The 56,917-nt window shown below is 53.9% G+C and carries 56 protein-coding genes and 2 tRNA genes (2 of these 58 only partly in view); 38 read left to right on the forward strand and 20 right to left on the reverse strand.

Annotation, left to right across the window (positions count from 1 at the left end; translation table 11 throughout):
* Positions 1-99: the 5' portion of a serine-type D-Ala-D-Ala carboxypeptidase gene (gene dacB / locus N5C09_RS12605; protein WP_279749150.1), read on the reverse strand. The gene continues 1,335 nt to the left of window position 1, outside the view; 99 of the gene's 1,434 nt are visible here — the first part of the coding sequence; it begins with the start codon at positions 97-99; its stop codon lies beyond the left edge, outside the window.
* 228 nt (positions 100-327) lie between these two features.
* On the opposite strand from dacB, the gene greA reads away from it, so the two are divergent.
* A complete protein-coding gene (gene greA, locus N5C09_RS12610; protein ID WP_014171793.1) occupies positions 328-804 on the forward strand; it encodes a transcription elongation factor GreA in 477 nt (158 codons plus the stop codon).
* A 151-nt stretch (positions 805-955) separates the two neighbouring features.
* Here greA and yhbY read toward each other — a convergent pair whose 3' ends face one another.
* Positions 956-1,249: a ribosome assembly RNA-binding protein YhbY gene (yhbY, locus tag N5C09_RS12615; protein ID WP_003861814.1), complete on the reverse strand. Its 294-nt coding sequence runs from the start codon at positions 1,247-1,249 to the stop codon at positions 956-958.
* A gap of 127 nt (positions 1,250-1,376) precedes the next feature.
* Between yhbY and rlmE the strand changes: the two genes are divergently transcribed.
* From rlmE to N5C09_RS12705, 18 genes are all read left to right on the forward strand, one after another.
* The gene (rlmE, locus tag N5C09_RS12620; RefSeq protein ID WP_003861812.1) at positions 1,377-2,003 is read left to right on the forward strand and encodes a 23S rRNA (uridine(2552)-2'-O)-methyltransferase RlmE; all 627 of its coding nucleotides are present in this window, start codon (positions 1,377-1,379) and stop codon (positions 2,001-2,003) included.
* A gap of 102 nt (positions 2,004-2,105) precedes the next feature.
* Positions 2,106-4,040 (forward strand): ATP-dependent zinc metalloprotease FtsH, encoded by a 1,935-nt coding sequence (ftsH, locus tag N5C09_RS12625; RefSeq protein WP_003861810.1) that lies wholly within the window; start codon positions 2,106-2,108, stop codon positions 4,038-4,040.
* Between the two features lie 99 nt (positions 4,041-4,139).
* Positions 4,140-4,988 (forward strand): dihydropteroate synthase, encoded by an 849-nt coding sequence (folP, locus tag N5C09_RS12630; protein ID WP_193037532.1) that lies wholly within the window; start codon positions 4,140-4,142, stop codon positions 4,986-4,988.
* The gene (glmM, locus tag N5C09_RS12635; RefSeq protein ID WP_006812119.1) at positions 4,981-6,318 is read left to right on the forward strand and encodes a phosphoglucosamine mutase; all 1,338 of its coding nucleotides are present in this window, start codon (positions 4,981-4,983) and stop codon (positions 6,316-6,318) included. The genes folP and glmM overlap by 8 nt, the downstream gene beginning before the upstream one ends.
* A gap of 367 nt (positions 6,319-6,685) precedes the next feature.
* On the forward strand, positions 6,686-7,402 hold the full coding sequence (locus N5C09_RS12640; protein WP_279749151.1) for a type IV pilus major pilin: 717 nt from the start codon (positions 6,686-6,688) through the stop codon (positions 7,400-7,402).
* 84 nt (positions 7,403-7,486) lie between these two features.
* Complete coding sequence (locus N5C09_RS12645; RefSeq protein ID WP_279749152.1) at positions 7,487-9,457, forward strand: type II secretion system protein; 1,971 nt, start codon at positions 7,487-7,489, stop codon at positions 9,455-9,457.
* Positions 9,458-9,484: 27 nt separating this feature from the next.
* Complete coding sequence (locus tag N5C09_RS12650) at positions 9,485-9,934, forward strand: TcpQ domain-containing protein (RefSeq protein ID WP_230373038.1); 450 nt, start codon at positions 9,485-9,487, stop codon at positions 9,932-9,934.
* A gap of 13 nt (positions 9,935-9,947) precedes the next feature.
* A complete protein-coding gene (locus N5C09_RS12655; RefSeq protein WP_279749153.1) occupies positions 9,948-11,405 on the forward strand; it encodes a type II and III secretion system protein in 1,458 nt (485 codons plus the stop codon).
* A gap of 11 nt (positions 11,406-11,416) precedes the next feature.
* Positions 11,417-11,959 carry a pilus assembly protein gene (locus tag N5C09_RS12660; protein WP_193033121.1) on the forward strand — a complete coding sequence of 181 codons (543 nt, stop codon included), beginning with the start codon at positions 11,417-11,419 and terminating at the stop codon, positions 11,957-11,959.
* Between the two features lie 3 nt (positions 11,960-11,962).
* Positions 11,963-12,871, forward strand: coding sequence for a hypothetical protein (locus N5C09_RS12665; protein ID WP_279749154.1), 909 nt, complete (start codon positions 11,963-11,965; stop codon positions 12,869-12,871).
* The gene (locus N5C09_RS12670) at positions 12,859-13,545 is read left to right on the forward strand and encodes a hypothetical protein (protein ID WP_279749155.1); all 687 of its coding nucleotides are present in this window, start codon (positions 12,859-12,861) and stop codon (positions 13,543-13,545) included. Before N5C09_RS12665 ends, N5C09_RS12670 begins: the two co-directional genes overlap by 13 nt.
* Positions 13,546-13,550: 5 nt before the next feature.
* Positions 13,551-15,080, forward strand: coding sequence for an ATPase, T2SS/T4P/T4SS family (locus tag N5C09_RS12675; RefSeq protein WP_279749156.1), 1,530 nt, complete (start codon positions 13,551-13,553; stop codon positions 15,078-15,080).
* On the forward strand, positions 15,064-16,092 hold the full coding sequence (locus N5C09_RS12680; RefSeq protein WP_279749157.1) for a type II secretion system F family protein: 1,029 nt from the start codon (positions 15,064-15,066) through the stop codon (positions 16,090-16,092). The genes N5C09_RS12675 and N5C09_RS12680 overlap by 17 nt, the downstream gene beginning before the upstream one ends.
* A gap of 2 nt (positions 16,093-16,094) precedes the next feature.
* Positions 16,095-16,907: a hypothetical protein gene (locus tag N5C09_RS12685; protein ID WP_279749158.1), complete on the forward strand. Its 813-nt coding sequence runs from the start codon at positions 16,095-16,097 to the stop codon at positions 16,905-16,907.
* A 12-nt stretch (positions 16,908-16,919) separates the two neighbouring features.
* On the forward strand, positions 16,920-17,759 hold the full coding sequence (locus tag N5C09_RS12690) for an A24 family peptidase (RefSeq protein ID WP_077221107.1): 840 nt from the start codon (positions 16,920-16,922) through the stop codon (positions 17,757-17,759).
* On the forward strand, positions 17,759-18,892 hold the full coding sequence (locus N5C09_RS12695; RefSeq protein WP_279749159.1) for a M23 family metallopeptidase: 1,134 nt from the start codon (positions 17,759-17,761) through the stop codon (positions 18,890-18,892). Before N5C09_RS12690 ends, N5C09_RS12695 begins: the two co-directional genes overlap by 1 nt.
* Before the next feature lie 204 nt (positions 18,893-19,096).
* Positions 19,097-19,429, forward strand: coding sequence for a preprotein translocase subunit SecG (gene secG / locus N5C09_RS12700; protein WP_003861803.1), 333 nt, complete (start codon positions 19,097-19,099; stop codon positions 19,427-19,429).
* Between the two features lie 9 nt (positions 19,430-19,438).
* Positions 19,439-19,525 (forward strand) — tRNA-Leu (locus N5C09_RS12705).
* A 183-nt stretch (positions 19,526-19,708) separates the two neighbouring features.
* Here N5C09_RS12705 and argG read toward each other — a convergent pair.
* Entirely contained in the window at positions 19,709-21,055 is a 1,347-nt protein-coding gene (gene argG, locus N5C09_RS12710; protein WP_279749160.1) for an argininosuccinate synthase, read from the reverse strand.
* Between the two features lie 287 nt (positions 21,056-21,342).
* On the opposite strand from argG, the gene N5C09_RS12715 reads away from it, so the two are divergent.
* From N5C09_RS12715 to mtr, 12 genes are all read left to right on the forward strand, one after another.
* Positions 21,343-21,419, forward strand: a tRNA-Met gene (locus N5C09_RS12715).
* A 207-nt stretch (positions 21,420-21,626) separates the two neighbouring features.
* Positions 21,627-22,079 carry a ribosome maturation factor RimP gene (gene rimP, locus N5C09_RS12720; protein WP_014833432.1) on the forward strand — a complete coding sequence of 151 codons (453 nt, stop codon included), beginning with the start codon at positions 21,627-21,629 and terminating at the stop codon, positions 22,077-22,079.
* A 28-nt stretch (positions 22,080-22,107) separates the two neighbouring features.
* Complete coding sequence (nusA, locus tag N5C09_RS12725; RefSeq protein WP_014885374.1) at positions 22,108-23,610, forward strand: transcription termination factor NusA; 1,503 nt, start codon at positions 22,108-22,110, stop codon at positions 23,608-23,610.
* Positions 23,611-23,634: 24 nt separating this feature from the next.
* Positions 23,635-26,322, forward strand: a complete 2,688-nt coding sequence (infB, locus tag N5C09_RS12730) for a translation initiation factor IF-2 (RefSeq protein ID WP_063451047.1) — start codon at positions 23,635-23,637, stop codon at positions 26,320-26,322.
* A 106-nt stretch (positions 26,323-26,428) separates the two neighbouring features.
* Complete coding sequence (gene rbfA, locus N5C09_RS12735) at positions 26,429-26,833, forward strand: 30S ribosome-binding factor RbfA (protein WP_003861793.1); 405 nt, start codon at positions 26,429-26,431, stop codon at positions 26,831-26,833.
* Positions 26,833-27,783 (forward strand): tRNA pseudouridine(55) synthase TruB, encoded by a 951-nt coding sequence (truB, locus tag N5C09_RS12740; protein WP_107533969.1) that lies wholly within the window; start codon positions 26,833-26,835, stop codon positions 27,781-27,783. Before rbfA ends, truB begins: the two co-directional genes overlap by 1 nt.
* A gap of 154 nt (positions 27,784-27,937) precedes the next feature.
* Positions 27,938-28,207, forward strand: a complete 270-nt coding sequence (rpsO, locus tag N5C09_RS12745) for a 30S ribosomal protein S15 (RefSeq protein WP_003861789.1) — start codon at positions 27,938-27,940, stop codon at positions 28,205-28,207.
* Positions 28,208-28,449: 242 nt separating this feature from the next.
* Positions 28,450-30,588: a polyribonucleotide nucleotidyltransferase gene (gene pnp / locus N5C09_RS12750; protein ID WP_063451050.1), complete on the forward strand. Its 2,139-nt coding sequence runs from the start codon at positions 28,450-28,452 to the stop codon at positions 30,586-30,588.
* 110 nt (positions 30,589-30,698) lie between these two features.
* Positions 30,699-31,583, forward strand: a complete 885-nt coding sequence (gene nlpI / locus N5C09_RS12755; protein ID WP_063451051.1) for a lipoprotein NlpI — start codon at positions 30,699-30,701, stop codon at positions 31,581-31,583.
* Between the two features lie 108 nt (positions 31,584-31,691).
* Positions 31,692-31,772, forward strand: coding sequence for a protein YrbN (gene yrbN, locus N5C09_RS12760; RefSeq protein WP_097397692.1), 81 nt, complete (start codon positions 31,692-31,694; stop codon positions 31,770-31,772).
* Positions 31,765-33,660: a DEAD/DEAH family ATP-dependent RNA helicase gene (locus N5C09_RS12765; protein ID WP_063451052.1), complete on the forward strand. Its 1,896-nt coding sequence runs from the start codon at positions 31,765-31,767 to the stop codon at positions 33,658-33,660. Before yrbN ends, N5C09_RS12765 begins: the two co-directional genes overlap by 8 nt.
* 142 nt (positions 33,661-33,802) lie before the next feature.
* Complete coding sequence (mtr, locus tag N5C09_RS12770; RefSeq protein ID WP_279749161.1) at positions 33,803-35,047, forward strand: tryptophan permease; 1,245 nt, start codon at positions 33,803-33,805, stop codon at positions 35,045-35,047.
* Between the two features lie 84 nt (positions 35,048-35,131).
* Here mtr and N5C09_RS12775 read toward each other — a convergent pair whose 3' ends face one another.
* The 3 genes from N5C09_RS12775 to N5C09_RS12785 form a co-directional block, all read right to left on the reverse strand.
* Positions 35,132-36,139, reverse strand: coding sequence for an LLM class flavin-dependent oxidoreductase (locus N5C09_RS12775; RefSeq protein WP_063867584.1), 1,008 nt, complete (start codon positions 36,137-36,139; stop codon positions 35,132-35,134).
* Positions 36,140-36,217: 78 nt separating this feature from the next.
* The gene (locus N5C09_RS12780; RefSeq protein ID WP_279749162.1) at positions 36,218-37,096 is read right to left on the reverse strand and encodes a U32 family peptidase; all 879 of its coding nucleotides are present in this window, start codon (positions 37,094-37,096) and stop codon (positions 36,218-36,220) included.
* A gap of 7 nt (positions 37,097-37,103) precedes the next feature.
* On the reverse strand, positions 37,104-38,099 hold the full coding sequence (locus tag N5C09_RS12785) for a peptidase U32 family protein (protein WP_063451056.1): 996 nt from the start codon (positions 38,097-38,099) through the stop codon (positions 37,104-37,106).
* A 221-nt stretch (positions 38,100-38,320) separates the two neighbouring features.
* On the opposite strand from N5C09_RS12785, the gene N5C09_RS12790 reads away from it, so the two are divergent.
* Both N5C09_RS12790 and N5C09_RS12795 read left to right on the forward strand, forming a co-directional pair.
* Positions 38,321-38,845: an SCP2 domain-containing protein gene (locus N5C09_RS12790; protein WP_279749163.1), complete on the forward strand. Its 525-nt coding sequence runs from the start codon at positions 38,321-38,323 to the stop codon at positions 38,843-38,845.
* Positions 38,839-39,342 carry an N-acetyltransferase gene (locus tag N5C09_RS12795; RefSeq protein WP_063867587.1) on the forward strand — a complete coding sequence of 168 codons (504 nt, stop codon included), beginning with the start codon at positions 38,839-38,841 and terminating at the stop codon, positions 39,340-39,342. The genes N5C09_RS12790 and N5C09_RS12795 overlap by 7 nt, the downstream gene beginning before the upstream one ends.
* Here N5C09_RS12795 and N5C09_RS12800 read toward each other — a convergent pair.
* A complete protein-coding gene (locus tag N5C09_RS12800; protein ID WP_063451059.1) occupies positions 39,329-39,658 on the reverse strand; it encodes a GIY-YIG nuclease family protein in 330 nt (109 codons plus the stop codon). The two genes, N5C09_RS12795 and N5C09_RS12800, sit on opposite strands and share 14 nt — an antisense overlap.
* Positions 39,659-39,672: 14 nt before the next feature.
* Here N5C09_RS12800 and N5C09_RS12805 point away from each other — a divergent pair, with 14 nt between their 5' ends.
* Positions 39,673-40,107 (forward strand): YhbP family protein, encoded by a 435-nt coding sequence (locus N5C09_RS12805; RefSeq protein ID WP_064909989.1) that lies wholly within the window; start codon positions 39,673-39,675, stop codon positions 40,105-40,107.
* Here the strand turns inward: N5C09_RS12805 and N5C09_RS12810 are convergent.
* A complete protein-coding gene (locus N5C09_RS12810; protein ID WP_028014537.1) occupies positions 40,087-40,605 on the reverse strand; it encodes a type 1 glutamine amidotransferase domain-containing protein in 519 nt (172 codons plus the stop codon). The two genes, N5C09_RS12805 and N5C09_RS12810, sit on opposite strands and share 21 nt — an antisense overlap.
* Before the next feature lie 128 nt (positions 40,606-40,733).
* Here N5C09_RS12810 and N5C09_RS12815 point away from each other — a divergent pair, with 128 nt between their 5' ends.
* Together N5C09_RS12815 and N5C09_RS12820 are read left to right on the forward strand one after the other, a co-directional pair.
* Positions 40,734-41,378 carry an NAD(P)H-binding protein gene (locus tag N5C09_RS12815; RefSeq protein WP_139158020.1) on the forward strand — a complete coding sequence of 215 codons (645 nt, stop codon included), beginning with the start codon at positions 40,734-40,736 and terminating at the stop codon, positions 41,376-41,378.
* 40 nt (positions 41,379-41,418) lie between these two features.
* Positions 41,419-42,456, forward strand: a complete 1,038-nt coding sequence (locus tag N5C09_RS12820; RefSeq protein WP_063451062.1) for a permease — start codon at positions 41,419-41,421, stop codon at positions 42,454-42,456.
* A 50-nt stretch (positions 42,457-42,506) separates the two neighbouring features.
* On the opposite strand, the gene dolP is transcribed toward N5C09_RS12820, so the two are convergent.
* Genes dolP through N5C09_RS12840 form a run of 4 tightly spaced genes read right to left on the reverse strand, consistent with a single transcriptional unit; the run spans position 42,507 to position 46,195 of the window.
* A complete protein-coding gene (gene dolP, locus N5C09_RS12825) occupies positions 42,507-43,082 on the reverse strand; it encodes a division/outer membrane stress-associated lipid-binding lipoprotein (RefSeq protein ID WP_006812102.1) in 576 nt (191 codons plus the stop codon).
* A 9-nt stretch (positions 43,083-43,091) separates the two neighbouring features.
* Positions 43,092-43,682 carry a DnaA initiator-associating protein DiaA gene (gene diaA, locus N5C09_RS12830; RefSeq protein ID WP_003861754.1) on the reverse strand — a complete coding sequence of 197 codons (591 nt, stop codon included), beginning with the start codon at positions 43,680-43,682 and terminating at the stop codon, positions 43,092-43,094.
* A 21-nt stretch (positions 43,683-43,703) separates the two neighbouring features.
* Entirely contained in the window at positions 43,704-44,099 is a 396-nt protein-coding gene (locus N5C09_RS12835; protein ID WP_063867592.1) for a YraN family protein, read from the reverse strand.
* The gene (locus tag N5C09_RS12840; protein ID WP_279749164.1) at positions 44,057-46,195 is read right to left on the reverse strand and encodes a penicillin-binding protein activator; all 2,139 of its coding nucleotides are present in this window, start codon (positions 46,193-46,195) and stop codon (positions 44,057-44,059) included. The genes N5C09_RS12835 and N5C09_RS12840 overlap by 43 nt, the downstream gene beginning before the upstream one ends.
* Before the next feature lie 61 nt (positions 46,196-46,256).
* Between N5C09_RS12840 and rsmI the strand changes: the two genes are divergently transcribed.
* Both rsmI and N5C09_RS12850 read left to right on the forward strand, forming a co-directional pair.
* On the forward strand, positions 46,257-47,120 hold the full coding sequence (gene rsmI, locus N5C09_RS12845; RefSeq protein ID WP_000809144.1) for a 16S rRNA (cytidine(1402)-2'-O)-methyltransferase: 864 nt from the start codon (positions 46,257-46,259) through the stop codon (positions 47,118-47,120).
* A gap of 5 nt (positions 47,121-47,125) precedes the next feature.
* Complete coding sequence (locus N5C09_RS12850) at positions 47,126-48,106, forward strand: Fic family protein (RefSeq protein WP_193033107.1); 981 nt, start codon at positions 47,126-47,128, stop codon at positions 48,104-48,106.
* Between the two features lie 19 nt (positions 48,107-48,125).
* Here N5C09_RS12850 and N5C09_RS12855 read toward each other — a convergent pair whose 3' ends face one another.
* From N5C09_RS12855 to agaE, 8 genes are all read right to left on the reverse strand, one after another.
* A complete protein-coding gene (locus tag N5C09_RS12855; RefSeq protein ID WP_279749165.1) occupies positions 48,126-50,015 on the reverse strand; it encodes an enterotoxin in 1,890 nt (629 codons plus the stop codon).
* A gap of 15 nt (positions 50,016-50,030) precedes the next feature.
* Positions 50,031-51,203, reverse strand: a complete 1,173-nt coding sequence (locus tag N5C09_RS12860) for a PatB family C-S lyase (RefSeq protein WP_193527080.1) — start codon at positions 51,201-51,203, stop codon at positions 50,031-50,033.
* Positions 51,204-51,215: 12 nt separating this feature from the next.
* The gene (gene malX, locus N5C09_RS12865) at positions 51,216-52,787 is read right to left on the reverse strand and encodes a maltose/glucose-specific PTS transporter subunit IIBC (RefSeq protein WP_279749166.1); all 1,572 of its coding nucleotides are present in this window, start codon (positions 52,785-52,787) and stop codon (positions 51,216-51,218) included.
* 117 nt (positions 52,788-52,904) lie between these two features.
* On the reverse strand, positions 52,905-53,777 hold the full coding sequence (gene kbaY, locus N5C09_RS12870) for a tagatose-bisphosphate aldolase subunit KbaY (protein WP_279749168.1): 873 nt from the start codon (positions 53,775-53,777) through the stop codon (positions 52,905-52,907).
* A 12-nt stretch (positions 53,778-53,789) separates the two neighbouring features.
* On the reverse strand, positions 53,790-54,935 hold the full coding sequence (locus tag N5C09_RS12875) for an SIS domain-containing protein (RefSeq protein ID WP_279749169.1): 1,146 nt from the start codon (positions 54,933-54,935) through the stop codon (positions 53,790-53,792).
* Positions 54,936-55,181: 246 nt separating this feature from the next.
* Positions 55,182-56,315, reverse strand: coding sequence for an N-acetylglucosamine-6-phosphate deacetylase (gene nagA, locus N5C09_RS12880; protein ID WP_279749170.1), 1,134 nt, complete (start codon positions 56,313-56,315; stop codon positions 55,182-55,184).
* On the reverse strand, positions 56,312-56,746 hold the full coding sequence (gene agaF / locus N5C09_RS12885) for a PTS galactosamine/N-acetylgalactosamine transporter subunit IIA (protein ID WP_279749171.1): 435 nt from the start codon (positions 56,744-56,746) through the stop codon (positions 56,312-56,314). The genes nagA and agaF overlap by 4 nt, the downstream gene beginning before the upstream one ends.
* Positions 56,747-56,762: 16 nt before the next feature.
* Positions 56,763-56,917, reverse strand: the 3' portion of a protein-coding gene (gene agaE, locus N5C09_RS12890; RefSeq protein WP_279749172.1) for a PTS N-acetylgalactosamine transporter subunit IID. 724 nt of this gene lie beyond the right edge of the window; only the last 155 of its 879 coding nucleotides appear in the window; its start codon lies beyond the right edge, outside the window; the stop codon is at positions 56,763-56,765.

The raw sequence follows: 56,917 nt of genomic DNA on the forward strand, positions 1-56,917 counted from the left end.
GCCGGCGGGCAGCTGATTAATGTACTCATCAACATTCGCGGCCTGAACGGTGAACGTTATACTGGTGGTCAATCCGATGATAAAACTGGAAAATCGCATAATCTCGCGCTAACAACCCGAAAACAAACCGTCATACTACGGTGCATGGCACTGTAAAGTAAACGATGACCCATAGTGAACTTCGCGGTAAAATGCGTATCAAACTGAAAAATTGCTGCTGACCTGGGGCGTTGCTCCCGGGTCGGTTTTCTTTTTGCTTCTGGCCTGTTCAGGTGGGCTGGAGCAGGGAACACTGCTCCCAACAGGAATGTTTAAGAGGTATAACAAATGCAAGCTATTCCGATGACCTTACGTGGTGCCGAAAAACTGCGCGAAGAGCTGGATTTTTTGAAATCCGTACGTCGCCCTGAAATCATCGCCGCTATCGCGGATGCGCGTGAGCATGGCGACCTGAAAGAGAATGCTGAATACCACGCGGCGCGTGAACAGCAGGGCTTCTGTGAGGGGCGCATCAAAGATATCGAAGCGAAACTGTCCAATGCGCAGGTTATCGATATCACTAAAATGCCCAACAACGGTCGCGTGATCTTCGGCTCTACCGTCACCGTCCTGAATCTGGACAACGACGAAGAACAAACCTACCGCATCGTGGGTGATGACGAAGCGGACTTCAAACAGAACCTGATTTCGGTGAACTCCCCGATTGCTCGCGGCCTGATTGGCAAAGAGCAGGACGATGTTGTGACGATCCGCACCCCGGGCGGCGAAGTGGAATACGAAATTATTAAGGTTGAATACCTGTAATTCGCTTCTCTTCTAAGATGTTGATACATTGTAAAGAAAAGAAAAAGGCCGCATAGCGGCCTTTTATCAACTCAAGGAGCATGGCATTTTGCTCGCCTGCTGAAAGAAATCCCTCGTTTCACACAGAAAATGTGATTGATTCAGGATATCCTTAACGTGGCAGCGAGATTTTACGCTCTTTAGATGGGCGATAGAGCACCAGCGTTTTACCGATGACCTGTACATTACAGGCGCCGGTTTCGCGCACGATGGCTTCCACGATCAGGTTTTTAGTGTCTCTGTCTTCAGAGGCGATTTTCACCTTGATCAGCTCGTGGTGTTCCAGCGCTTGTTCAATCTCGGCAAGCACCCCTTCGGTCAAACCATTGTTGCCAAGCATCACTACAGGCTTGAGCGGATGTGCCAGACCTTTAAGGTGCTGTTTTTGTTTAGTACTCAGATTCATCGTATATTTTTGCTTACGTTGGGATTGAAAACGGTTCATTCTACCGCCATCTCCCTAATATCGCCAAATAGCTGCGTAGAAATTTACGTCACAGGCAAGCAACGATGAACCAGGACGGAAATGTTAAATGACAGGTAAAAAGCGTTCTGCCAGCTCCAGCCGCTGGCTTCAGGAACACTTTAGCGATAAATATGTTCAACAGGCGCAGAAAAAGGGGTTGCGTTCCCGCGCCTGGTTTAAACTTGATGAAATACAGCAAAGTGACAAACTTTTTAAACCGGGAATGACAGTAGTCGACCTCGGTGCGGCACCTGGCGGATGGTCCCAGTATGCGGTTACGCAGATCGGCGGAACGGGACGAATCATCGCATGCGATCTTTTACCAATGGATCCCATCGTTGGTGTCGACTTCCTTCAGGGCGACTTTCGTGATGAATTAGTGCTTAAAGCATTACTTGATCGTGTTGGTGACAGCAAGGTCCAGGTTGTCATGTCGGATATGGCACCAAATATGTGCGGAACACCGGCGGTGGATATCCCCCGCGCCATGTATCTGGTGGAACTAGCGTTAGAAATGTGTCGTGATGTACTAGCGCCTGGTGGTAGTTTTGTTGTGAAGGTGTTTCAGGGCGAAGGTTTCGAGGAGTATCTTAAGGAAATTCGCTCCCTGTTTGCGAAGGTCAAAGTTCGTAAGCCGGACTCTTCCCGGGCCCGTTCCCGTGAAGTGTATATTGTAGCGACCGGGCGAAAATGATAACCGGGAGATTTCAGACGAAAGTTTGAATGAAACTGGATATAGAGTATCCTGACGCTGTTTTTAACACAGTTGTAATGTGAGGTTAATCCCTTGAGTGACATGGCGAAAAACCTAATACTCTGGCTGGTCATTGCCGTTGTGCTGATGTCAGTATTCCAGAGCTTTGGGCCCAGCGAGTCGAATGGCCGCAAGGTGGATTATTCTACCTTCCTGCAAGAGGTCAATCAGGACCAGGTTCGCGAAGCGCGTATCAACGGACGTGAGATCAACGTTACCAAGAAAGATAGTAACCGTTACACGACTTACATCCCGGTGAACGATCCTAAGCTGCTTGATAACCTTCTGACCAAAAACGTCAAAGTGGTAGGCGAGCCGCCAGAAGAACCAAGCCTGCTGGCTTCTATCTTCATTTCCTGGTTCCCGATGCTGCTTCTTATTGGCGTCTGGATCTTCTTTATGCGCCAGATGCAGGGCGGCGGTGGCAAAGGTGCCATGTCGTTCGGTAAGAGCAAGGCGCGTATGCTGACGGAAGACCAGATCAAGACCACGTTTGCGGACGTTGCAGGCTGTGACGAAGCGAAAGAAGAGGTCGGTGAACTGGTTGAATACCTGCGCGAGCCGAGCCGTTTCCAGAAACTGGGCGGTAAGATCCCGAAAGGCGTCCTGATGGTCGGCCCTCCGGGTACCGGTAAAACCCTGCTGGCGAAAGCCATCGCGGGTGAAGCGAAGGTGCCGTTCTTTACTATTTCAGGTTCTGACTTTGTTGAAATGTTCGTGGGTGTCGGTGCATCTCGTGTGCGTGACATGTTCGAGCAGGCCAAGAAAGCAGCACCGTGCATCATCTTCATCGATGAAATCGACGCCGTAGGCCGCCAGCGTGGCGCAGGCCTGGGTGGTGGTCACGATGAGCGTGAGCAGACCCTGAACCAGATGCTGGTTGAGATGGACGGCTTCGAAGGTAACGAAGGTATTATCGTTATCGCGGCAACTAACCGTCCGGACGTCCTCGACCCTGCGCTGCTGCGTCCAGGTCGTTTCGACCGTCAGGTTGTGGTCGGTCTGCCGGATGTACGTGGTCGTGAACAGATTCTGAAAGTGCACATGCGTCGCGTACCGCTGGCGCCAGATATCGACGCGGCTATCATTGCGCGCGGTACTCCAGGCTTCTCCGGTGCAGACCTGGCTAACCTGGTCAACGAAGCTGCACTGTTCGCCGCTCGCGGTAACAAGCGCGTGGTGTCCATGGTGGAGTTCGAGAAAGCGAAAGACAAAATCATGATGGGTGCGGAACGTCGCTCCATGGTGATGACGGAAGCGCAGAAAGAGTCCACGGCGTATCATGAAGCAGGTCACGCGATTATTGGCCGTCTGGTGCCGGAACACGATCCGGTACACAAGGTAACGATTATTCCGCGCGGTCGTGCACTGGGTGTGACCTTCTTCCTGCCTGAAGGCGACGCAATCAGCGCCAGCCGTCAGAAGCTGGAAAGTCAGATTTCAACCCTGTACGGCGGTCGTCTGGCGGAAGAGATTATCTACGGTGCGGAACATGTTTCCACCGGTGCGTCGAACGACATTAAAGTGGCGACAAACCTGGCGCGTAACATGGTGACGCAGTGGGGCTTCTCCGACAAACTCGGTCCGCTGCTGTATGCAGAGGAAGAGGGCGAAGTGTTCCTGGGCCGCTCTGTGGCGAAAGCGAAACATATGTCCGATGAAACGGCACGTATCATCGACCAGGAAGTGAAAGCGCTGATTGAGCGTAACTACGCTCGCGCCCGTCAGATCCTGAACGACAATATGGACATCCTGCATTCGATGAAAGATGCGCTCATGAAATATGAGACCATCGATGCTCCGCAGATTGACGACCTGATGGCTCGCCGCGAAGTGCGTCCGCCAGCAGGCTGGGAAGACCCAGGTGCGTCTAACAATTCTGACAACAATGGCACCCCGCGTGCGCCGCGTCCGGTCGATGAACCGCGTACGCCAAACCCGGGCAACACCATGTCAGAGCAGTTGGGCGACAAGTAAGTCACTGCTGTTGAAGCGTTTGTCTGTACCTCAAACCCTGGAGCTTGCTCCGGGGTTTTTTCTTATCTGTTTAACCATATTAATTCCAGGGAATTCACCATGAAACTCTTCGCCCAGGACTCGCATCTCGACCTTTCACATCCGCATGTGATGGGGATCCTGAACGTCACGCCTGATTCCTTCTCTGACGGCGGCACGCATAACTCGCTCATCGACGCGGTTAAGCACGCGAATTTAATGATCAACGCGGGCGCCACCATCATTGACGTTGGCGGGGAATCAACGCGGCCTGGCGCGGCGGACGTTTCGGTGGAAGAAGAGCTGGCGCGCGTGGTGCCGGTGGTGGAAGCTATCGCCCAGCGCTTTGAAGTGTGGATCTCCGTGGATACCTCTAAACCCGAAGTGATCCGTGAAGTGGCGAGAGTGGGCGCTCACATTATCAATGATATCCGCTCGCTTACCGAGCCGGGCGCGATTGAAGCTGCCGCGGAAACCGGGCTACCGGTGTGCCTGATGCATATGCAGGGGCAGCCGAAGACGATGCAGGAGGCGCCAAGGTATGAAGATGTATTCGCTGACGTCAGCCGCTTCTTTATTGAGCATATCGAGCGTTGTGAACGTGCGGGTATCGCAAAAGAGAAATTGCTGCTCGACCCGGGCTTCGGTTTCGGTAAAAATCTCTCCCACAATTACGCGTTGCTTGCGCGCTTATCAGAATTTCATCAGTTCGGCCTGCCACTGCTGGTGGGAATGTCGAGAAAATCGATGATTGGTCAGTTACTGAATGTTGGGCCGAGCGAACGTCTGAGCGGCAGTCTGGCCTGCGCGGTGATTGCCGCGATGCAAGGTGCACACATCATTCGTGTCCATGACGTAAAAGAAACAGTAGAAGCCATGCGTGTGGTAGAAGCCACACTGGCAGCGAAGGAAAACAAACGCTATGAGTAATCGTAAATATTTTGGTACCGATGGCATCCGTGGGCGCGTAGGCGATGCGCCAATTACCCCTGACTTTGTCCTGAAGCTGGGCTGGGCGGCGGGTAAGGTACTGGCGCGTCATGGATCCCGTAAGATCATTATTGGGAAAGACACCCGTATTTCGGGTTATATGCTGGAGTCCGCGCTGGAAGCCGGGCTGGCGGCGGCGGGGCTTTCAGCTTCCTTTACGGGTCCAATGCCGACCCCTGCTGTAGCCTATCTGACCCGCACCTTCCGTGCGGAAGCGGGTATCGTCATTTCAGCTTCTCATAACCCGTTTTATGACAACGGTATCAAATTCTTCTCCATCGACGGCACCAAGCTGCCGGATGACGTAGAAGAGGCGATTGAAGCGGAAATGGAAAAAGAGATCACCTGCGTCGACTCCGCTGAGCTGGGTAAAGCAAACCGAATCGTCGATGCCGCAGGCCGCTACATTGAATTCTGCAAAGGCACTTTCCCGAATGAACTGAGCCTGGCACACCTTAAAATTGTGGTGGACTGTGCAAACGGTGCGACTTACCACATCGCGCCGAATGTTTTCCGCGAGCTGGGCGCGAAAGTGATCACCATCGGCTGCGAGCCGGACGGCCTGAACATCAACGAAGAAGTCGGGGCGACGGACGTGCGTGCCTTGCAGGCGCGCGTGCTGGCTGAAAAAGCCGATCTGGGTATCGCCCTGGACGGCGACGGCGACCGCGTGATCATGGTTGACCACGAAGGTAACAAGGTCGATGGCGATCAGATCCTCTACATCATTGCCCGTGAAGGCCTGCGTCAGGGGCAACTGCGCGGCGGTGCGGTGGGCACGCTGATGAGCAATATGGGCCTGGAGCTGGCGCTGAAACAGCTGGGTATTCCGTTTGTTCGCGCGAAAGTGGGCGACCGCTACGTGCTGGAAAAACTCCAGGAGAAAGGCTGGCGTATTGGCGCGGAAAACTCCGGCCACGTGATCCTGCTCGATAAAACCACCACCGGTGACGGTATTGTGGCGGCGCTTCAGGTGGTTGCCGCGATGGCGCGTAACCACATGAGCCTGCACGACCTTTGCAGCGGCATGAAAATGTTCCCGCAGATCCTGGTGAACGTGCGTTTCACTGCCGGTAAAGGCGATCCGCTGGAAAATGATAACGTGAAAGCGGTGATGGCAGACGTTGAAGCTGCGCTTGGCAGCCGCGGTCGCGTCCTGCTGCGTAAGTCAGGTACTGAACCATTGATCCGCGTAATGGTGGAAGGTGAGGATGAAGCGCAGGTCACCGAGTTTGCGCATCGAATCGCAGATGCGGTGAAAGCGGCGTAATCAGGCGACTTAGCACGTTTAAAAGAGGGCGATACGATTCGCCCTTTTTTTATTTACATATAGTTATTTAATATATGATTAATTTAATAAATACATCACGCAGGTAAATATAGATTTAGTCTGCTTATTAGGCGTTATTATAATTAAATCTATCTCCTCCAGATTTAATTATTTAAGTTTTACTTAACATCTTATTAAGTCAATAATGTTTGATTGTTTCTCTATCACGTATTTTACTGGGTTGCGTCGTTAAATCTAAATTTATTCCTATTGTGTATTGGCGTAGGTTTAAAACTGTGAAGCACGTTCCTATAATGCGTGAGTTCTCAGGAAAGGGTCTTGAGAATATAATTTAAAGGGAAATAGAATGAACGCTTTGGTTTGGAAACTGAAAGGAAACATGAATCGCAAGGCTGCGAAATTACAGGAGATGAGAAAGCAGCGCGGTGTTACCCTGCTTGAAATCATCATTGTACTGGGTATTATCGGCGTTATTGCAGCAGGCGTTGTTATTCTGGCGCAGCGTGCATTTACCGCACAGGATCTGTCTGACATTCAGACTAATGCCAACAGCATTCGTACTTCAATGGTGGAAGCGTTTAAAGACGAAGGCAACTACCCTGCATCTGACACTATCGTGGGTCTGACCAAAACCTCGATTACTGACCCAAAAACAACCTCTCTGGCCCCAATTGTAACTCTGGTCAAACTGGGTAAAATCTCACCAGAAGAATCATTTAACGGTATCTCCAACGATGCGTTCCAGATCGGTAATGCTGTTGTAGATAATACTTCTTCTGCAAACCGCGGTTTCGTCTTGATGGTTAACGGTCTGGAAACAGAAGAGTGTCGTAACCTTATCTCTGAAATGGGCAACCAGTGGGATTATGTTGAAGCTGTCAATACAGGTGCAAATGCTGGCAAAGACGTCGCTTCCCTTGATGGACGCAATCTGAGTGATACGAAGACTGGCAGCATCCTCAAAACCTTAACCAGCGGTGATATCGTTGCAACTGAAATTGTTGCATCAGGTGTTTGTGATGGTACCGGTGCGGTTAACGGCGTTATCTTCGGCAGCAAATAATTAATTACTGAACGCGTAATTATATTAGTGAGCACCTCCTTTATACGGAGGTGCTTTGTTAATCGCTCTTAAAGGTTTTTAACTATGCGCATCAGAAAGGATTCAGGCTTCAGCTTGCTGGAAATCATTATCGTGTTGGCTATTTCAGGCGGCATTATGGTGATGTACACCCATTATGCGCGTAACAAAGCCGAAAATATTGCTCAGCAGAACGTCGCAGATGCTCTTGCTGAAGAGATGAAAGGAGTGCTGAATTTTATTGATGATGACACCATTGCGCTGGTCGGCGACGAGAATGAAGCAGAGAACCCGCTTTACAGCAATGAGAAGCCTGAGTATGGCGACTACCACTTCCGCATAACAAATGAAATTAATGATACCGATACGGGAAGCGTGGATAACTATTATCTCTGGGGTAATAAGAACAATAAAGCTAACCAACAGCGTTATCTCTTTTTAAGCGAGAAGTGTAAAACGTCGCTTAAATCAAAATTTGCTTTTGAGAAAGAGTACCTGCCGTGCTTTATGCGCAACGTGGCAACCAACTCATCGGCGGTAATCGAACGTATTGGTTTTGCAGGTGGGCTCGACAAATCCGAGCGGAAAAATGACATCAATCGTATGGACGTCATCGTCCGCTTCAAAAAAGAAGAAAAGAACAGCGATTATCATTTCGCTGACTATGCGCCCCATTTTACCGAGGCGTTCTCAAAATCCGGCTTTGCGGTCTCGCACGCCATGATTGTGCACCGCGCCAACACTTCGTCCAACTGGCAGCTGGTAATGAGTAAGCAAGACAAAACCACGCCTGTTGAACTGAGCAGCATCGCCAGCAACCTCGACGCGCTGGAGCAATACACCAAAGATGAATTTGGCGTGCGTTTTACCATTGATACTAACGACAACTCCAGCAACAGCGGCAATGCCGGCGGGAAGATGTGCTGGTCCCGTGGAGATAGTGGCGTAAAATTGTGCTACGACGATGATGTCGGAACGGGGTCTCATGGAGAAGACACGGTGATGAGCCTGACCATGACCGATCCGAATAGCACCCGAAACAGTGACCAGATGGGAACGCTGGAATCGAACATCGTCATGGAAAATACGGGGACCCGTGTCGCCATTTTCGAACGTAAAGGCGGATGGTTGCAGTTTGATGAAAATAACAACCCAATACCGAAGACGGATACATGGCGAAACAATGAGACGATCGTTTCAGAGTACCCTTTGAACGATCAAATTATTAACACATGGGATCCTGCTGTCGATACTACGAGGCCGCTGGGTGCACTGGATTATCCCTCCCAACTCTACGATGCCTATGAACTTGTTACGCCACCCGTTGTGGACTTCGCTGGCCCTACATCAGATGGGACAAACTTAGACCATAATGCTGATGGAACCGAAATACCGGATGCTGAAAAACCGCCAGCTTATCAGAAATACAGTGACTTTGCTTATGGGACTGATGCTGACGCTCCCGACCCGATCGACAGTAATAAAAACGGTTTTCGTTATCCTGTGCAAACCTGTCCTAAAGTGGAGCAGGAACTCACGCTTATTGATGGCGACGGTACGCCTGTGCTTGATGATGAAGGTAAGCCGCGAAAATATAAATATGTAAGGCAGCTTTATCCAAGAATAATGGTGACTCTCTCTTCTCTCGCCGCTTATGCTCCGGGAGAAGGGGGGCACAGTGCGGTAGGTTTCTCCGTGCAGGACAGGACGCGAGAAGGGTTATCTGACACAAATGGCGCCGAATTGGGCCAGTTTGGCGGCCTTGCCGTACAGGTTGAATTTGCGGAGCAAGACACCACTGCGGGTGGAGGCTTTGGACAAGACGGTGCAACCACAAAAGGCGGCCACTACATACAATATAATTCAAAATATGTATGGATTATAAGTACAACAATGGGAATGTATCACGCTGCGACCGGTACAGGGATGAATGTATTTAACCCCAATACCGTATCGTATTCAGTAACCCGTTGGTGCAGTACCGTTCCGCAAAACGATACGCCAGCGGATCTTCTCGACACACAGCAATACGATTAAAAATTAAAGTAATGGAATATAAATAATATGAATATTATTAGATCTTCTAAATGGACAGTGGCAAGTATATTGCTGTGTAGTATGAGTTACACTCATGCATCAATGAATACATCGCCAGAGATCGAGCTTGCGGCAAATACGTCGACCCCGGCTGCGACTACCACTCCGCGTAACCCGTTTGCCGAGGAAAATAACGTGCCGCCCGCTTATTCATCTCTGGCTCCGGTAACGCGTTCACTTTGCCTACAGGAAAACGTGTTATTAAGCCAGGCTATAAAACAGTGGGCCGAAAGTAATCATTACAAACTGTTCTGGAACAGTAAAAAAGATTACCTGGTCTATAGCACTATTACCCTGAACGGTAAAACGGATGATGATATTTTACAGTCGTTAGGGGAACTCTTTTTCTCAGAGAACTATGGTTTAGTCGTAAAAAAATACGAGAAAAACCACGTGATCGTTGTTGATGAAATGTAAGCGGAAGGATCCCATGAAACTTAAGATTAGTGTGTTGTTGCTGGCTTTCCTTGCGCAAGGATGCGTAAGCGATTTCAATAAAAAATATGATATTCCTAAAAAAATACGCGAACACACCGCTGATGCGACCACCAGCGATGAGGCAAAGACCAAACCCTATATTAAATATGATACGGCTTTTTTGGGTAAAAAAGTTCAGTACAGCGTTGAGCAGCAGAAGGTGATGAGTAAGCATGTGAAGATCACATCTTACGAGCCTACCTCTCTTTCGACGTTGATGGATGCCGTGTCTGCCCAAACGGGTATCAGTTTCCGCATTAATGCGTCAGCGATCAGCGATAAAAAAGCAACGGAAGACAACTCATGGGACGTTCCACGTTCGGTGCAGTTTGACGGTACGTTTGAAAGCTTTATGCAATACATTAGCTCACTGTACGACGTTAGCACTCAGCTCGACGAAAGCAATGTGCTGAAAATCAACGTGTTTGATACCTATGTAATGCGTCTGGATTTCTATGGTGAAAACAATAAAACTGAAACCACGCTCGATCTTTCAGGCAACGAGGCGACATCAGGCGGCGGCTTAACCGGCAAATCGGAGACAAAGTTTGAATCGTCGTTCTGGGACGATGTTGAGGATATGGCGAAAAACTACGTCACCTCTGGTAACTACAGTCTTTTCAAAGACTCGTCTATCCTGATGGTCAACGCACGTCCTTCTGAATACGAAGCGTTAAGTAAAGCGCTGGATAAGTACAAAGCGGATAACAGCCGCCAGTTTATTGTCACATACCGTATTTTTATTCTCGACAAAGAGAAAGAGAAACAGTTAAGCGGCGGTATGGATTTCAATTTTAGCGATGCACATAATACCATTAATATGAGCAGTAGCATTTTCAATAACCTGGTCGATGGGATTTCGGCTGGCTGGAAAAACAGCCACGTCGATATTAATACCGGCCTGGATGCGCTTTACAAATTAACCGGCAGCGAATCGCTTCAAAGCGGTTCATTTATCACCCGTAATAACATGGCTGTACCGGTCAACATGACACAATCTCAGTTTTATGTTTCTAGCAGAACACGTACAACGGATGATAATGGGGATGTCAACGTTGATGTTGAAACCTCTGAGATCGTGACCGGGACCAGCTTTATCATTACACCACGCGTATTGTCCGATGGGCGCATAGAGGTGGTAAGCGGTTTTACTAAGCGTTTTCTTAACTCTATTGATGAGTATGACGATGTTCAGTTGCCTAACGTAAGCACCACGGAATCTTTCAACTCTTCCATCATCAAGCCAGGCGATCTGTTGGTAGTAGGAAAATTTGAAGTGAAGAGCTCGAAAGATGGGCTTCAGTATGAAGTGCTGGGTGCCTCTGACGGTAAAAATGAAGCTACCGCAACTGTCCTGATGGTTGTAGGGGTCGATTACTATCGTCAGCCGATCACGTCTCGCGGCGATTGAGAAATTGCATTATGAATAACCTTCTCTTGCAAAAAAACATCCTGACCGGTCTCCATTGGGAGCCCGAAAGCCTGAGCCATCTGCAACCGGCTGAACAGGCCTCGTTTCGGGGGATGATGAAAGCGAACCGCAGGCTGGTTTATTCGGATGCTTCCGGCATGCAGGCCTTAGGATACAGTACAAAAATTTCGACGTTATATGAGCCCTTTGCGCTCTATATCAAAGAGCTTTTTGGAGACGGTATTTACTTCTTTCATGAAAATGAAGAAACCACTTATTTTCTGATTATCAATGAAGGTCGAATTATCAGCGGAACGGATTGTTTCATTAGTACCGTTCTTTTTGATGAGCTAATGAAACACCCGGTGGGATATGAACATCTCGAGGTAACGCCGCTTGAAGAATCGCAGATAAACGTGGTCATTGAGCGCTGCGTGGCGCGACAGCTAAAGTTAAAGCGACGTCGTCGCCTGATCATTGGCTCAATCTTTATTGCTGGCCTGTCGATTCTGGTTATGTTGGCGCTGGTACTTCACTTTTTTGTGGCTGGATAAATTATGCTGGAAAGTCTCTATTTCTGGAAAGGTAATAATGGCGGCAGTCCTGTAAAAAAGATGCTGCTCATCGCGCTTGCTGTCGTACTGGTGTTATCTGCTGGAGGCGCAGGGGCGTGGTATTATTTTATTAAGCTTCCGGCTGAAAAGGCCGCTGAAGAAGCGTTGATAAGGCAGCGTCAGGCTGCCGAGAAATTACAGAACGATATTGCCTCCGTGAAGTCCTTTTATGAAAAGTCTCTGGAGGGGGCAAGTATTATTAAAGCAATCAATTTTATCAACGAAGTTAACAATAGTTTAGCTGATTTCAAAGACCTTAGTATTGAAAGCGAGGCATTTGATTGCGACATTAAAAAATGCCGTTTCAGTTACGTTAACAGACCGGGGACGATACTGACTTTACCCGAGAAAACGTTTTGGGGAAAAGCCTACAAAGCCTCTGTGAACGCAAAAAAGGACAAAAAGAAAGGTAAGGATAAGTCAGATTTTGGTTACGAGGGCATCGAATCAAAACTGAATGGAAATGCGTTACAAACTGCGTATAAAAATAAGAAGCCGCTGGCGCTTTATCCCTGTGATGAAGTCGTGTCTTACATCCTGACTTACAATTCATTCCTCAAAAGTATGTCTGGTAACAAAAAGAAGACTGCTAACGGAGAAATAGTCATAAAAAAAATGCCTAACAGTGCTGTTACTGCTCTTGAAACGCAACTAGTGAGCAAAGTAAAGGCCTATGGGCTAATGGCAGGGACGTGGGAAATCCAATTCAAAGGCGGAGTGGTGAGTGAAAGTACCCTGAATTTACAGCTGGTACTCTTTAAGCAAGCATATCGTGACGCTTTTTTAATTAAACGGATTGAGTCGGAACATAAAGGAATTAAAGTTTCAGGAGGCCTGGTATGCAAAGCGTAAAAGTAATGATGTTAACCGCGGTATTTTCGTTATCGGTAGGGACGGCAGTGGCGGCGCCTTCTACAGCGTTGCCAAAAGCGCCTGACAGTGCTGCAAAAAAAGATGCAGTGACTGAGGTTAAAACGGACGTTCACAAAGAGAAGCCATCCGCGCCGAACGAGATTGCCGCAGCGCAGCCTCAAATGGCAATGGTGCAGGAGAAGCTTGACGAGAAGATCGAACCTAACGCGACGTCCAGTGCTAATGAAGCAGCTAAGGATCAGGCGAAGGTCAAAGATGAAACTCAGCTTGTTCAGGATCGTCTTGCTGAAATCGTTGAAGATGATTACGCCTATGAAAAAGCGCGTCGCAAGCTGGCTAATCTGGTTGAGCTACAGAAAATGATTAGCCAGATCCGTAAAATGAGTGCAGAAGACAAAAAGTACTCGGCACCGGTACAAAAAGTTGAAGTGTCGCAACCCACCAAGGCGGAGCCAGTGAAATCAGAAGAACCGATAGCGATGCCGCGCGTTCTGTTTGAAACGCAAATCGGGGGTTCTCAGCGCACAGCCGTCAGTGACGGAGAAGAGTTGCGCTATGTTCGAAATGGCGAGGTCTTCACCATCGGCGGCAGCGATTACAAGCTCGCTAAAGACAGGAAATCTGTCGTATTAGCCAGGGACGCAGCCAAGTGAGCCTGATGTTTTTGCGAATTTCGGCAGAGGAGTTGCTGGCGGGTAAATGGACGTACCAGGAATATGACGGTATCGGCTTCACGGCTGCTATCGAAGAGACCGAGTATCTTGTTATCTCGCATATTGAAATCAACGATCTCTTTACCTACCAGATTCAGATATCACGGCTGGTCTCACAGCATAAGCGTCAGATCCTGGGCATTGCGCTTGTGCAAGAGGACGATTTTTACCGGATAATTGAGCACGTCTCGCTGAAGAAAATCAGTGATGCCAATAAGAACATTGACATCACTGATACGCAAAAACAACTGGCGGCAATTTTGCAGCGTGCCGTGGGGATGGGGGCGAGCGACCTTCACATTACCCGCAACGACGTTCTGGCGCAGTTTGAGGCTCGCGTTAACGGCGTGCTGATGCCTTTTATGCAAATAAAATCTCAGCAGTGCGATGAGCTGGTTTTCGTTTTGTATAACGTGGAAGCCACTACGCGAGATACCACGTGGAACCGTGCGATACCGCAGAGCGCGAACATTCTGTATAGCCTCGGCGGTAAGCCCTTCCGCTTCCGCTACGCCCATTTCCCTATTTTTGGGGAAACGGCGGATTGTTATCACGCGGTTCTGCGTATTATTCCGTCCGGGCTGCAAAAAGGAAATATCGGGTCGCTGGAGAAAATTGGCATTTCGTCGGAAGAGGTCAGCGATCTTAAAAAGATCCTCAGTAATCCTTATGGCGCATACGTTATTGCGGGGACGACAGGTTCCGGGAAATCCACGACGCTTAAAAACCTGATGGAATGGTTGCAAATTAACCGCTATGAAGATCGCGGCTGCTTCCTGACCGTAGAAGATCCGGTTGAGTATCAGATATATGGTGCGAAACAGAGCTCGGTGGTGGATGTTGAAGGCGGTGGTTTTCATGCCGCCATTAAATCGGCGCTGCGTCGCGACCCGGATGTATTAATGGTTGGCGAAATACGTGACAACATTTCTGCCAATGCCCTTGCCGGGGCCGTAGAGAGCGGTCACTACTGTTTTACAACGGTGCACGCGGGGAACATCGTGTCACTTCTGCAACGTATGTCGGCGTTAGGTATTGGCAGCGACAAGCTCTCGACCCCCGGCTTCATTGCGGGTTTGCAGTGTCAGAAGCTGGTGCCGGTATTATGCGATAACTGTAAAACGGTGCTGGAAAATAAAACCATTTCCGGACATGAGTTTACATTATATACCGCCGGAGAAAACGGATGTCCTCAATGCAAGAATAGCGGCATAAAGGGACGCCAGCTTGCCATGGAGTATTTTCTGCCTACGTATGAAGAGCTGGCGACCATCTCTCGCCAGGAGTGGCTAAATACCTTCACGTTGTGGCGCAACAAACGAAAGGCGGCATCAGGTTTAACGGAGGGTTTTGAGATCCGTGAAAAAGTGATGGCACACGTTCTGAATGGGCGCATAGACGCCCGCTGGTACGCCATGGAGTTTGGCGATGTATCACAAGATGATCTGGAGATGATCGTTGAAAAAATTCGGTAAAAAACAACGCCTGTACGTCTATCAATTTTGTGCGGATATGATTAAGGCGGGTTTGCCGCTATTTGACTCCCTGCAAAAATTGCAGATAGAGGGGCGGCCGCTGCTTGGTAAAGGGTTCAGCAATAAGCTGGCTGACGTACTGAAGCAAATGAAGCAGGAGACCTCTGTGTCTTCTGTTTTTTCCGGCATGGTGCCAAACTCAGAGCTGAGCGTAATAACCGCTGCTGAAAAAAGTGGTAGCCTCGCCGACGGCTTTTTGACGCTGGTTTCCGTTATTCACTACAACGATGAGCTGAGAAAGAAAATTGTCGGCGCGCTGGTTTTTCCGCTGATTATGATTTCTTTATCCTTGGTGGTTATTGCCGGCTATTCGCAGAAAGTTTTTCCGGCCTTTGCGTCCGTAGTTCCCGTTGAAAAGTGGCCTGGGGTTACGCAAAACCTCTATAGCTTCGGGACCGCTTTGTACCAGGGGCTGTGGCTAAAAATTTTAATCGGATTTATAGGTCTCGTTATTGTTGTTAGAGTGATGATGGCCAACTTCAGCGGCAACATGAGAAATAAAGTTGTGGATAGGGTTCTGCCCTTTTCAACCTACCGTCAGCTCACGTCTTCGGTATTTTTGAATAACCTCTCATTGATGCTGAGTAACAACATACCGCTGACTGATGCGCTTGCCATTATACGCCTGAATGCCAACCGCTGGTTGCGCTGGCACCTTGATGTCATGATCGACAATATGGCAAAGGGTATTCACTACAGTAAAGCGCTGTCGACGGGATTAATGGGCGTAGAAGAACTTCTGAATATCAGTTTATATGCTGAGCTTCCCTCATTTAATGATGTTTTACGTTCGGTATCAGAACGTTCCAGGGAGCGTATTCAGGAATACATTAAAAAACTGTCCGGTTTATTAAAAAACCTGGCCACAGTGATCCTGGGTGGATGCGTTGTTTGGGTATTTTTGGCCCTCTTCGCATTGATGGATACTTTATCGAAAACGGCGGGTGGATAAGCATGAATAAAACTTCTGCAAATATCATTGCTGCATTTATAACAGCATGTGCCGCATTGACTTCGTTAAACGGAATAGCGGCGCAGAAATTTGGGTTTGGTACGGTTACGAAGCCGAGTTCAGACTCATGTTCTTTGTGGGGGTCGTTGTATCCTATTTCAGTACAGCAACCTGAAGATGAACCGGTGAAATATTATGTAAATTTTATTTGGGTTGAGGCGAATTCTTACAAGGGGATAGATGAATACGCTGATTTTTATATCACTCCGTATAGTCAGAATGCCTGGCCATCAAGCATCAATATCTTGACCGATGGCGGTCAGGCATTTTGTATGGGTGATGGAGAATGTACATCCGCTACTGTCTCTGAGGTTAATAAAGGGATTTCTGCCTATGAAAATCTGAAAGCGGAATTCCCTGATAAAAAGGTGAGTGTGGTCAAAGCGCAACCGGACGGCACAGGTATTTTAAAGTGGTTCTATCTTCCCCTTCGCAAAGTCGACCTGCTTCGTATTGAGGTTTTTACACCTTTGGGCTCTTTAACCGCAGATAATGAATATGTGGAACCCGTCTTTTTTGAATACCGAGCAACGGGAAAAGGGAGCGAACTCAAATTGCATGAATGGGGCTCAACGTCTGATGATAAGACGTATATCTCTTTGCCAGAGACGTTTAATCCCGTTTTAACCTCTGATATTCAGGTTTGGTTTACCCGAACAAATCAGGCTGGTCCTGCATGGGGTATTACCCCGAAAGCTCACATCGACTTCGTAACCACCGCACAAAGCGATCGCGTGCCGTCGAGCTGCAAATAAAAGGATTAAGAAATGCGCATGGAAGCGTTTTTTGCACCGTACTTCCCATGGATGGCGCTCGTTTTAGGATTGCTGATTGGCAGTTTTTTGAACGTAGTAATTTATCGTTTACCCGTCATGCTATTAAGGACTCATTCAGATCCGGAAAGCCTGAACGGTTTGCCCGACGTGAATCTCTGGTGGCCGCCTTCGCACTGCCCTATGTGCCAGACCAACATTAAGCCCTGGGATAACATCCCGGTTTTGAGCTGGCTGCTGCTGCGAGGGAAGTGCCGCCATTGCAAATGTACCATTCCCTTTCAGTATCCGCTAAGTGAGGCGTTGATCGGCGCCGGTTACTTTGCGCTGGTCTATTTCTACTACCCTCAGCACAGCCTGATGCAGATAGGCTTTATCGCTCTGTTTTTCAGCCTGCTTTATACGCTAGCGATGATAGACATCAAGACATTCCTGTTACCGGACTGTCTCGTCTTTTTACTGATGTGGGCCGGGCTAATCGCCTCCGTGAGAAATATTATTCCCGTCTCGCCTCGCGATAGCGTGATGGGCGCCGCCTTTATTTGGGTCTTTACGTGGTTAATGGCGCAGGGCTATGCGTGGATCGCGCGTCGTGAAGGATTTGGTCAGGGTGATGTAAAGTTATTTGCCGCCTGTGCCGTATGGTTGGGGAACGATAATATTGCACACCTGATGTTGGGCTCTGCCGCGCTTGGGGCGGTGTTCTTCATCGTGCGCTGGGTTATGTCTAAAAAGAAATCTCATCAGGATGATGAATCAGAAGGCTATCTGCCATTTGGCCCCGCGATAGCTATAACTGCGCTTGTAGTAATGCACATGGAGGTGCTTAAATAATGTCCTTTCTTCTGTTGTCGGGCGCGATGCTTGCGCTCAGTCCGGTCAAGCCCGTTCCGCTCGAATGCCACTATGCCGCCCTACAGGCGTTACTATCTGCCAGACTATCCGACAGCGTGACCGCGCGTGCGGGCATTTTACCGTCCCTGAATAGCCCGGCATGTGTCTCTTATGATCAAGGTATCGAAATCTCGACGCTAACGGATTACCGGTCAGCATTCGATCGGCTTATCCCCGTTCCAGCCACGCGTCTTGCGCAAGCCGAAGAGGCGAAAGAGTTTGACTATTCAACCTTATTTCCGCCTGAAGTGACTGAACCTGAAGCTTCCGATCAGGATGCCGGGGTGAGCACGATGACGGCCCTGGACGGAGAGGCGGGCAGCAGCGTCTTTACGGTGATGAACGCCACCATACCTACTGCCAGCGCGCCAGCGCCGGAATGGAAACCGTTGCTAAGCCAGCAGGCGCGATCGAGCCAGTTTATTTTCCCGCTGGCCACTTCGCCTTATGTCACCTCGCCGTACGGCCTGCGGTATCACCCCGTTATTCACTCCTTTATGCGTCATGAAGGAACGGATTTCAGGGCGGCCGTAAACAGTGAGGTGATGACCATCGCCGATGGGATGGTTGTTGAAGCGGGGTACGGCCCCGTCACGGGCTTCTTTATTACCGTGCGTCATGCTGATGGCTGGAGCAGCCGCTATCTTCATCTTAGCGAGCTCCATGTTGCGAGAAACCAGTTTGTGCGAAAGGGCAACGTTATTGGTTTATCCGGAAATACTGGGCGTACCAACGGGCCGCATTTGCATCTTGAGATCAGCCACAACGACAAATTAGTCGATCCCATGTCGATATTGTTTGAGCAAAGAACGTCGGCGGAGCCTGTAACGGAGGTGCATCACGCAGAACCGCCGGAGCCGAAGCCTGAACCGGTGGATATGACGCCGTCCATCGCGGTCATCGCCGGTGAAGGTGAAAATCTGCAAATTGGCGTTCGTATCGGACGTAAATTATCCATGTATAGTCCCTCTGAAATGATTGAAACGGAGGAGGGGAACTGGAGAATTATCAAGAAGTTCGGTAAATATAAGCTCTCTAAGATCCAGACTGCTTCAGCGAGCGGACAAAATTGACGTTTTTAGCTTCTTGTGCGCGGTTTTTTGTTTAGATTAAATCCACTTTGCTGGTTTTTTCTTCACTTGATACAATGCACTTAAATTGCCCTTGCGAAGGTGATTCGCTTTGGTTAGTATTCACACCCGCTTCAGTAGGAAACAAAATCCTGCTAAATGGTCGAAGCATTGGTATGCGGCAAATCCGCAAGGAACAGGTTGATTATGTACGAAGCTCTTTTAGTTATTTTCCTTATTGTAGCCATCGCTCTCGTAGCGCTGATCATGCTGCAACAAGGTAAAGGCGCTGATATGGGAGCCTCCTTCGGAGCAGGCGCTTCCGGTACGCTGTTCGGTTCAAGTGGTTCTGCGAACTTCATGACCCGCACGACGGCGATTCTGGCTACGCTGTTCTTCATCATCAGTCTGGTGCTGGGCAATATCAACAGCAACAAGACCAGTAAAGGAAGCGAGTGGGAAAATCTGAGCGCGCCAGCCAAAACTGAGCAGACTCAGCCAGCTGCACCGGCTAAGCCAACCAGCGATATCCCGCAGTAAGTATTCCGTACCGAGGTGGTGGAATTGGTAGACACGCTACCTTGAGGTGGTAGTGCCCTAACGGGCTTGTGGGTTCGAGTCCCATCCTCGGTACCAATATTCCAGAAGAAAGACGTCGAAAGACGTCTTTTTTTTCGTCTGTAGATTATGTGTTGTTTTCGTAGGGCGGGTAAGCGCAGCGCCACCCGCCATTTTGCCCGGTGGCGCTGCGCTTACCGGGCCTACGAAAGACCACAAAAAAGGCGCCCATTGGGCGCCTTTTGCATGTTACATCAGCGATTACTTTTTATCGCTATTCTCCAGGTTCTCAACCTGCGGCAGGCCGTTACCTGAATTCGCAGAGAGCAGGCCATTCTCAACGTAGTTGAACAGCTTCTCACGGGTATCGGTAATGTCCAGATTACGCATGGTCAGCTGGCCAATACGATCGTCCGGCGAGAAGACTGAATCACCTTTCTCCATGGTCAGACGCTCTGCTTTATAGGTCAGGTTATCAGACAAGGTATTCAGGATGGAGTAATCATTGCCGCGACGCAGTTCCAGCGTCACTTCGCCGGTGATAGCACTCGCCACCCAACGTTGCAGGGCGTCACGCAGCATCAGGGCCTGCGGATCGAACCAGCGACCCTGATACAGCAGTTTGCCCAGCTGGCGACCATGTGAGTGATACTGCTCAATGGTGTCTTCGTTGTGAATGCCGGTCAGCAGACGCTCATAAGCGATGTGCAGCAGCGCCATCCCCGGAGCTTCGTAAATGCCACGGCTTTTCGCTTCGATGATACGGTTTTCGATCTGATCGCTCATGCCCAGACCGTGACGGCCGCCGATGCGGTTGGCTTCCAGCATCAGTTCAACATCGTCGGAGAAAGTTTTGCCGTTCAGGGCAACCGGATGACCACGTTCGAAACGCACGGTCACTTCTTCTGCCGGGATCTTCACGCTTTCGTCCCAGAACTTCACGCCCATAATCGGGTTAACAATTTTTACGCTGGAGTTAAGGAATTCCAGATCTTTCGCTTCGTGCGTCGCGCCCAGCATGTTGGAGTCGGTTGAGTAGGCTTTCTCAACGGACATCTTGTAGTCGAAGCCGCAGGCAATCATAAACTCGGACATTTCATGACGGCCACCCAGCTCGTCGATGAAGTCGGTATCCAGCCACGGCTTGTAAATCTGCAATTCAGCGTTGGTCAGCAGGCCGTAACGATAGAAACGTTCAATATCGTTGCCTTTATAGGTGCTACCATCACCCCAGATGTTCACGCCATCTTCTTTCATGGCGGCGACCAGCATGGTGCCGGTGACGGCTCGGCCCAGCGGAGTGGTGTTGAAATAGGTCAGGCCGCCGGTGGTGTTATGGAATGCACCGCACTGGATAGCGGCAATGCCTTCGGCAACCAACTGCTTACGGCAGTCAATCAGACGTGCGTTCTCTGCGCCATATTCCATGGCACGACGAGGGATCGCGTCATAATCTTCCTCGTCCGGCTGACCCAGGTTCGCTGTATATGCATAAGGAACCGCTCCCTTCTGGCGCATCCACAGCAGTGCAGCGCTGGTATCCAGGCCGCCAGAAAAAGCGATGCCAATACGTTGTCCTACCGGGAGATGCTTGAGAATCGTCGTCATAGAATAAAACCCTGCTTGATTGACTGATGAGAGATCGCTTTCGTTCTCTTGTGCATTTTTATGCAAAATAAGTGAGTATTCATTTAATCATCTTTTGGCGAAGACCGGAAGAGATGCGTGCGTTTTTTGTAAAAATTTTGGTCTAAACGATCTGGCGGAAGCCGGGTTGACAGGTGGGGTCAACTATCAATATACTGAACGCCGATTTTACGTCCCGTCTTCGGTACCAAATCCCAGCATTATTTGCAAATTCTGTCCAAAACGCGTAGAATTTGCCACGTTTCAGGCGCGGGGTGGAGCAGCCTGGTAGCTCGTCGGGCTCATAACCCGAAGGTCGTCGGTTCAAATCCGGCCCCCGCAACCACTTTCCTATAAAGTTCTTTTTCAAATATACTGTGAAGACTTAGAGCCTTCGTAGCTGGATTTGAAAAAATTCTTTCGGAGAGTGCTCCAGGCCACAGTTGTGGCTATAGGGTTCAGTTATCTAAAGCCCCGATTTATCGGGGTTTTTTGTTATCTGACTACAGAATAACTGGGCTTTACGCCCTTTTTTTATGTCTTGGGGGTGGGCTTGTCCACATTAGAGCAAAAATTAACAGAGATGATTACTGCACCGGTCGAAGCACTGGGCTACGAACTGGTCGGCATCGAATTCGTTCGCGGCCGCACATCGACGCTGCGCATCTATATTGATAGTGAAGATGGCATCAATGTTGATGATTGTGCTGATGTTAGCCACCAGGTGAGTGCGGTTCTTGACGTTGAAGACCCGATTACCGTTGCGTACAACCTGGAAGTTTCCTCACCTGGCCTCGATCGCCCGATGTTCACGGCCGAGCACTATGTGCGCTTTACCGGTGAAGAAGTGGCTCTGGTTCTGCGTATGGCCGTACAGAACCGCCGTAAATGGCAGGGAATTATCAAAGCCGTTGATGGTGAAATGATCACGGTGACAGTCGAAGGCAAAGATGAAGTGTTCGCGCTGAGTAATATCCAGAAGGCGAACCTGGTTCCCCACTTTTAACAGTCTGGATTGAGGTGAAAAGCCCGCGATGAACAAAGAAATTTTGGCTGTTGTTGAAGCCGTCTCCAACGAGAAATCACTGCCGCGTGAGAAGATTTTCGAAGCGCTGGAAAGTGCACTGGCTACAGCAACCAAGAAAAAATACGAACAAGAGATCGATGTTCGCGTAGAAATCGATCGTAAAAGCGGTGACTTCGATACATTCCGTCGTTGGGTAATCGTTGAAGAAGTGACCCAGCCGACCAAAGAGATCACCCTGGAAGCGGCACGTTTTGAAGACGAAAGTCTGAACGTGGGTGACTACGTTGAAGATCAGATCGAATCTGTTACCTTCGACCGTATCACCACCCAGACCGCGAAGCAGGTTATCGTGCAGAAAGTGCGCGAAGCCGAGCGCGCGCTGGTTGTCGATCAGTTCCGCGATCAGGAAGGCGAAATCATCACCGGCGTGGTGAAGAAAGTGAACCGCGACAACATCTCTCTGGAGATCAAATCCGAAGGGATGCCGGGTAACGCTGAAGCCGTGATCCTGCGTGAAGACATGCTGCCGCGTGAAAACTTCCGCCCAGGCGACCGTATCCGTGGTGTGCTGTATGCCGTACGCCCTGAAGCGCGTGGTGCACAGCTGTTCGTGACCCGTTCTAAACCAGAAATGCTGGTTGAACTGTTCCGTATCGAAGTGCCGGAAATCGGCGAAGAAGTTATCGAAATCAAAGCGGCGGCCCGCGATCCGGGTTCCCGTGCGAAAATTGCGGTGAAAACCAACGACAAGCGTATCGACCCGGTCGGTGCTTGCGTCGGTATGCGCGGCGCACGCGTTCAGGCGGTTTCTACCGAACTGGGCGGCGAGCGCATTGATATCGTTCTGTGGGACGACAACCCGGCGCAGTTCGTGATCAACGCAATGGCTCCGGCTGATGTGGCGTCTATCGTTGTTGACGAAGACAAACACACCATGGATATCGCTGTAGAAGCGGGCAACCTGGCGCAGGCGATTGGCCGTAACGGTCAGAACGTACGTCTGGCGTCACAGCTGAGCGGCTGGGAACTCAACGTCATGACCGTTGATGACCTTCAGGCCAAGCATCAGGCTGAAGCCCACGCGGCGATCGATACCTTCACCAAATACCTGGACATTGACGAAGACTTCGCCACTGTGCTGGTTGAAGAAGGTTTCTCAACGCTGGAAGAACTGGCCTACGTGCCAATGAAAGAGCTGCTGGAAATTGACGGTCTGGATGAACCAACCGTTGAAGCCCTGCGTGAACGCGCTAAAAACGCACTGACCACCCTGGCGCTGGCTCAGGAAGAAAGCCTTGGCGATAAGAAGCCGGCTGATGACCTGCTGAATCTGGAAGGTCTTGATCGTGCGATTGCGTTCAAGCTGGCTGCCCGTGGTGTTTGTACGCTGGAAGATCTCGCTGAGCAAGGCGTTGATGACCTGGCTGATATCGAAGGTTTAACCGACGAGAAAGCCGGCGAACTCATCATGGCCGCACGTAATATTTGCTGGTTCGGCGACGAAGCGTAATAAACTGTAGCAGGAAGGAACAGCATGACTGATGTAACTGTAAAATCGCTGGCTGCTGAGATTCAGACCTCCGTGGACCGCCTGGTACAGCAATTTGCTGATGCAGGGATCCCGAAGTCCGCTGATGACTCGGTGACCGCGCAAGAAAAACAAACCTTGTTATCGCACCTGAACCGTGAACACGGCTCAACGCCTGACAAGTTAACGCTACAGCGTAAAACGCGTAGCACGTTGAACATCCCTGGTACCGGTGGCAAAAGCAAGTCGGTACAAATCGAAGTCCGCAAGACGCGCACCTTTGTAAAACGTGATCCGCAAGAGGCAGAACGCCTTGCCGCGGAAGAGCAGGCACAGCGTGAAGCGGAAGAACAAGCTCAGCGTGAGGCAGAAGCCACTGCCAAACGTGAAGCAGAATTAAAAGCTGAACGTGAGGCCGCAGAAAAAGCGAAACGCGACGCCGGTGAAAAAGCGAAGCGTGACGCTGCGGAAAAAGACAAAGTGAGCAATCAACAGACCGACGAAATGACCAAAACTGCCCAGGCTGAAAAAGCCCGCCGTGAAAATGAAGCTGCCGAGCTGAAGCGTAAAGCGGAAGAAGAAGCCCGCCGCAAGCTTGAAGAAGAAGCTCGCCGCGTCGCCGAAGAAGCGCGTCGCATGGCAGAAGAAAACGAGAAGAACGGCGTGAATACCGCTGAACCAACTGAAGACACCAGCGATTATCACGTCACTACCTCTCAGCATGCGCGTCAGGCAGAAGACGACAACGACCGTGAGGTTGAAGGTGGTCGTAGCCGTACCCGCAGTGCAAAAGCGGCGCGTCCTGCGAAAAAAGGTAACAAACACGCTGAATCTAAAGCTGACCGTGAAGAAGCGCGTGCAGCGGTTCGCGGTGGAAAAGGCGGCAAGCGTAAAGGTTCCGCTCTCCAGCAGGGCTTCCAGAAGCCTGCTCAGGCCGTTAACCGTGACGTTGTGATCGGTGAAACCATCACCGTTGGCGAACTGGCTAACAAGATGGCGGTGAAAGGCTCTCAGGTCATCAAAGCGATGATGAAACTGGGCGCAATGGCCACCATCAACCAGGTCATCGACCAGGAAACCGCACAGCTGGTTGCCGAAGAGATGGGCCACAAAGTTATCCTGCGTCGTGAAAACGAGCTGGAAGAAGCAGTAATGAGCGACCGTGACACTGGCGCAGCGGCTGAACCGCGCGCACCGGTTGTGACCATCATGGGTCACGTTGACCACGGTAAAACCTCTCTGCTTGACTACATTCGTTCTACTAAGGTTGCCTCCGGCGAAGCGGGTGGTATTACCCAGCACATCGGTGCTTACCACGTAGAAACCGAAAACGGCATGATCACCTTCCTGGATACCCCAGGCCACGCAGCGTTTACCTCAATGCGTGCGCGTGGTGCTCAGGCAACGGATATCGTTGTCCTGGTTGTTGCTGCCGACGATGGCGTGATGCCACAGACCATTGAAGCTATCCAGCACGCGAAAGCGGCGCAGGTGCCTCTGGTTGTTGCAGTCAACAAAATCGATAAGCCAGAAGCCGATATGGATCGCGTGAAGAACGAACTGTCCCAGTACGGCGTTATGCCGGAAGAGTGGGGCGGTGAAGCGCAGTTCATCCCTGTATCTGCAAAAGCGGGTACCGGTATCGACGACCTGCTGAACGCCATCCTGCTTCAGGCTGAAGTTCTGGAGCTGAAAGCGGTTCGTAAAGGTATGGCGAGCGGCGCGGTAATCGAATCCTTCCTGGATAAAGGTCGTGGTCCGGTTGCAACCGTTCTGGTTCGCGAAGGTACTCTGCACAAGGGCGACATCGTTCTGTGTGGCTTCGAATACGGTCGCGTTCGTGCGATGCGTAACGAGCTGGGTCAGGAAGTGCTGGAAGCGGGTCCGTCCATTCCAGTGGAAATCCTCGGCTTGTCCGGCGTTCCTGCTGCCGGTGACGAAGTGACCGTCGTACGTGACGAGAAGAAAGCGCGTGAAGTGGCTCTGTATCGTCAGGGTAAATTCCGTGAAGTGAAGCTGGCTCGTCAGCAGAAATCTAAACTCGAGAACATGTTCGCCAACATGACCGAAGGCGAAGTTCACGAAGTGAACATCGTTCTGAAAGCAGACGTTCAGGGTTCTGTGGAAGCGATCTCCGACTCCTTGCTGAAACTGTCTACCGACGAAGTGAAAGTGAAGATCATCGGTTCTGGCGTAGGTGGTATCACCGAAACCGACGCAACCCTGGCAGCCGCGTCCAACGCTATCCTGGTTGGCTTCAACGTTCGTGCAGATGCTTCTGCGCGTAAAGTAATTGATGCTGAAAGCCTGGATCTGCGTTACTACTCCGTCATCTATAACCTGATTGACGAAGTGAAAGCAGCGATGAGCGGCATGCTGTCTCCTGAGCTGAAACAGCAGATCATCGGTCTGGCTGAAGTACGTGACGTGTTCAAATCACCGAAATTCGGTGCGATCGCGGGCTGTATGGTTACCGAAGGGACCATCAAGCGTCACAACCCAATCCGCGTACTGCGTGATAACGTGGTTATCTACGAAGGCGAGCTGGAATCCCTGCGCCGCTTCAAAGATGACGTTAACGAAGTCCGTAACGGCATGGAATGTGGTATCGGCGTGAAGAACTACAACGACGTTCGCGTTGGCGATATGATCGAAGTGTTCGAGATCATCGAAATTCAGCGTACCATCGCGTAATCTTCTTCAACTGAAGATTAACTAGCGTAGGCCGGGTAAGCGAAGCGCCACCCGGCAATAATTTTAAAAAGGGGCTTAAGCCCCTTTTTTGTCTGGAGAATTTATTATGGCGAAAGAATTTGGTCGCCCTCAGCGCGTCGCGCAGGAGATGCAGAAAGAGATCGCTCTCATTCTGCAACGTGAAATCAAAGATCCACGCGTGGGAATGATGACCACCGTGTCTGGCGTGGAAATGTCCCGCGACCTGGCGTATGCCAAAGTGTTCGTGACGTTCCTGAATGATCAGGATGAAGACGCCGTGAAGAACGGCATTAAAGCGTTGCAGGAAGCCTCTGGTTTCATCCGCTCTCTGCTTGGCAAAGCGATGCGCCTGCGTATCGTGCCGGAGCTGACCTTCTTCTACGACAACTCGCTGGTCGAAGGTATGCGTATGTCCAACCTGGTGACCAGCGTGGTGAAGCATGACGACGAGCGTCGTGTTAACCCGGCGGACGACAGCAAGGAGGACTGATGAGTCGTCCTCGTCGTCGCGGTCGTGACGTGCATGGCGTGCTGTTGCTGGATAAACCGCAGGGCGCATCCAGCAACGACGTGCTGCAAAAAGTGAAGCGTATTTATAACGCCAACCGCGCGGGGCACACCGGCGCGCTGGATCCGCTGGCTACCGGTATGCTGCCAATCTGCCTGGGGGAAGCGACAAAGTTTTCCCAGTACCTGCTGGATTCCGATAAGCGCTACCGCGTGATTGCCAGACTGGGCCAGCGCACGGATACCTCCGATGCAGACGGTCAGGTGGTGGAAGAGCGCCCGGTAACCTTCAGCGCAGAGCAGCTGGAAGCCGCGCTGGAGAGCTTCCGTGGTGACACGATGCAGGTGCCGTCGATGTATTCGGCGCTGAAATATCAGGGCAAGAAGCTCTACGAATATGCGCGCCAGGGCATTGACGTTCCGCGCGAGGCCCGCCCGATTACCGTGTATGAGCTGCTGTTCATTCGCCACGAAGGTGACGAGCTGGAGCTGGAGGTCCACTGTTCGAAAGGGACCTACATTCGCACCATCATTGACGACCTCGGTGAAAAGCTGGGCTGCGGCGCGCACGTGATTTATCTGCGTCGTCTGGCGGTCAGCAAATATCCGGTCGAACGCATGGTGACGCTTGAGCATCTGCGCGCGCTGGTTGAACAGGCGGAAGCACAGGGAATTGCGCCGGCAGATCTGCTGGATCCGCTGCTGATGCCAATGGACAGCCCGGCAGTGGACTTCCCGGTTGTTAATCTTCCTTTAACATCGTCCGTTTACTTTAAGAACGGAAACCCGGTCCGCACAACGGGGGCGCCGCTTGAGGGCCTGGTTCGCGTGACGGAAGGGGATGAAGGCAAGTTTATCGGAATGGGCGAAATGGACGGTGAAGGGCGCGTGGCGCCGCGTCGTCTGGTCGTCGACTATCCGGTCGAAGCATGACGGTGATAACGCCTCACCTTGCGATAAGCAGGGGAGACGAGTAGAATATCGCCGCTTAACGCCTGGTAAATTGTTTAACAATTTGCGGGGCGTACATGGGATAGCTGAATTAGAGATCGGCATCCTTACATTCTTTATACTTTGGAGTTTGAAAATGTCTCTAAGCGTTGAAGCTAAAGCTAAAATCGTTTCTGAGTTTGGTCGTGGTACTAACGACAGCGGTTCTACCGAAGTTCAGGTTGCACTGCTGACTGCACAGATTAACCACCTGCAAGGTCACTTTGCAGAGCACAAAAAAGATCACCACAGCCGTCGTGGTCTGCTGCGCATGGTTTCTCAGCGTCGTAAACTGCTCGACTACCTGAAGCGTAAAGATGTTGCACGCTACACCGCGCTGATCGAGCGTCTGGGTCTGCGTCGCTAATTCTTGCGAGTTTCAGAAAAGGGGGCCTGATGGCCCCTTTTTTCAACCAGACGGCAGCAATTCAATGGAAACTATTGTATTGTTGCTATAAATGATCTTCATTGCAGAGGTTCGCGCGGCTAATGAGAGGCTTCACCCAGGGGGGTGTCGGTTGTCATTAGTCGCGAGGATGCGAAGAAGGTCGGGTTAAATCGTCAGCACACCAGAGGTGTGCTGACAATCATTTGAGAAAGGACAGAATTTTGCTGAATCCGATCGTACGTAAATTCCAGTATGGCCAACATACCGTCACGCTGGAAACCGGCATGATGGCGCGTCAGGCGACTGCTGCCGTTATGGTAAGCATGGATGACACCGCGGTATTCGTGACCGTTGTTGGCCAGAAAAAAGCTAAACCAGGTCAGGACTTCTTCCCGCTGACCGTTAACTACCAGGAGCGTACCTACGCTGCCGGTAAAATCCCGGGTGGCTTCTTCCGTCGTGAAGGCCGTCCAAGCGAAGGCGAAACCCTGATTGCGCGTCTGATTGACCGCCCGGTTCGTCCGCTGTTCCCGGAAGGCTTCGTTAACGAAGTGCAGGTTATCGCCACCGTTGTTTCCGTTAACCCACAGGTTAACCCGGACATCGTTGCGATGATCGGTGCCTCTGCGGCCCTGTCACTGTCTGGTATTCCATTCAATGGCCCAATCGGTGCCGCACGCGTCGGTTACATCAACGACCAGTATGTGCTGAACCCAACTCAGGAAGAGCTGAAAGAGAGTAAGCTGGACCTGGTTGTCGCCGGTACTGAAGCGGCTGTGCTGATGGTTGAATCCGAAGCTGAACTGCTGAGCGAAGACCAGATGCTGGGCGCTGTGGTGTTCGGTCACGAGCAGCAGCAGGTTGTTATCCAGAACATCAACGACCTGGTGAAAGAAGCCGGTAAACCACGTTGGGACTGGCAGCCAGAAGCGGCCAACGACGCGCTGAACGCACGCGTTGCGGCACTGGCAGAATCTCGTCTGAGCGATGCATACCGCATCACCGACAAACAGGAGCGTTACGCTCAGGTTGACGCGATCAAATCTGAAGTAACCGCGACCCTGGTTGCCGAAGACGAAACGCTGGACGCTAACGAAATTGGTGAAATCCTGCACGCTATCGAGAAAAACGTTGTTCGTAGCCGCGTACTGGCAGGTGAGCCGCGTATCGATGGCCGTGAAAAAGACATGATTCGTGGTCTGGACGTGCGCACTGGCGTACTGCCGCGTACTCACGGTTCTGCGCTGTTCACCCGTGGTGAAACGCAGGCGCTGGTTACCGCGACCCTGGGTACCGCACGTGACGCACAGATCATCGATGAACTGATGGGCGAGCGCACTGACAGCTTCCTGTTCCACTACAACTTCCCTCCGTACTCTGTGGGCGAGACCGGTATGGTTGGCTCACCGAAGCGTCGTGAAATTGGTCACGGTCGTCTGGCGAAGCGCGGCGTGCTGGCAGTGATGCCAGAAGCAGACAAATTCCCGTACACCGTGCGCGTAGTGTCTGAAATCACCGAATCCAACGGTTCTTCTTCCATGGCTTCCGTGTGTGGTGCTTCTCTGGCGCTGATGGATGCAGGCGTGCCAATCAAAGCCGCTGTTGCGGGTATCGCAATGGGTCTGGTGAAAGAAGGCGACAACTTCGTTGTTCTGTCTGACATTCTGGGTGACGAAGACCACCTGGGCGATATGGACTTCAAAGTGGCGGGTTCCCGTGACGGTATCTCTGCCTTGCAGATGGATATCAAAATTGAAGGTATCACCAAAGAGATCATGCAGGTTGCTCTGAACCAGGCTAAAGGTGCGCGTCTGCACATCCTGGGCGTGATGGAACAGGCGATTAACGCGCCGCGTGGCGACATTTCTCAGTTCGCGCCACGTATTCACACCATCAAGATCAATCCAGACAAGATCAAAGACGTTATCGGTAAGGGCGGTTCTGTTATCCGCGCGCTGACCGAAGAGACCGGCACCACCATCGAAATCGAAGATGACGGTACTGTGAAGATCGCAGCAACCGACGGCGAGAAAGCGAAATTCGCTATCCGTCGCATCGAAGAGATCACCGCAGAAATCGAAGTGGGCCGTATCTATGCAGGTAAAGTGACCCGTATCGTTGACTTTGGTGCATTCGTTGCCATCGGCGGCGGTAAAGAAGGTCTGGTTCACATCTCTCAGATCGCTGACAAGCGCGTTGAGAAAGTGACCGATTACCTGCAAATGGGTCAGGAAGTACCGGTGAAAGTTCTGGAAGTTGACCGCCAGGGCCGTATCCGTCTGAGCATTAAAGAAGCAACCGAGCAGTCTCAGCCTGCTGCGGCGCCGGAAGCTCCGGCTGCTGAACAGCAAGGCGAGTAAGGTTGCCCTTTGCCCTCCGCGCTGGCGGAGGGCTTATTATCAGGCAGGACGCCTTGTTAAGCCGCCGGGGGACAGGACGTTCATCCAATAGTTGTCTTCGGGAGTGGGAAATGAAGCCTTTTTTGCGCTGGTGTTTCGTTGCGACAGCTTTAACGCTGGCAGGATGCAGCAACTCTGCCTGGCGTAAGAGCGAAGTCCTCGCAGTGCCATTGCAACCGACTTTGCAGCAGGAAGTGATTCTGGCACGCATGGAACAAATACTTGCCAGTCGGGCTTTAACCGATGACGAACGCGCACAGCTTTTATATGAGCGCGGAGTGTTGTATGATAGTCTCGGTCTGAGGGCACTGGCGCGAAATGATTTTTCACAAGCGCTGGCGATTCGACCTGATATGCCTGAAGTATTCAACTACTTAGGCATTTATTTAACGCAGGCAGGCAATTTTGATGCTGCCTATGAAGCGTTTGATTCTGTACTTGAGCTTGATCCAACTTACAACTACGCGCACTTGAATCGCGGTATCGCATTGTATTACGGCGGTCGTGATAAGTTAGCGCAAGATGATCTGCTGGCGTTTTATCAAGACGATCCTAATGATCCTTTCCGCAGCCTGTGGCTTTACATCGTTGAGCAGAAGCTTGATGAGAAGCAGGCCAAAGAAGCACTACAACAGCGCTTCGAGAAATCGGATAAGGAACAGTGGGGATGGAACATTGTCGAGTTCTACCTGGGCAACATTAGCGAAGCAACGCTGATGGAACGCCTCAAGGCGGACGCAACGGATAACACCTCGCTCGCTGAGCATCTCAGTGAAACCAACTTCTATTTAGGTAAGTACTACCTAAGTCTGGGGGATATGGACAGCGCTACGGCACTGTTCAAATTAGCGGTTGCTAACAACGTACATAACTTCGTTGAGCACCGTTATGCATTGTTGGAATTATCGCTCTTGGGCCAGGAGCAAGACGACCTGGCAGAATCGGACCAGCAATAGCTGACGACATAAACATCAGCCCGTAATCTTTTTGATTGCCATCACCTTCACTGGTGAGGGCGTTGTTGTTCGTCAATACACCTAATTTGAGCCGGTTCACACTTTTCAATGAAAATTGCTAATCATTTTCACGATGAGCTAAGTAGACTGGCCGCCATTAATATCGAGGCACTTGTACTACATGGCTGAATTCGAAACCACTTTTGCAGATCTGGGCCTGAAGGCTCCTATCCTTGAAGCCCTTAACGATCTGGGTTACGAAAAACCATCTCCGATCCAGGCTGAGTGTATCCCACACCTGCTTTCTGGTCGTGACGTGCTGGGCATGGCCCAGACTGGTAGCGGTAAAACCGCAGCATTCTCGCTGCCGCTGCTGAACAACATTGATCCGGACCTGCGTGCACCGCAGATCCTCGTCCTGGCTCCAACCCGTGAACTGGCTGTTCAGGTTGCTGAAGCAATGACGGAATTCTCTAAACATATGCGCGGCGTAAACGTGGTAGCCCTGTACGGCGGCCAGCGTTATGACGTGCAGTTACGCGCCCTGCGCCAGGGTCCACAGATCGTTGTCGGTACGCCGGGCCGTCTGCTGGATCACCTGAAGCGCGGTACGCTGGACCTCTCTAAGCTGAGCGGTCTGGTACTGGATGAAGCCGATGAAATGCTGCGTATGGGCTTCATCGAAGACGTAGAAACCATCATGGCGCAGATCCCGGAAGGTCATCAGACCGCTCTGTTCTCTGCAACCATGCCAGAAGCGATCCGTCGCATTACCCGCCGCTTCATGAAAGAGCCGCAGGAAGTGCGCATTCAGTCCAGCGTGACCACTCGCCCGGACATCAGCCAGAGCTACTGGTCTGTATACGGCATGCGCAAAAACGAAGCGCTGGTGCGTTTCCTGGAAGCGGAAGATTTTGATGCGGCGATTATCTTCGTACGTACCAAAAACGCGACCCTGGAAGTGGCTGAAGCGCTGGAGCGTAGCGGCTACAACAGCGCAGCGCTGAACGGCGACATGAACCAGGCCCTGCGCGAGCAGACGCTTGAGCGTCTGAAAGACGGTCGTCTGGATATCCTGATTGCAACCGACGTGGCAGCACGTGGTCTGGACGTTGAGCGTATCAGCCTGGTTGTAAACTACGACATCCCGATGGACTCCGAGTCTTACGTTCACCGTATCGGCCGTACCGGTCGTGCAGGTCGTGCGGGCCGCGCGCTGCTGTTCGTTGAGAACCGCGAGCGTCGTCTGCTGCGTAACATCGAACGCACCATGAAGCTGACCATTCCAGAAGCTGAGCTGCCAAACGCAGAACTGCTGGGCAAACGCCGCCTGGAAAAATTCGCCGCCAAAGTACAGCAGCAGCTGGAAAGCAGCGATCTGGATCAGTACCGTGCGCTGCTGTCGCAGATCCAGCCTGTCGCTGAAGGCGAAGAGCTGGATATGGAAACCCTGGCCGCAGCACTGCTGAAAATGGCGCAGGGCGAACGTAGCCTGATCGTGCCGCCAGATGCACCGATGCGTCCTAAGCGTGAGTTCCGTGACCGTGACGATCGTTTCGAACGTCGTGGCGACCGTAACGACCGTGGTCCACGCGGCGACCGTCCAGAGCGTGGTGGTGAAGACCGTCCACGTCGCGAGCGTCGTGACGCAGGCGACATGGAACTGTATCGCATTGAAGTGGGCCGTGATGATGGTGTTGAAGTTCGTCACATCGTTGGCGCAATCGCGAACGAAGGCGACATCAGCAGCCGTTACATTGGTAACATCAAGCTGTTCGGTACCCACTCCACCATCGAGCTGCCAAAAGGCATGCCGGGCGAAGTACTGCAACACTTTACTCGCACCCGCATCCTGAACAAGCCGATGAACATGCAGCTGCTGGGCGATGCACAGCCACGTCCTGACCGCGGCGGCGAACGTCGCGGCGGTGGTCGCGGTTTCGGTGGCGAGCGTCGTGAAGGCGGTCGCAGCGAAGGTCGCGGTGGTGAAGGCCGTCGTTTCTCCGGCGAGCGCCGTGAGAACCGTGGTCCACGCCGTGAAGAAGGCGCCAGCCGTCGTCGTTTCGGTGACGCGTAAGCCTTTCGCTTCTGACGTAAAGTAAAATATACAGCCCCGATAGTTGCTATCGGGGCTTTTTTTATTCCTTTTGTACTCTTGTACTGGTACAGTGCAACACACTAACATGCAGAACCACATTTTTCACTGGAGAAAAGGCCGTATGGCAACACTAACCACCACCCAAACGTCACCTTCGCTGCTTGGCGGCGTGGTGATCATCGGCGGAACCATCATTGGTGCCGGGATGTTTTCCCTGCCTGTGGTCATGTCCGGTGCGTGGTTTTTCTGGTCGCTGGCGGCGCTGGTCTTCACCTGGTTCTGTATGCTCCATTCCGGGCTGATGATCCTTGAGGCCAACCTCAACTACCGCATCGGCTCCAGCTTCGACACTATCACCCGGGATCTGCTGGGCAAAGGCTGGAACCTGGTGAACGGCCTGTCCATCGCGTTTGTGCTCTACATTCTGACCTATGCGTACATTTCGGCGAGCGGGTCGATTTTGCATCACACCTTTTCGGAGATGTCGCTGAACGTTCCGGCGCGTCTGGCGGGGCTGTGCTTTGCGCTGGGCGTGGCGTTTATCGTCTGGATGAGCACCAAAGCGGTGAGCCGCATGACGGCGATCGTGCTGGGCGCTAAGGTTATCACCTTCTTCCTGACCTTCGGCAGCCTGCTGGGGCACGTCACGCCCGCCACGCTGTTTAACGTCGCGGAAGTGAACACCTCCTACACGCCGTATCTGCTGATGACCCTGCCGTTCTGTCTGGCGTCGTTCGGCTACCACGGCAACGTGCCGAGCCTGATGAAGTACTACGGCAAAGATGCGCGCACAATCGTGAAATGCCTGATTTACGGCACGCTGCTGGCGCTGGGGCTGTACGTGATTTGGCTGCTGGGGACGATGGGCAACATCCCGCGTCCGGAATTTATCGGCATTGCGCAGAAGGGCGGTAACATCGACGTGCTGGTACAGGCGCTGAGCGGCGTACTGAACAGCCGCAGCCTGGATCTGCTGCTGGTGGTCTTCTCTAACTTTGCGGTGGCGAGTTCTTTCCTCGGCGTGACGCTGGGCCTGTTTGACTACCTGGCGGATCTGTTTGGCTTTGATGATTCTGCGATGGGGCGCTTCAAAACCGCGCTGCTGACCTTCCTGCCACCGATTGTCGGCGGCCTGCTGTGGCCGAACGGTTTCTTGTATGCCATCGGCTATGCCGGACTGGCGGCAACCATCTGGGCGGCGATTGTGCCGGCGCTGCTGGCACGTAAATCACGTAAACGCTTCGGCAGCCCGAAATTCCGCGTCTGGGGCGGTAAACCGATGATTGCGCTGATCCTGGTCTTTGGGGTGGGTAACGCGGTGGTGCACGTGCTGTCGAGCTTTAACCTGTTGCCTGTGTACCAGTAAACACAAAGCCCGGTGGCGCTACGCTTACCGGGCCTACAGGGATGGCGTAGGCCGGATAAGGCGAAGCCGCCATCCGGCAAAGAACTACCCCACCAATTCTTCTTTCACCTGCATCGCCAGGTCAAACGAATGCAAACGCGCCTGGTGATCGAAAATCTGGCCGTTGACCATAATCTCATCCGCCTGCGTTTCCCGAAGCACTGCTTCCAGTCCGTGACGCACTTTTGCCTTATCACCCACCAGCGACATGCTCAGCGCCTGCTGCACGCCATACTGCTCGGAGGCCGACCACAGCTGATGCATATTTTCCACCGGAGGCGGCAACTGGCCCGTCTCGCCGCGGCGCAGCTTCACAAACGCCTGCTGCATAGAGGTAAACAGGAATTCCGCGTCGCGATTGCTGTCGGCGGCAACGATATTGATACACACCATCGCGTACGGCTTCTCCAGACGTTCAGACGGTTTGAAATTCGTGCGGTAGAGATGCAGCGCCTGATGCAGCATATCCGGTGCGAAGTGGGAAGCGAAGGCGAACGGCAGACCCAGCTGGGCGGCGAGCTGCGCGCTGTACAGGCTTGAACCTAACAGCCACACGGGGATCTTTTCCCCGTAGCCCGGCACCGGACGCACGTGCGGGTTCGGATCCCGTGCGTCGAACCAGTCCACCAGCTCCGCCACGTCGCGCGGGAAGTTATCGATATCGCCGCTCATGTGGCGACGCAGGGCGCGCATGGTTGGCTGGTCGCTGCCCGGTGCGCGGCCAAGGCCTAAATCAATACGGCCCGGATAGAGGGTGTTCAGCGTCCCGAACTGCTCGGCTATCACCAGCGGGGCGTGGTTCGGCAGCATCACGCCACCGGAGCCAAGGTGCAGAGTGGTGGTATTCGCTGCCAGATAGCCAATCAGCACCGATGTAGCGGCGCTGGCGATGCCGACCATGTTGTGGTGCTCCGCCAGCCAGTAGCGGTGATAGCCCCGCTTTTCGGCCAGCTGAGCGAGATCGAGAGAGTGCGTGAAGGCTTCTCTTGCCGAGGAGCCTTGTGGGATCGGCGCCAGATCCAGCACCGAAAACGGAAGGGTTTTATCAGTCATAACAGCTCACTTTGTCGACGGTGAATCTTTAATACTGCATTAAAGTTTACTAACCGTTGTTAACAAAGTGAGCCTTTTTTACGCCTGAAGCTCCAGACCGGCGAGGCGTTTCCAGTAGCCATTACAGTCGCTGTTTGCCAAAAGCGGCAGCGGCGACGCGCCGTTTTCATTGGCGCGGAAGGCGTCCAGCATCGCGAACACGCCGGTATCGAGCGGCGAAAGGCGCACCACGTCTACCAGTCCGTCCATCGACGCCAGCTCGTTGCCGAGGTTATAGACGTAACCGCTCATGGTCTGAATGCCGTTCAGGACAAACACCTGCTGGTTCTCCTGCGACAGCATGCTGCGCCCGTTCGGGTACTTAATACAGCAGGTTTCGCATTCGTCTTTTGGACGATCTTCCGAGCGCGCGGTGAAGCAGCGGGCAGAGTAGGCCAGAGGCAGGTGGCCGTAGCTCAGCACTTCCACTTCAAACTTGTTGCGAATGCCCAGTTCTTCACACTGAGTGAGCAGGTTAGCCAGCCAGTCGCGGGAGAGCTCCACCGGCATACACCAGCGGGTCATTCCCTGTTTAAGCAGCAGGCGCAGGGTCACCGCGTTATAGCAGTTCAGCGCATGCCCGGCGACAAACGGCAGCTTACGTTCGGCGCACATGTTCACCACGCCCAGGTCGCTCGCCTCCAGCAGAAACTCGCCGTTCTCCACGTAGCGTTTCAGCTCGCCCAGTTCAGAGGACGCCTGTACCAACGCCAGCGTCGAGAGCACCACCTGCTTACCGCTGCCGGCGAGGCTTTTCGCCATCTCCAGCCAGTCGCCCACTTTGGTGGCGCGGCGTTTGCTGCACACCGCTTCACCGAGGTAAATCACATCGGCGCTGCTGTTAGCCGCCTGCTGGTAAAAATCTTCCAGCGTCTCTTTTGGCCAGTAGTAAAGCACCGGCCCTAATGAATATTTCATGGGTATCTCACTGCCATTTACGGTGATACGCGCCGAGCGTGGTTTGCGTGCCTTCGGACATTGCGCCGAGCGTCTCCATCCAGGCCGCCTGGGGTGCGTAGTTCTGCGGGTCTGCCATGCAGCGGTCGATGGCCTGACGCCACACCTTCGCCACCTGGCTCACGTAGGCCGGGCTACGCTGGCGGCCTTCGATTTTCACCGAGGCAATATTGGCGGCCAGTAGCTCCGGGAGCAGCTCCAGCGTGTTGAGGCTGGTGGGCTCCTCCAGCGCGTGGTAGCGTTCGCCGTCCACCAGATAGCGGCCTTTGCACAGCGTCGGGTAGCCCGCGTTTTCACCGTCCTGATAGCGGTCGATTAACACATCGTTCAGGCGCGACTCCAGACCCTGCGGCGTCTGCTGCCAGCGAACGAAGCGGGCAGGTGAGCAGGCGCCGACGGTATTGGGCGATTCCCCGGTGAGATAGGAAGAAAGATAGCAGCGGCCTTCCGCCATGATGCACAGGCTGCCGAAGGCAAAAACCTCCAGCGGTACTGGCGTGACGCGCGCCAGCTGCTTAACCTGATGAATAGAGAGCACGCGCGGCAGCACCACGCGGGCCACGTCAAAGTGTTGATGATAAAAACGCACGGCCTCTTCATTGGTGGCCGATGCCTGAACAGAGACGTGGCGCTCAATATGCGGATAGCGTTCTGCCGCATACTCAAGCATGGCGAGGTCGGCCAGGATCAGCGCGTCGGCGCCCAGCTGGGCTGCCATATCCACGGCGCGCTGCCAGCGGGCATAGCCATCAGGATGGGCAAAGGTATTGATGGCGATGTGCAGCTTACGGCGGTGCTGGTGAACGAAGTTGACGGCTTCCTGAAGCTTTTTCTCCGTAAAGTTAAGACCCGCAAAATGGCGGGCGTTGGTATCATCCTTCAGCCCGATATAGACCGCATCGGCCCCATTTTCGATGGCCGCCTTAAGCGCCGGAAGGTTTCCGGCAGGGCAGAGCAGCTCCATAATTTATCCCGATGTTGTCGATCGCAAGGATCGTAAAAAATGTTAACGAGCTGGGATTTTAATTAACCCATACGCGACAATTTTTGATTTAAGGCAGCTAATGGCGTATTGATGGCACCAATAATGAGGTATACCGGACAACGGTTTGTTGATTTACGCCGCTATCTTCTTGCCGGGATATGGCAAAATAGCAGGATTATAGCTATCAGGGAGTAAAGCTCGTGCTGGATAAACTGCGTTCACGTTTCGTACAATTTGGCCCATCAATGCTGAGCGTGCCGGTCAAGCTGGCGCCATTCGCGCTTAAGCGCCAGGTGCTGGAACAGGTGCTGAGCTGGCAGTTCCGCCAGGCGCTACAGGACGGCGAGCTGGAGTTTCTGGAAGGCCGCTGGCTAAAGATTGAAGTGCGCGATATCGGGTTGCGCTGGTTTACGTCCGTTGAGAACGATCGGCTGATCGTACGTGAGTCCGCCGAGGCGGATGTCAGCTTCAGCGCGGATGCCAGCGATCTGCTGATGATCGCCGCGCGCAAGCAGGATCCTGATACGCTGTTCTTCCAGCGTCGTCTGGTGATTGAAGGCGACACAGAGCTCGGTCTGTACGTGAAGAATTTAATGGATGCCATTGAGCTGGAGCAGATGCCGAAAGCGCTGCGTATGATGCTGATGCAAATGGCAGATTTCGTTGAGGCCGGGCTGAAAACCCCGCCCGACGGTAAACACACTTCAGTAGGTGAACCATGCTGATTCGAGTCGAAATTGGGATTGATGCACCGGGTATCGATACGTTGTTACGCCGCTCTTTTGCAGGCGACGCCGAAGCCCAGTTGGTACATGATCTCCGCGAAGATGGCCTGATTACGCTGGGTTTGGTTGCCACCGACGATGAGGGGCAGGTGGTCGGCTACGTGGCGTTCAGTCCGGTAATTGTGCAGGGCGAAGAGTTACAGTGGGTTGGCATGGCGCCGCTGGCGGTGGACGAAAACTACCGTGGTCAGGGTCTGGCGCGCCAGCTGGTCTATGAAGGGCTGGATTCACTGAATGAATTTGGCTATGCCGCCGTCGTCGTTCTGGGCGATCCGGCCTTCTACGAACGTTTAGGCTTTGAGCCTGCGGCTAAATACGATCTGCGCTGCCACTGGCCGGGCACGGAAACGTCGTTCCTGGTGCATCCTCTGGCGGACGATGCGCTGGACGGCGTGAACGGTCTGGTGGAATACCACGACCACTTCAATCGCTTTTAATCAGGCTCTCGCGCAGCGCCTCAAAAGAGCCGTCTCCGGTAACGAGGCGCTCTTTCTGGCGCTTCGTCAGCTGCTTAATGCGGTATTCCAGCCTGAGCGCGAGGGATCTCTCGCCGACAGGGGCTGAAAAAGCCAGCTGCAATTCCCCTTTCCCCCGCAGGGCTTTCGCCCCTTTTCCCGTTTGATGCTGCAAAAAACGCCGCGCCACGTCGGTAGTGATCCCGGTGTAGAGAGCGTTATCAGCGGTTCGGACAAGATAGAGAAACCAGCACACGGTAAACGGATTCAGTATGTTAAGGTGAACGCACCATAGCATGAGAGAGAGCGAAAATGGAAACACTGGACGTCATTAACCGCTGGCTGGCAAAGCAGCACGTCGTGACCTGGTGCGTCTGTAAAGACGAGGAGATGTGGTGCGCGAACGCATTCTATTACTACGATCCTGAGCGCGTGGCCTTTTACGTGATGAGCGAAGACAAAACGCGACATGCCCGGATGACGGGCCAACAGGCGAAAGTGGCGGGCACGGTCAACGGCCAGCCTAAAACCGTCGCGCTGATCCGCGGGGTGCAGTTCAAAGGCGAAATTCGTCGCCTGGAAGGGGAAGAAAGCGACGCGCAGCGTAAACGCTACACGCGCCGCTTCCCGGTTGCCGCTGCGCTAAAAGCCCCGGTGTGGGAAATCCGCGTTGATGAGCTGAAATTTACCGACAATACCCTGGGCTTTGGCAAGAAGCTTCACTGGCTACGCGCCGAGCAGGCGTAGCGCTTCGCGGTTAAACGCCGGAAGATCGTCCGGCGTACGGCTGGTGATCAGCTGGTCATTGTCGTTAACCACTTCCTGGTCGTAAAACTCGGCGCCGGCGTTTTTCAGATCGATAACGATCGGCTTCACCGCGGTGAGCTTACGCCCGCGCACCACCTCCGCGCTGATCAGCAGCTGCGGGCCGTGGCAGATGGCAAAGACCGGCTTGCCGGTGCCGACGAAGTCACGGGTAAAGGTGACGAAACGCTCGTCCCCGCGCAGGGAATCCGGTGAATGGCCGCCCGGTAACAGCAGGGCGTCGAAATCTGACGGGCTGACGTTATCGATGGACTCGTCGATGGTCACGCTGGCTTCGCCCTTGTGGCCCTTCACGGTTTTACCCGCTTCTTTCTCAATGGTGATGACCTCATGGCCTGCCTTGCGGAATGCCTCTGCTGGCGACGTAAATTCTGAATCTTCAAACTCGTCGGTAATCAAGACTGCGATTTTCTTACCCATGCTTCCTCCGTTGTTTTCGCTTCAGACTGTTTTTTTCCCGTTTGTGGTAAATACTTACCGGTAACAGACTTTTAAGTGTGGTAGAGCAGGCCCAGATCGCAAACGGACAATTCTGTAAAGGGGATAAGATGAGTCAGGTACTGATTACCGGCGCAACCGGGCTGGTGGGTGGACATCTGCTGCGGCTGCTGATCCAGGACCGGCATATCAACTATATTGCCGCCCCGACGCGCCGCCCGCTGTTGGATATCACCGGCGTCTATAACCCGCACGATCCGCAGCTCACCGACGCGCTGGCGCAGGTGCAGGATCCCATTGATATCGCTTTTTGCTGCCTTGGCACCACCCGACGTGAAGCGGGCACAAAGGAAGCGTTCGTCCATGCGGATTACACGCTGGTGGTGGATACCGCCCTGACGGCGAAAAAGCTGGGTGCAAAGCATTTCCTCGTGGTCAGCGCCCACGGGGCAAACGCCAGCTCGCCGTTTTTCTACAACAAGGTGAAGGGCAAAATGGAAGAGGCGCTGATTGCGCAGAAGTGGGAGCGCCTGACGATTGTCCGGCCTTCCATGCTGATGGGCCACCGCGACGAACGGCGTTTTAACGAGTCATTTTTCGCGCCGCTGTTTCGCATTCTGCCGGGCAACTGGAAGTCCATCGAAGCGCGGGACGTGGCGCAGGCGATGCTGAAAGAGGCGCTGGCTCCGTCGCAGGAGGGGGTTAATATTATCCCTTCGGCAAAACTGCGTGAAATCGCGCAGGGCGAGGCGTAAACTTCCCCGGCTTATTAAATAACACCTTCCGGGGAATGGTATGACTGGTCAGTCTTCATCTCAGGCGGCAACACCCGTTCAGTGGTGGAAGCCCGCGCTTTTCTTTCTCGTGGTCATCATTGGCCTCTGGTATGTGAAATGGCAGCCGTACTACGGCAAAGCCTTCACCGCCGCCGACACCCACAGCATCGGTAAATCGATTCTCGCGCAGGCCGATTCCAGCCCGCTACGCGCGGCGTGGGATTACGCAATGGTCTATTTTCTTGCCGTCTGGAAAGCGGCGGTATTGGGCGTGCTGCTGGGCTCGTTGATTCAGGTACTTATCCCGCGCAACTGGCTGGTTAAAACCTTAGGACAGCCGCGCTTGCAGGGCACGCTGCTGGGAACGATTTTCTCCCTGCCGGGCATGATGTGCTCCTGCTGCGCTGCACCCGTGACGGCGGGTATGCGCCGTCAGCGTGTGTCGATGGGCGGCGCGCTTGCGTTCTGGATGGGTAACCCTTTGCTGAACCCGGCGACGCTGGTGTTTATGGGCTTCGTTCTCGGCTGGCACTTCGCGTTTATCCGCCTGGCGGCTGGCCTGCTGACGGTGGTGCTTGTCGCTACGCTGGTGCAGCACCTGGTGAAAGACAACGAGGCCGGGCCTTCTTCCGTTGAGCTGGACGTCAGCGAGCCGCAGGGCAATTTTTTTGCTCGCTGGGGCAAAGCGCTGTGGCAGCTTTTCTGGAGCACCATCCCGGTCTATATCCTGGCCGTGCTGGTGCTGGGAGCGGCGCGCGTCTGGCTGTTCCCGCATGCGGATGGCGCTATCGACAACACGCTGATGTGGGTGATTGCGATGGCGGTGGCCGGATGCCTGTTCGTGATCCCCACCGCGGCGGAAATCCCGATTATTCAGACCATGATGATGGCCGGCATGGGAACCGCCCCGGCGCTGGCGCTGCTCATCACGCTGCCCGCGGTAAGCCTGCCGTCGCTTATCATGCTGCGTAAGTCATTCCCGGCGAAAGCGCTGTGGCTGACGGCGGGGCTGGTGGCGTTAAGCGGCGTGATTGTGGGGAGTATGGCGCTTGTGTGAAAGAAAGCCCGGTGGCGCTAGCGCTTACCGGGCCTACTGCCAGGCGGGAATTACTTGATGTAGGTAAAGGCGGTGGTGACGTGCTTCACGCCGCTCACCCGGCTGGCGATATCCGCTGCCGCTTTCCCTTCACGTTCCGTCACCAGACCCAGCAGGAACACTTCGCCGTTCTCCGTGGTCACCTTCACGTTTGAGGATTTCACCTGGTCTGTACCCAACAGCTGGGAACGCACCTTGGTGGTGATCCAGGTATCAGATGACGCGGTGCCGAGACCAATCGGCTGGCCCTGGCGGATCTCGTTAAACACTTCCGCCGTGCCTTCTACGCCCATCGCGATCTGTTTGGCGCGGGAGGCGAGTTCAGGGTTTGGCGCCTGTCCTGCCAGCAGCACTTTGCCCTGATAGGCCGTCACGTTGATGCGTGCTTCCTTCTTGATCTGTTCGTCTTTCGACAGCGCACTGTTCACGCGCAGCTCAAGCGTACCGTCATCCACCTGCGTCCCAACGGTACGCGGATCGGTCGCTGCTTTGGTGCCGACCGCTGCGGTACCGACGACAGCGGCAGCGATGCATCCCTGAAGCAGTAATGCAGACATTACGACTGCAAGGGCCGATAAAACCTTCATGAGAACTCCTTAATCATCCTGGTGAGGGAAAAGCGTGTTATCGATCAGATCGCATAAGCAGTTCACCGTGAGCATGTGCATCTCCTGGATGCGGGCGCTACGGTGCGAAGGAATGCGGATCTCCACATCCTGCGGCCCCAGCAGGCCAGCCAGCTCACCGCCGTCGTAGCCGGTCAGGGCGACAATCGTCATGTCCCGGGTGACTGCCGCTTCAACCGCCTTAACGATATCCCGGCTGTTACCGCGCGTGGAGATTGCCAGCAGCACGTCTCCGGCATGGCCTAGGGCGCGCACCTGCTTGGCGTAAATTTCGTCATGCAGACGATCGTTGGCAATCGCAGTTAAGACCACGTTATCGGTGTTTAGTGCAATGGCAGGTAAGCTTGGGCGCTCGGTTTCGAAGCGATTGATCATGCTGGCAGCAAAATGCTGTGCGTTGGCGGCGGACGTGCCATTGCCACAACAGAGGATTTTGTTGCCGTTGAGCAGCGACTGAACCAGCGTCATCGCTGCACGAGAGATCGCGTCCGGAAGGGCTTCCGCCGCGGCAATCTGCGTTTGAATGCTTTCTGTGAAGCACACTTTAATTCGTTCGAGCACGGTATCCCTTTAAAATCTTATTTATGCGTCTTCGCCAAACGCGTTTTTAAGCCAGTCGATCGCATTTCCGGTGAAGGCTACCACATCGAAACGGCAATCCACAGTATCAAAACTCCCATTATGGCGGGCAAGCCACAAGTGGGCAGTCTGTAATAATTTTTGTTGTTTGGCGAGCGTCACGCTGGCGGCAGCACCGCCAAAACGGGACGACTGTCGGTAGCGTACTTCAACAAACACGATGGTATGACCGTCTTTCATGATCAGGTCAATTTCGCCGCCGCGCCCGCGAACGTTGGCGGCGACAAAACGCAGTCCTTTGCCTTCAAGCCAGCGGCGCGCTTTTAACTCCCACGCGTCGCCGGTCTGCTTACGGCTTAACTGGCCGGGACGATCTGCCCCTGCTGGTATTTGAGCCATGATAACTTCCTGTTAATCACACAATCCTGATTGGCGGTCAGATCGCCGGTATTACCGTTAAGCTCAAAGCCCGGTACCTGACGCATCTGGGTAAAGTGGTTTGCCAGCGCCCAGGCATCGACGCCCATTGCGTACAGACGCGCCAAGGAATAATCATTGCGCACCGCGCCCAGCGCCTGCTGCATTAGCTGCGGGTTACTGCCTGCCAGCATAGGGATTTCGCTGTATTGCAGCCCATCCATTTCCAGACGGAAATCCGGGCCTGCGGTACCCTGCGCGCTGCGTGAGCTGGCGTAGAGGGTTGCGCCGCTCTGGCTGCCGTTACGCATGGCGATCATCGGTTTGATAAAGGCGATCTCTTCCGGCGTCGCGACGATGTACGCCGAATCCACCTTACCGCCGCCGCTGATCTGCGCGTCGGTAGGTGGCGCCGGGATGGTAAGGTCGCCGATGGTGACGCTCTGCTGCTGCGGCAGGCTGGCGGAGACCGGGCTACCATTAAGAGCAATACCTGCACCGCCGTTCACGCCCGCTCTCAGTTCGGACGCGGAGCCAAATTTCTGCTGCAACACCACGCCACCGCCCAGGGTCTGCCACTCCTGCGCAAACGCGTTGGCGACGCGGTCGCCCAGCGCGCTGCGCGGGATCAGCAGCAGCGGCGCCTGTTTACCCTGCTCGTGAATATGACGCGCCGCATCGCGGGCCTCATCCTCCGGAGAGAGCGCGAAGTAACAGATGTTGGCGCGGTTCTGAACCTGCTCAGGCTGGTTAAGCGCCAGCACGTTCAGCGTGGTGTTGCTCTTCATCAGCGCTTCCACGTTGTTTTTCAACAGCGGGCCGACAACGATGCTGGCCCCGTCCTGCTGAACCTGCGCCAGCACCTGATCGAGCGGCTGGGCGCTGGTGTCGTAAATTTTCAGTTCTGCGCCAGGGTTAGCGCTGGTGGTTGCCACAGCCTGCTGCTGGGCCGCTGGCTGCTGTTCCGGCTGCGCAGCTTGCGGCTGAGGCTGTTCTGCCGTGACGGGCGCCTGAGTTTCAGCCGGTGCCTGCGTCGCAGCAGGCGCTGGGGCAGCAGCTGGCGTCGTTGGGGCGGTAACCGGGTTCTGCATGGTGCCCTGCGCAGGGGTTTGCGCGGTGGTCAGGTCTTCGGTTTCAGCAGCCGACGGGCTGACAACGTCATTCACGTTTGCCGCCTGTGCAGCCTGTGCCGGAACCGCGCTGCCGCTGACGGCGGTAGTGCCGTTTTTGGCGGCTTCAAAACCCTGCTGAATGGCGCGTCCAAACACCGCTGCCTGGCCGTTTAACGGCAGCAGCAGGGCGATTTTGCTGGTGGAAGCGGGCTTAAAGTTTTGCACGTTCACCAGCTGCGTTGGCAGCATTTTTGCCCCCGGGTTTTGCGGGTAGCGCTTTTGCCAGTCGGTAATACCGGCTTTCAGCATGTCCGGATCGCTGCGGTTGTTGAACCACATCTGTTGCAGATCCAGCCAGCCTTGCAGCACATTTTCATCGGCGTTGATCACCAGTGCCCTGGCCTGATCCTGGGTCATAGAGGCGAGCGCCTGCCAGGTGGCGTCAATATTTTTCTGCTTGTCCGCACCCGCGAGCAGTGGCTCCTGGGCAATCAGCGCGCGGAGTAGCGTCAGGGAAGGGCGACCCTGCTCAGCGGTGATACCGGCCTGCCAGAAACGGGCCTGCTGATTTTTATCCAGGGTGCTTAGATCGATGGTGCCGAGGATCTTCTTCGCGCCGTCGTCATCTTTCTGCGCGACCTTCAGTTCAGCCGACAGCAGGGTCTGCTCACGACGCTGCTCGTCGTTAAGCTCCTTCGGCAGCTGGCTGAAAAGTTCGGCGGCCTGCTGGGTTTTGCCTTCCTTCAGCAGTGCACGAATGGCGAGTAATTGCCAGTTGATCCTGGTATCATTTGTACTCTGCGACATTTGTTGCAGATAAAAGCCAGAATCAGCCTGAGCGGATCCCTGCATATGGGCAGTGCTCTGGTCGGGTGCCTGGGTGCCGCAGCCTGTAAAGATCAGGGCTGCCAGCAGGAGGGGCACGCTGTGCGCGGCTTTTTTTCGAAGAAACGTTAACGGTACCATACTGTATCCAGTGATTTTTTTACGCAATGCTCAATATTAAATCGGCAATACGGACGAGACAATGAAACAACACGAAACGGCAGATAATTCTCAAGGCCAGCTTTATATTGTACCTACTCCTATCGGGAATTTGTCTGATATTACCCAACGTGCACTCACTGTATTGCAAGCTGTTGATTTAATTGCTGCTGAAGACACCCGTCATACCGGTTTACTGCTGCAACACTTTGCCATTAACGCCCGTTTGTTTGCCCTGCACGATCACAATGAGCAACAAAAAGCCGAAACGCTGGTGGCGAAGCTTAAGGAAGGGCAGAACATCGCCCTGGTCTCTGATGCGGGTACGCCGCTGATTAACGATCCGGGTTACCATCTGGTGCGCACCTGCCGTGAAGCCGGGATACGCGTGGTGCCGCTGCCGGGGCCGTGTGCTGCTATTGCCGCATTAAGCGCGGCGGGTCTGCCGTCCGATCGTTTCTGCTACGAAGGTTTCCTGCCCGCCAAATCCAAAGGCCGCCGCGACGTGTTAAAGGATCTGGAAGCCGAACCGCGTACCCTGATTTTCTACGAATCCACTCACCGCCTGCTGGAAAGCCTGGAAGATATGGTGACCGTCTGGGGCGAAGGGCGCTACGTGGTGCTGGCGCGCGAGCTGACCAAAACGTGGGAAACCATTCACGGTGCGCCGGTCGGCGAGCTGCTGGCATGGGTGAAAGAGGATGAAAACCGCCGCAAGGGCGAAATGGTGCTGATTGTCGAAGGGCATAAAGCGCAGGAAGACGCCCTGCCTGCCGATGCGCTGCGTACGCTGGCCCTGCTACAGGCTGAACTTCCTCTGAAAAAAGCGGCTGCGCTGGCGGCAGAGATCCACGGCGTGAAGAAAAATGCGCTGTATAAATACGCGCTGGAGCAGCAGGGGGAGTAGGTGACATGAGCCGCTATCAGCCGCCATTTACTATCACGCCATTTATTCTTAATCAGGTTGTTGAGATTGGTGAACTATTGGGGCACTGGGCGGCTCATTCAGGCAGAACATCACCCTTACTGCGCAAAGAGAACAGGATACGCACTATTCAGGCTTCCCTGGCCATCGAACATAACTCATTAACGACCGGACAGGTGACGGCAATCATGGATGGCAAACGCGTGCTTGCACCTGAAAAAGATATTCAGGAAGTACGCAATGCTATCCTGGCATATGAGAAATTGACCGAATGGAAGCCCTGGAAGCTCAACGACTTACTCAGTGCACACCGATTATTGATGATGGGTCTGGTCGATCACCCCGGAAAGCTCAGAAAGGGGGACGTAGGGGTGTACCGTGGAAACCAGTTAGTCCACATGGCCCCGCCAGCGTCACAAATGAACCGCCTTATCGACGATCTTCTTTCCTGGCTTAAGCAGACCGATCTTCACCCGTTGATTGCCAGCTCGGTATTTCACTACGAGTTCGAATTTATTCATCCCTTTTCGGATGGAAATGGCCGCATGGGGCGGCTGTGGCAAACGTTGATCTTAAGCCAGTGGCGTGCAGAACTTGCATGGCTGCCCGTTGAAACACTCATTCACTTCCAGCAATCGCGCTATTACCAGATTTTAGGACAATGCGATCGGGCCAGTGATTGCACGGCATTCGTGGCGTTTATGTTACAAAATTTGGCCGAAGCTTTGCGGGAAGGCATCGATATGACATCCGTCATGTCGGAAAAAATGTCGGAAGAATTGTCGGAAAAGGAAAACACTATCCTTGAGCTGCTTACCGTTCAACCGCAAATGACTGCGGTGATGTTGGCCTCTGTATTGGGGGTGACTTCCCGCACTGCGGAACGTTATCTCCGTTCTTTGCAAACAAAGGGTAAATTAAAACGCCTGGGGGCAAGGAAAGGGGGAAGCTGGCAGGTCATGCCTTAACCTGCCAGCTGAACACTTTTTATTTCCCAGGCATCGCCTCAAACACCAGCGTTTCCAGCGGTTGCAGTGTGATCACCACGGCGTTTTTATACTCCTCCGGTACGGTTGAATTACTGCCGTACACGGCTTTGAGGGTAAACTGCGAACGTTCTCCAGCTGGGATCTCAAAATCTTTCGTTAAATCCAGATAGTAACGTTGCGGCTTATCCGACGGGTTGCGTAAGCCAAAAATCGCTTTGTCTTTGCTCCAGGAGGCCCAGCCGTAAACCTGAAGCGCAGTCGGGTCACCGCCAATCCAGTGAGTGTCCACCAGCACGCTGGCATTCTCACGCGACCATTTTGCGGCCTGCGCCAGGGTATCCCACTTCGCCTTGTTGAGCATGGATGGCGTGATGTACAGTTCCTGCAACTGGGTGCCGGTTGCGAAGTAGCTCCACACCTGGTCGGCAAAATCGCTGTCCGTTTGCACCTTCTCCAGACCGTAATACGCATTCTCGGCGCTGACGATCCCGTGGTACATCAGCGAGTTCAGCGGGAACAGCGGGCCTTTGCGCACGATGGATCGCCAGGTTTCAGCATCGCGGTAGGTCATCCACTGCTGCACCGGCGTGCCGGGGCCGTACAGGTTGATATCATCGCCCTGACGCCAGATCGCGTCAGCGTAGAACAGCCAGGACGGGCTGGCGTCGGTGCCGGTCGTCAGGTTGATAAACAGGTTTGGGTTGGCGCTACGCATGTTATGCAGCAGGGCGATTGACGCGTCGAAATCTGAGGCAAACGGGCTCCCCTTGATATGCGAGTTGGCGTTGCCCATGCCGTCGAGCTTAAACGAGGTAATGTGCTCGTTTTCGATCAGCGTGATGATCCGATCGTTAAAGTTTTTAAAGTAGTTCGGCCCTGACAGCGCCAGCTTCCCGTCTACGGTTTCAAATCCGTACTCTTTTGCATGCGAGACGCGAATATCGCGCGGCTTGTTGTAGCCGCCCCACGGTGAAAGCCACAGCCCAACCGAGCTGTGCAGGCTGTCGGCTTTCTCCCTGACCTTGCCGAAACCGTTGCTGAATGCCGGGCCAAACAGCCACCGTCCGGTGCGATCGTCCCAGCCATCGTCCAGCAGGAACGCGTCCAGTGCCACGCCGCGCCCGGCGATAAATTCCTTGTTCCATTCGTCCATCCGTCCCAGCACATCCTGCTCGGAGTACGGGGTAAAGAAGCCGATGTCCATCCAGCTGTTGTAGTGCAGATAAGGCTTGTACGGCCGCGGACGCACGGCATCAATAAACTGGTTCACGCTGCGGCGCAGCTGACCGGGTTCCGGGAAGGTGCCAAACCAGGTGGTGTAGCTGACCGGCGCTTCAGGCTGAATGGGCGTTTTCAGCTCGACGTTCAGGTTCGTGGTGGCTTCATAAGCGTAAGTATTTACAATCGGTTTGTCTGGCAGAATGAAGAACGAGTCGGCCACGATCGGCGAGCTGTTGATCGCCCCGTCAACGTAAGGCGCCTGGGACTGCTTTTTCGTCGGGAAGAAGGTGATTTTCGCCACGTCCCGCGGCTGGCCGACCGCAGCGATGGTGTAATCGATACTGGCGTATTTATCCTTCACCAGGTTCAGCTTCACCGTCACGTTAAAATCCGGATGCGTAAAATCGACGACAATCGCGTTGTCCTGCTTTTCGACGTGCTTGATTTTAAAATCAGCGGTATGGATTTTTGTTTCATCCGGCAGCGTCAGAAAAAACAGCTCCTGCGGCGCGAGCGGATGGTTAGCCCTGCTGTCCTTCACCACGGCCGCTGCGTTTGCATCATCAAACGAGAGGGCAATAGCGTCGTTGCTGAGCGCGTAGTTCGCTGCCGCCGCGCCGTGGGACACGCAAAGCGCCAGCAGCGAGAGTGTGAGCATTTTTTTCATCGGGTAAGATCCTTATCAGTAATGCTTCAGCATTCGGTTGATGGACTGCTCCAGCCAGTAGCGCTGGGTGCCGAAGTTGATCCGCAGGTAGTTTTCGCCGTTCTGGACGTAGTGGCTGCCGTCTTCGATGACCACGCCAGCCTGTTTTGCGAAATGTTGGGTAAGCGCCGTCGCGCTGCGATCGTCCGCGCTGACGTCTACCCAGGCGAGATACGACGACTCCGGGTTCATCATCTTCCACGCCGGGAAGTGGGTCTGAATGGCATCCGCCAGGTAGCGGGCATTGCCGCGCAGATAACCGTTCAGCGCGTCGAGCCACGGCAGGCCGTGCTGATAGGCCAGAATAATCCCCCACACGCCGAAGATATTTGGCGAGGTAATGGAGTTCTTCTCAAGCTGCTGACGGAAGCGCTGGCGCAGCGAATCGTCTGGAATCATCGAGTAGGATGTTTTTAGCCCCCCCAGGTTGAACGCTTTATTCGGGGAGGTCAGCACAATCAGGTTATCCAGCGCGGCGCAGCCGGAGGTCAAACAGCTCACGAACGTGCCGTCGAGAATATGTTCCGCGTGCACCTCATCTACCACCAGAATGGTGCCGTAGCGTTTGCAGAGTTCGGAGACCTGGCGGATCTCATCCGCGCGCCAGATCCTGCCGGAGGGGTTATGCGGCGAGCAGAAGAACCACAGCGCGGGCCGGTGCGTTCTGAGTAGCGCTTCGGTCAGGTTAAAATCAAGCTGGTAGCGGTTATCTTCCACGCGCAGCGGGTTAGCGAGTACTTGCACGCCCTGTCGCTGCGTCGCCATGGCAAACGGATCGTAGACCGGGGTGTTCATCATCACGCAGTCGCCGGGTGTGCAGAACGCCTGAACCGTATAGTGCAGCGTGGACACGGTGCCGTAGGTCAGGGTGATCCATGACCTCTCCACCTCAACCTGATGACGGATGCGCTGGAAGGCGATGACCGCATCGTAGAATTCGTCGAAGCACCAGGTATAACCGAAGGTGCCATGCTCCACGATGCGCTGGAAGCCTTCAGTCACGGCGGGTGGCGAGGTGAAGTCCATATCTGCTATCCACAGCGGGATAAATCCCTCCGGGACATCACCAAAACGCGAGCACACAAACGCATGATCCCATTTACGGCACTTATCGCTTTTACGCTCAATGATCCTGTCGAAATCAAACACAACGACCCCCTGTTAAATTAAGGCTTCAATGCCGGTTTTGACGCTCTGCACCTGCGGGCCGATGATCACCTGAACGCTGTGGGCATCAAGCACCACGACGGACAGGGCGCCCGCGGCCTTCAGCGCCTGCTGGTCGATAAGCCCCATATCTTTCACTACCAGACGCAAGCGGGTAATGCAGTTGTCGAGCGACTCAATATTCTCTTTGCCGCCAAGCGCACGAAGAATAAGCCCATGATCGTATTTCGATTTTCCACGTGCCCGGGTATTGGCTTCCACCGCCTGGAGCGCACCCTGCGCGTCAACCTCACGGCCCGGCGTTTTAATATCGTGTTTGAGGATGTACCAGCGGAAGACGAAGAAGTAGATAGCAAACCAGGCAATACCCACCGGGAACAGCAGATACCATTTGGTCGACGTTCCCTGCATGACGCCGAAGATCAGCAGGTCCAGAATGCCGCCGTCGGTGTTGCCGATGGTGACGCCGAGCAGCGCCATCACCAGCAGCGCCAGGCCCGACATAACGATATGGAAGGCATAAAGCACAGGAGCGATAAACAGGAACAGGAATTCAATCGGCTCCGAAATGCCGGTGACCACCGAAACCAGCACGCCGGAAAGCAGCAGCCCTTTAATCACCGGACGGTTCTCCGGGCGCGCGGTGCGGTAGATGGCATAGGCCACGGCAGGCAGGCCGAAGATAAAGGTCGGCATAAAACCTTGCGATAAAAATGCCGTAACGTGCGGGCTAAACGGCAGGCCGGCCTTCAGCTCGGCGTAGAAAATATTCAACGCACCGGCCACCTCATGGCCGTTGACCATCTCCACGCCGCCCGCCGGGGTGAAGCGCACCATCGCCAGCAGAATGTGATGCAGGCCGAAGGGTTTAAGCAGCAGCACGCCCACGCCATACAGGAACGGCCCAAAAACGCTGGTGCTCTGGATAATATGACCAATACCCGCAATGCCCATCGCCACATATTCCCACAGCAGGGGGATGAACAAACCGACCAGCGACAGGGTGAGGGCGGTAATAATCGGGACAAAACGAATGCCGCTAAAGAAGGCAAAGGCGTCGTGCAGCACCGTGTCCTGAAAGCGTTCGTGCAGGAAGTAGGTGATGACCCCCACCACAATGCCGCCCAGTACGCCCATCTCCAGCGTTTGAATGCCCAGCACGATGGATTGTCCCACCTGTCTCATGGTGGCGGCATCGGCAAGCTGGTGGGTGGCGGTCAGGTAATAGTTGATGCTCATGTTCATCAGCATGTAGCCAACGAATCCGGCAAAGGCGCCTACCGCTTTATTGCGTTTGGCAAGGCCCATCGGGATTGCCATGGCAAACATCAGCGGCAGGTAGGTAAAGGCAAACCCGCCGACCATGGCGATAAAACCAAAGGTGAGCTGCGTTAACTCGCCGCCCAGAAAAGGAAAACTTTTGATGGTGGAGGGGCTGGTAACGGAACTGCCAATACCCAGCAGCAGCCCCATAAAGGCAAGCAGGGACACCGGGAACATAAAGGTCTTTCCCAGGCTTTGGAAAAATTCCCACGCTTTCGATTTAAACGACTTTTCCTGTGTCATGTAGGGACTCCTCGGATTTTTTAGGATAATGGAAGGCGCTGTCCGGCTTAAGGACGCGCCTTCATATTTGCGAGGCTTATAGTTATTTTTTAGGTATTGATGTAATGCGCGATGGGATCAGGCTTCAGCCGGAAGCAGCAGTCGGTTTGCCGAGCCGCAAACGGTGATTTTGCTTCTGACCACCTCCTTCATGGCATCCATGCCGACGCGCATGTAGAAGCGCGGATCGTTGCCCTGCGGGTTTTCGGCAAACCAGGCTTTAACGGCGTCGGAGAAGGCGATTTTCAGTTCTGTTGCAACGTTCACTTTGCAGACGCCCAGCTCAATGGTGCGGCGCACGTCCTCATCCGGCACATCGCTCGCGCCGTGTAGTACCAGAGGCACCGTCACCATCTCGCGGATCTCGGCCAGCCGCTGGAAATCGATTTTTGGCCGTTTGGTATAGAGGCCGTGTGCGGTACCGATGGCAACGGCGAGGCTGTCCACCCCAGTCAGCTCGACAAAGCGTTTCGCTTCCTGCGGGTCGGTCAGAAACGCGCTTTCGGCGTCGACGCTCATGTCATCTTCCACCCCGCCCAGTCGTCCCAGCTCGGCCTCGACGCTACAGTCGTTGAGGTGGCAGAAATCGACGACCGACTTCACCAGCTTCACGTTCTGTTCAAACGGATAGTGGCTGCCGTCGATCATTGCGCTGCGTACGCCGGCATGGACTTTGCGGCGAATATCGTCCAGCGATTCGTGGTGATCGAGATGCAGCGCCAGCGGCATGTCATAAGTGAGGGAATAGGCGCTGCACAAGGCGTAAATCTCTTCCAGCGCAATATGTTTAAACGTACCCGGCGTACCCGCGAGGATCACCGGCGAGCGCATTTCGCTACAGACTTCGAGGATCGCCTGGATCGTCTCGGCGTTGTGGATGTTAAAGGCCGGAACGGCATAGCCCTTCGTCTGCGCGTCCTGCAAAAGGTATTTGGTAGAAATAATGCTCATGAGCCTGTCCTCTTAAGCCTGCCACGGATGAATAACAACGCCCTGGACCACACGGTTAACCGTACCGCTGGCGGACGGCGTATCCGGCGTATTGCCGACGTACAGGGACTGGGTGAGTGCAAAGACCTGGGCGTACATCAGGAAGCAGAACGCCTGCTCCATATCGTTAAACGCGCGGGAAGGCGGCAGCAGGATATGCGGGCCCGCTTCAATGACCGGATCCGTTTCGGCTGCAATGGCTACCACGCGCATGGCCTGGCGATCGCGACGCAGCTCGGCGAGCAGATCCAGATCGTACCGACGCGTATACGGATGGCTGGAGACAAACACGACGACCAGCGTTTCGTTGTCTACCAGCGACTTAGGCCCGTGACGAAAACCCGCTGGCGAATCGTAGAATGCCGCCAGCTTGCCGGCGGTCAGCTCCAGCACCTTCAGCGCAGATTCCCGCGCGGCGCCCTGTAATCCACCGCTGCCCAGATAAACGATGCGCTTCCACGGTTCGTTACCAAAAACGCCGTGGCTGAAATCGCCGAGCGACGTGAGGATCGCCTGACAGCGATCGGATACGTCGCGGAACGTTTTGCTGTTGATCGTTTCCGGTGCGAATACCGCCAGGCAGCTCGCCATCATGGTGGTGATGCTGCTTGTCATCGCGAACCCGCGATCGTGCGTTTCAGCCGGCATGAGCAGAGCGCAGGCGTTATCGCTGTCGACGGCATTCTGGTACAGGCTGCCCGCTTCATTACAGGTGATCGACAGGTGGTAGCACTCCGGCACAAACTGGTTCGCCAGCTCAACGGCGGCGACGCTCTCCGGGCTGTTGCCGGAACGGGCAAAAGAGACCAGCAGCAGCGGGTGCGCAGGGCTGAAATAATCCATCGGATTGGTGACCAGATCGGTCGTTGGGATCGCGGTAATGTTTTTCCCTGTGCGGCTGGCAAGCCATGGCGCAATGATGTCACCGATAAAAGCGGACGTGCCCGCACCGGTCAGAACGATCCGCAGATCGGGCTTGCGCAACAGTGGCGTCAGAAAACCGTCGATTGACGCGCGCAGGTTATCGATATTGCTGAGCGAGCGAAGCCAGCTGGCTGGCTGCTGGCGGATCTCTTTTTCGGTCCAGGTGCCGGTGGTGGCGGTAGTGGTTTGTGGCATAACTCAGTCCTTAGTCGTGTGAATTCCACATCAGACGCTGGCAAATGTGTCGCTATCTTTCGTTTCGTTTCACTTGTTCACTTAAGCAGTTAAAGAAAATCTATAGAAAAGAAATCGAAAGTTCAATGGCGAAAAAGAAATAAAACGAAAAGTGTGATCACGAAAGGAAAGGTAAAAATTAAGGAAAGGAAAAGAAAGGCCTTACGATCGCATTCCGTAAGGCCAACAGAGCAGACTGTGAAAGGGCTATAGCGAAAACACCTGACCCTGAAGCCAGATCTGCCGGAGATGTAAACCTGCGTCCAGCGCAATAATGTTGGCGCGTTTGCCTGGCGCTAACGATCCCAGCAGGTGGTCCATACCGAGCAGGCGGGCAGGATGCAGCGAGGCCATATGAATAGCGTTCTCTGCGGGAACCCCCGTCTGCTCCACCATATGTCGCACGGCGGCATCCAGCGCGAGCGTGCTGCCCGCCAGCCCGCCGGAGGCCGTGCGGACAACGCCGCCCTGCATCTCGACATTTTCACCACACAGCGTATAGCGTCCGTCGGGCATCCCCGCCGCCTGCATGGCATCGGTGATCAGCACCGTGCGATCCTTCGCACAGCAACAACACAGCCGCATGGCTCCAGGGTGAACGTGGTGTCCGTCGGCAATCAGCTCCAGCCACGCGCGTGGGTCCGTCAGCCCGGCGCCAACCATGCCGGGCTCCCGGTGGTGTAACCCCGTCATGCCGTTGTAGCAGTGCACCAGCCCGGCTGCGCCTGCGTCAAATGCGGCAAGGGTCTGCGCGTATGTAGCGGCGCTGTGGCCCAGCATGACGCGTATCCCTTTCTGGCTGAGGTGATGGATCGCCTTCAGGGCGTGCGCTTTTTCCGGAGCCAGCGCCACAACCCGCAGCGTGTCCTGCGAAACCGCAATCAGCGCATCAAGTTCCGCAAGATCCAGTTCGCGAAACAGTTCTGGCGGATGCGCCCCTTTGTTCTGCGGCGTAAAGTACGGGCCTTCCAGATAGCTCCCCAGAACCTGCGCGCCGGGGCCACCGGCATGACAGCGTCGGGCAATACGCCTTAACGCGCAATGGATCGCCTCCAGCGGAGCGGTGACGGTGGTGGGTAAAAACGCCCCCACACCTTCACGTGCTTTATGCATGGCTAACCGGTCCAGCACGTCGGGTGCATCATCCATCACGTCCACTCCCGCGCCGCCGTGAACGTGGATATCGATATATGCTGGGCAAAGCAGGTCCGCCTCGCGGACGTTAACCCCTGCCGGTATCGGCTCGATGGCGGTGATGACGCCTCTTTCGATACGCAGCTGGTGGTCATCCAGCCAGCCCTGCCCGGTAAGCAGACGACGCGCGCGCAGCACCTGGCTCATATCCCTTCCCCGGCGGGCACGTCCTCGCGACAGCGGGCTAGCTCATCCACCAGGCTGGTCAGGCCGCGATGGCCGCACTCCAGCGCCTGCAAACGAAACGCTTCGCTGCTTAATCCGTCGCGATCCAGCACCATCTCCAGCAAAAGCTGGAGGTTAGTGCCGGCGATCACTTCGCTGCCGGGCCGCTGCATCGCGAGGGTAGAGGCCACACGAAACGGCGTCCCGCCGAGAAGATCGGTGAGAAACACAATATCGTGCTCTGCGTCCAGTTCAGTCACTGCCTGATCAAGCTGCGCGGTCAGCCGCGCAGTGGTGGAACTTTCCGGAAAATCGATGGCGATAAACTGCGGCTGTTCGCCGAGGATCTGCTTCATCGCCTGTTCAAGCCCGCTGGCAAAACCGCCGTGACCCGTCAAAATAATGCCTAACATCGCAACCTCTTTGCGTTTACAGGAAGTGACAGAATTTACCGACCACGCCCAGCACCACGGTGATACCAATCAGGCGCAGCGGGCTCCAGCCACGGCGTACCAGCCAGAACATGGTCAGGGTGTAGACCAGTGGCAGGAATGCGGGCATCAGCTTGTCGATCACGTCGGTTT

It is taken from the genome of Enterobacter sp. GD03975, from assembly GCF_029838645.1.
GTDB classification, from domain to species: domain Bacteria; phylum Pseudomonadota; class Gammaproteobacteria; order Enterobacterales; family Enterobacteriaceae; genus Enterobacter; species Enterobacter quasihormaechei.

What these genes read in the sequence shown, in the direction of transcription:
- greA (WP_014171793.1), top strand. Translation starts at nt 328, where the DNA reads ATGCAAGCTATTCCGATGACCTTACGTGGTGCCGAAAAACTGCGCGAA.
- yhbY (WP_003861814.1), bottom strand. Translation starts at nt 1,249, where the DNA reads ATGAATCTGAGTACTAAACAAAAACAGCACCTTAAAGGTCTGGCACAT.
- rlmE (WP_003861812.1), top strand. Translation starts at nt 1,377, where the DNA reads ATGACAGGTAAAAAGCGTTCTGCCAGCTCCAGCCGCTGGCTTCAGGAA.
- ftsH (WP_003861810.1), top strand. Translation starts at nt 2,106, where the DNA reads ATGGCGAAAAACCTAATACTCTGGCTGGTCATTGCCGTTGTGCTGATG.
- folP (WP_193037532.1), top strand. Translation starts at nt 4,140, where the DNA reads ATGAAACTCTTCGCCCAGGACTCGCATCTCGACCTTTCACATCCGCAT.
- glmM (WP_006812119.1), top strand. Translation starts at nt 4,981, where the DNA reads ATGAGTAATCGTAAATATTTTGGTACCGATGGCATCCGTGGGCGCGTA.
- N5C09_RS12640 (WP_279749151.1), top strand. Translation starts at nt 6,686, where the DNA reads ATGAACGCTTTGGTTTGGAAACTGAAAGGAAACATGAATCGCAAGGCT.
- N5C09_RS12645 (WP_279749152.1), top strand. Translation starts at nt 7,487, where the DNA reads ATGCGCATCAGAAAGGATTCAGGCTTCAGCTTGCTGGAAATCATTATC.
- N5C09_RS12650 (WP_230373038.1), top strand. Translation starts at nt 9,485, where the DNA reads ATGAATATTATTAGATCTTCTAAATGGACAGTGGCAAGTATATTGCTG.
- N5C09_RS12655 (WP_279749153.1), top strand. Translation starts at nt 9,948, where the DNA reads ATGAAACTTAAGATTAGTGTGTTGTTGCTGGCTTTCCTTGCGCAAGGA.
- N5C09_RS12660 (WP_193033121.1), top strand. Translation starts at nt 11,417, where the DNA reads ATGAATAACCTTCTCTTGCAAAAAAACATCCTGACCGGTCTCCATTGG.
- N5C09_RS12665 (WP_279749154.1), top strand. Translation starts at nt 11,963, where the DNA reads ATGCTGGAAAGTCTCTATTTCTGGAAAGGTAATAATGGCGGCAGTCCT.
- N5C09_RS12670 (WP_279749155.1), top strand. Translation starts at nt 12,859, where the DNA reads ATGCAAAGCGTAAAAGTAATGATGTTAACCGCGGTATTTTCGTTATCG.
- N5C09_RS12675 (WP_279749156.1), top strand. Translation starts at nt 13,551, where the DNA reads ATGTTTTTGCGAATTTCGGCAGAGGAGTTGCTGGCGGGTAAATGGACG.
- N5C09_RS12685 (WP_279749158.1), top strand. Translation starts at nt 16,095, where the DNA reads ATGAATAAAACTTCTGCAAATATCATTGCTGCATTTATAACAGCATGT.
- N5C09_RS12690 (WP_077221107.1), top strand. Translation starts at nt 16,920, where the DNA reads ATGCGCATGGAAGCGTTTTTTGCACCGTACTTCCCATGGATGGCGCTC.
- N5C09_RS12695 (WP_279749159.1), top strand. Translation starts at nt 17,759, where the DNA reads ATGTCCTTTCTTCTGTTGTCGGGCGCGATGCTTGCGCTCAGTCCGGTC.
- secG (WP_003861803.1), top strand. Translation starts at nt 19,097, where the DNA reads ATGTACGAAGCTCTTTTAGTTATTTTCCTTATTGTAGCCATCGCTCTC.
- argG (WP_279749160.1), bottom strand. Translation starts at nt 21,055, where the DNA reads ATGACGACGATTCTCAAGCATCTCCCGGTAGGACAACGTATTGGCATC.
- nusA (WP_014885374.1), top strand. Translation starts at nt 22,108, where the DNA reads ATGAACAAAGAAATTTTGGCTGTTGTTGAAGCCGTCTCCAACGAGAAA.
- infB (WP_063451047.1), top strand. Translation starts at nt 23,635, where the DNA reads ATGACTGATGTAACTGTAAAATCGCTGGCTGCTGAGATTCAGACCTCC.
- rbfA (WP_003861793.1), top strand. Translation starts at nt 26,429, where the DNA reads ATGGCGAAAGAATTTGGTCGCCCTCAGCGCGTCGCGCAGGAGATGCAG.
- truB (WP_107533969.1), top strand. Translation starts at nt 26,833, where the DNA reads ATGAGTCGTCCTCGTCGTCGCGGTCGTGACGTGCATGGCGTGCTGTTG.
- rpsO (WP_003861789.1), top strand. Translation starts at nt 27,938, where the DNA reads ATGTCTCTAAGCGTTGAAGCTAAAGCTAAAATCGTTTCTGAGTTTGGT.
- nlpI (WP_063451051.1), top strand. Translation starts at nt 30,699, where the DNA reads ATGAAGCCTTTTTTGCGCTGGTGTTTCGTTGCGACAGCTTTAACGCTG.
- yrbN (WP_097397692.1), top strand. Translation starts at nt 31,692, where the DNA reads ATGAAAATTGCTAATCATTTTCACGATGAGCTAAGTAGACTGGCCGCC.
- N5C09_RS12765 (WP_063451052.1), top strand. Translation starts at nt 31,765, where the DNA reads ATGGCTGAATTCGAAACCACTTTTGCAGATCTGGGCCTGAAGGCTCCT.
- mtr (WP_279749161.1), top strand. Translation starts at nt 33,803, where the DNA reads ATGGCAACACTAACCACCACCCAAACGTCACCTTCGCTGCTTGGCGGC.
- N5C09_RS12775 (WP_063867584.1), bottom strand. Translation starts at nt 36,139, where the DNA reads ATGACTGATAAAACCCTTCCGTTTTCGGTGCTGGATCTGGCGCCGATC.
- N5C09_RS12780 (WP_279749162.1), bottom strand. Translation starts at nt 37,096, where the DNA reads ATGAAATATTCATTAGGGCCGGTGCTTTACTACTGGCCAAAAGAGACG.
- N5C09_RS12785 (WP_063451056.1), bottom strand. Translation starts at nt 38,099, where the DNA reads ATGGAGCTGCTCTGCCCTGCCGGAAACCTTCCGGCGCTTAAGGCGGCC.
- N5C09_RS12795 (WP_063867587.1), top strand. Translation starts at nt 38,839, where the DNA reads ATGCTGATTCGAGTCGAAATTGGGATTGATGCACCGGGTATCGATACG.
- N5C09_RS12800 (WP_063451059.1), bottom strand. Translation starts at nt 39,658, where the DNA reads ATGCTATGGTGCGTTCACCTTAACATACTGAATCCGTTTACCGTGTGC.
- N5C09_RS12805 (WP_064909989.1), top strand. Translation starts at nt 39,673, where the DNA reads ATGGAAACACTGGACGTCATTAACCGCTGGCTGGCAAAGCAGCACGTC.
- N5C09_RS12810 (WP_028014537.1), bottom strand. Translation starts at nt 40,605, where the DNA reads ATGGGTAAGAAAATCGCAGTCTTGATTACCGACGAGTTTGAAGATTCA.
- N5C09_RS12815 (WP_139158020.1), top strand. Translation starts at nt 40,734, where the DNA reads ATGAGTCAGGTACTGATTACCGGCGCAACCGGGCTGGTGGGTGGACAT.
- N5C09_RS12820 (WP_063451062.1), top strand. Translation starts at nt 41,419, where the DNA reads ATGACTGGTCAGTCTTCATCTCAGGCGGCAACACCCGTTCAGTGGTGG.
- dolP (WP_006812102.1), bottom strand. Translation starts at nt 43,082, where the DNA reads ATGAAGGTTTTATCGGCCCTTGCAGTCGTAATGTCTGCATTACTGCTT.
- N5C09_RS12835 (WP_063867592.1), bottom strand. Translation starts at nt 44,099, where the DNA reads ATGGCTCAAATACCAGCAGGGGCAGATCGTCCCGGCCAGTTAAGCCGT.
- N5C09_RS12840 (WP_279749164.1), bottom strand. Translation starts at nt 46,195, where the DNA reads ATGGTACCGTTAACGTTTCTTCGAAAAAAAGCCGCGCACAGCGTGCCC.
- rsmI (WP_000809144.1), top strand. Translation starts at nt 46,257, where the DNA reads ATGAAACAACACGAAACGGCAGATAATTCTCAAGGCCAGCTTTATATT.
- N5C09_RS12850 (WP_193033107.1), top strand. Translation starts at nt 47,126, where the DNA reads ATGAGCCGCTATCAGCCGCCATTTACTATCACGCCATTTATTCTTAAT.
- N5C09_RS12855 (WP_279749165.1), bottom strand. Translation starts at nt 50,015, where the DNA reads ATGAAAAAAATGCTCACACTCTCGCTGCTGGCGCTTTGCGTGTCCCAC.
- malX (WP_279749166.1), bottom strand. Translation starts at nt 52,787, where the DNA reads ATGACACAGGAAAAGTCGTTTAAATCGAAAGCGTGGGAATTTTTCCAA.
- kbaY (WP_279749168.1), bottom strand. Translation starts at nt 53,777, where the DNA reads ATGAGCATTATTTCTACCAAATACCTTTTGCAGGACGCGCAGACGAAG.
- N5C09_RS12875 (WP_279749169.1), bottom strand. Translation starts at nt 54,935, where the DNA reads ATGCCACAAACCACTACCGCCACCACCGGCACCTGGACCGAAAAAGAG.
- nagA (WP_279749170.1), bottom strand. Translation starts at nt 56,315, where the DNA reads ATGAGCCAGGTGCTGCGCGCGCGTCGTCTGCTTACCGGGCAGGGCTGG.
- agaF (WP_279749171.1), bottom strand. Translation starts at nt 56,746, where the DNA reads ATGTTAGGCATTATTTTGACGGGTCACGGCGGTTTTGCCAGCGGGCTT.